Below are 57,671 nucleotides of genomic sequence, written 5' to 3'. Positions count from 1 at the left end.
ATGTCCTTGGCGATTTTCTCTGATCCCCCCATCCGAGATGCTGTGGCTGAAGTGGCTGGACTGACAGCAGATCCCGCTGCTGCCAACAGAGGCTTGGCTCGACTCCAGCAACTCTCCCTAGTAACTCAGAAAGATGGGCGCTACAGTATGCTCTCGCTGACTCGCGAATACGCCCTAGCGGAACTTGCCGCTTACCCAGATTTCGAGAAGGAGGCGCGGGAGCGGTGGGTGAAGTGGTATCTGGATTTTGCCCAAACACACGGACAGAAAGAATGGCAAGAATGGCATATTCAGTATGACCGTCTGCAGGAAGAAGGTGGAAACCTTCTGGCAGTGCTTGACTGGTGTGCGTCCCAAGAGCGCTATGAAAATATCAGGGATTTATGGCAGAATTTGAGACATTACGCTCACATCTATGGATATTGGGAAGACTGCCTGTTCTGGATGCAATGGCTAATTGAAGCATCGGAACGCCGTGGGGAGTTGTCAACCACGGTGTGGGCTATGGCAGAACAGAGTTGGAAGCTGATTCTCATGGGGCAACTAGAAAAAGCCGAATATCTTTTATCACAAGCGTGGAATATGCGAGAGCATGCCAGCTTTTATCTTAAGTCTCATTTCGCTGACTATTTCGCCCAGCTATATATCAGCAAAAAACAATACGAACAAGCCCGCTATTGGCTAGAGGAGGAAGAGATCCTTCTCGCCAGTAGCGATCTTGAAAATAGCTCCCGCATTCGCAATGCCATAACCGTTCAATATTATCGGGCTGAAATCCATCATAAAACCTGTGATTATGACCGTGCTAAGTCACTTTACCAGCAAGTAGAGAAACAGGGTAGAGAGATTAACTGGCAGCGAGCCGTTTACTACGCTCAGGGGGAGCTGGCTGAGATCGAAATAGCGCAAGGTAATTTTGATGAAGCGGAAAAACTGTTGAATACGGGCTTGCCTGTAGTTGAGCGCAATAAGGAGAAACGGCGTATCGCTTACTACCAAGCATCCTATGCCCGTTTGGAGAAAGCGCGGGGAAATTCCCCAGAAGCCCGCGAATGGGCCAATAATGCGCTGAAAGGTTTCAACAGCCTCGGCATGCTACGGGATGCTGAAGAAATGCGCCAACTGATCGATTCCTTGAAATAAAACCGGCATCCTTATATAGCGTGCCTAAACGAGCCGGCAAATCCACTGCCGGTGTGCCGCGCCAAGGGGTGCCCTACTATCCCCAAGGCGCTCGCCCTTTTCAAATGCCGGCACAAATACAAGCAATGACCTCTGGGCTAAATTCTAGCCCCTACAATACCAGCGGACTCCTGAAATAAGCTAGAATAAAACAAGCTAGCTTCTGCTACACCGATTTCCCAAATCACCCTTAATCTCCCCGATGATGGGATTAGAAATTACCAAGCCAGCGGAAAGCCCGACGCAATTCGGCGGTTCCATTGCTCTCGTACCAGCGCCCGTGAGAGATGATAATTTTAGCCGGCTCCCATGCCAGCATCCGCCCGACGCAGGCGCGGGCTTGCTCTTTTCGCCCCCAAAAGGTCATTCGCAAATCCAAGGGCATTTTGCCATCCGGATCAGCACAGCCTGTCAGTTTCAGCAACCAGTGAATCCACTGCGACGTTTTGTTTAGCTCGAAATTTTCAATGAGATCCGCCAGAATCAGCGTCCTGCTTTTGCGGTGGAAAAAGACAATTTCATCCATAAACCGGCTCCCCCGAAAAATCAGTTGGTCGAGGTCATTATTCCACTGTGCCGGCGCTTTGTCACTCAGGTCCGCATCAAAGACCACCTCGATGCGCTGCTGCGCAGCACGCTCTCGCACTCCTGGAGACGCCCAAGCGAGCGCGTCTGGATAGGCTTTCTCCCAAGCGCCAATGTGAGCGTAATGGATTTTGTTGGGCGAAACTAGATGCCGCACTGAGCCAAGTGCGTCAATTTCGGCTTTAAGCTGCTCAGTTAATTCGACAGGGGAATGGCACCACAACTCGCCAGAGGTTAGCCGCACGACTGTCATGCGCGTTGGAAAGGGGATTGCGGTGCCGTACATCGCCATCTCAACGATGGGTCCGTCCGCAATCCAAATATCTTCACCGGCAGGTTTGAGAGTGTTGAGCGGCTCGTATAACCCCACTAAATTCTCATTCATAGGTGCGCGGGACGCTCTCAGTGAGCGCCAGTTGCTCTTTTTTGCCATTATAGCACGGTGGCGCGGCACGCCCTAAGCGTATTCTAAGCCGCACAATTGAACGCACGCTCCTCAATAATTCTTTAGTTTATATGCCGGCACCTTCTCCCCCGATCCCATCCTAGCGCAAATCCGAACCTTTGTCTACCTTTCCCCGAACATTTATGTAGGGCTAAAGTCCTATTAAAAACTTTGGGCTAAAGCCCAACTACGAACCTTTGGGCTAAAGCCCAACTACGAAGCTTTGGGCTAAAGCCCAACTACAAACTATCTTCTTCAATGAAACCCGCGAAGGCGGGTTTCGTTTGTATAGCCGCGATTTCAATCGCCAGGAACTCTAGCCGAAGTTTATATGCCGGCACTTTCTCCCACGATACTATCCTAGCGCTAATCCGGAACTTTTTCTATATTTACCCGAAAATTTCTGTAGGGCTAAAGCCCAACTACAAACCTTTGGGCTAAAGCCCAACTACAAACCTTTGGGCTAAAGCCCAACTACAAACCTTTGGGCTAAAGCCCAACTACGAACTTTTGGGGCTAAAGCCCAACTACAAACCTTTGGGCTAAAGCCCAACTACGAACTTTTGGGGCTAAAGCCCAACTACAAACCTTTGGGCTAAAGCCCAACTACGAACTTTTGGGGCTAAAGCCCAACTACAAACTTTGGGCTAAAGCCCTACTACAAACCTTTGGGCTAAAGCCCAACTACAAACCTTTGGGCTAAAGCCCTACTACGAACCTTTGGGCTAAAGCCCTACTACGAACCTTTGGGCTAAAGCCCAACTACAAACCTTTGGGCTAAAGCCCTACTACAAACTTTGGGCTAAAGCCCAACTACAAACCTTTGGGCTAAAGCCCTACTACAAACCTTTGGGCTAAAGCCCTACTACAAACCTTTGGGCTAAAGCCCTACTACAAACTTTGGGGCTAAAGCCCAACTACGAACCTTTGGGCTAAAGCCCTACTACAAACCATCTTCTTCAAAGAAACCCGCGCAGGCGGGTTTTGTTTGTATAGCCGCGATTTCCAATCGCCTGGCCCCTTAACACAACATCCACCGGCCCCCTGAACACGACCTTATATGCCGGCACATTTTCTCACTCTACTATCATAACGCAAATCACAAACTTTGTCTACATTTTTCCCAAAATTTTCATCTCAACAAACCGGCACAATTCTGCCTGAGGGAGCGGGGTAAGGTGCCGGCTGCCGGTGCGTAACTAGGCAGGAATACCGCGTTGAGATAGCTAGAATTTAGGTCTATGACGGAAAAAGCTTTTCTGCCGGCTTTTTCAATTCCATTATCCGGGCATCCAAAATCCATGCATTGCTATAACCCACCGGCGTGTCTCCCCCTTTGCCCATGTGCCGGCAATTGCCCCACCGGCTTTGGGGAAGTGCTCTGCTGGGGGGAGAGCGACTTGCTGGGGGGAGAGAGCACCCGACTCCTTGCGGGAGAAGGGGTTCAGGGGTGAGGCGGCGGATGGGGCTGACAAAAAGAATTGGCCGGTGAGGGGCGAATTGGAGCTCGCGCCCAGATAATAGTGCAAAATCTGAATGTAAACTAAACCGCATAAACCATGAGTGACACGCACCGGCTCGAAGACGTGGCCACTTACAACAAGGAATCGCTCAGGACGCTGGTACGGGCGCTCGACCTCTCGCAGGGACAATTTTCCCTAATTTTGGTGCGCTGCAACTACACTCGCTTGCGAGATCGCATGCTGCTGCAGCTGCAACAGCTGTCCACCGCCCGCATTCACCGGCTCGCCCTCCCCGAGTCCGTCAAAACCCTGTTTGCCCCTATCGCCGCAGACATCGGGGACAATCCGCCACCGGCACTCACCATTCTGGGATTAGAGTCGCTAGAAAATATCGAGCCGGTGCTCACCGCCACCAACCTGATTCGGGAAGAATTTCGCAAACACTTTCCCTTCCCGCTACTGTTGTGGGGGAGCGATGAAGTCCTGCGCAAGCTGATTCGAGTCGCCCCCGATTTCGAGAGTTGGGCGACCACCGTTGAATTTGAACTCCCAACCGAAGAGCTAATCGACTTCCTCCACGAAAAGACAGGAGCCGTATTCGCCCGCGTCTTAGAGCCAGACACCGCTCAGTTGCCCCACCCCGACTTTTGCCAGATAGCCGCCGACGACCGGCTGCACGAGGAACTCGAATCCGCCTGGAAAGACTTGCAAAGTCGCGCCTACCAACTGCAGCCAGATATAGCAGCCACGCTCGAATTTATTCGCGGCCTGCAAGCCGATGAAAATGGCCAGACAGAGGCAGCTTTAGATCGCTACCGGCAAAGCTTAGCCTTTTGGCAAAGCGCCGCATTCTTAATCGTAAATTCCGAATTCATTGAAAATCTAGAATACCGAATCCAAAATCTCTTAGAGCGCCAGGGAGTCATCCTATTTTATACCGGCACCTGCTGTGGCTGTCAAGCCCAGCGACAGCCTGCAGACAGCCGCCGGTGCTGGGAGCAGGCACGAGATGCCTTCGAGCAAAGCATAACCGCCTTCGAGGCGGCGGAGCGACAGGATTTAGTCGCTCAGGTGGTCGGGCAACTCGGAGAAGTCCTGCGACACCTAGAAGCGTGGGAACAGTTGCAAAAGCTAGCCAAAAAATACCTCCCCGCTCATCAAGCCGCCGGCAGTCTGGCCCTGGTGGCCCAAGATTTGGGCTTTCTGGCAGAAGTCGCCCTCCAGCGCAACCAGCCGGCAGAAGCCCGCGAACTAGCCCAACAGGCGATTCGCACCCTAGCAGGAGCAGCCTCACCCCAACCCCAGCAGCGCGGGCTGTATTTGCTGCTTCTGGCGCGATCGCAGCGCCAGCTCAACGACAGCGACGCCGCCAGCAGCCTGGAAACCGCCAGACAGGAAACCGACGCGCACAGCGCCCCCAAACTGTATATAAATATACTGCAAGAATTGCGCCAGATTTACTTCGAGCGGGGTAAGTATCTAGAAGCCTTTCGCCTCAAGCAAGAACAGCGCGCCATCGAGCACGAGTATGGGTTCCGCGCCTTTATGGGTGCCGGTGCCTTGCAGCCGCACAGGAAAGTCGGACAGCAAAAAGTCAGCGCCGCCAAAGAAATTGAAGCCTCCGGGAGACAGCGGGATGTCAGCCGGCTGATCGAGAGAATTAGCCGCGCTGACCGCAAACTCACCGTCATTCTTGGCCCCTCCGGCGTGGGCAAAACTTCCATTTTAACAGCTGGGTTAGTGCCGGCGCTGCACAGCACCGCCACCGGCACCCACAGGGTTTTGCCGGTGCTGGTAAAATCTTACACCGACTGCATGCAAACCTTGGGCAGAGAATTGGCAAAAGCCCTCTCCCCCAGCAGTGAGCCGCCGGCAGACCCCTCCCTGAGCGGCGCTCTGCAACTGCTGGCTCAAAATGGCGAGCGGAACCTGTTAACCGTTCTAATTTTTGACCAGTTTGAGGAATTTTTCTTTATCTGTACAGATGCTAAAGCAAGGCATAAATTTTGGACTTTTCTGCGCGACGCTTTAAACATCCCTTTCGTAAAGATAATTTTGTCGTTGCGTGCGGATTACCGGCATTACCTGTATTACATTTTGGAGTGGGACGAGCGGACGCCGCGCCCTGACAGCGGCAGCCTTCTCAGCAGCATTCTCAGCGAAGACGCTCGCTACTGCTTGGGGAATTTTTCCCCCCCTGAAGCGCAGGCTGTGATTGAACACCTGACCGGGCTGGCGCACTTTCCCGTAGAGCCGGCGCTGATTGAGGCATTAGTGCGGGATTTAGCCGGCAGCACGGAGGAAGTGCGCCCAATTGAGTTGCAGCTGGTGGGGTCGCAACTGCAAACCGACGGCATTACCACCTTGGAAAAATACCAGCAGCTCGGAGAAAACCCCAAAGCAAAACTCGTAAAGCATTCCATTGAAAGCGCCGTCAGAGATTGCGGTGCGGAAAACAGAGACGCTGCCTGGAAAGTCCTGGCCTTGCTGACAAATGAAAAAGGCACCCGACCATTAAGAACGCGGGATGAGCTGGCAGAACTATTGCAATCCGACAGCGATAAACTGGATTTGATTTTAGAGATTTTGACCGGCTCGGGGCTGGTGGTTCGCGTGCCGGCGGAGCCAGAAAACCGCTACCAGCTCGTCCACGATTACCTGGTTGAGCCCATACGCCAAACTTGCAACTTCGGGCCAGAGGTGCGCCTGCAACTTGCCCTGCAACTTGCGGAAGCGCCCAAACGGCGCAGCAGCGCCAGCAATCCCACTCTCAAACAGGAACTGCGCCCAGCGCCTCTTTCCTTGCAGCGTGCGGTGCTGGGGCTGGCAGCGGTTGGCCTCCTCTTGGCCCTGGTGGCGTCACTCAACCAGAGCAGCGCCCAGATCAGAGCCATAACCGCCTCTTCAAAAGCTCTCTACAACTCGCACCTGGAGTTTGAGGCGCTGATCGAAAGTTTGAGAGCCGGCAGACGCCTCAAGACATGGCTGGGATCTATGGTGCCGGCTGACATTCGCATGGAGGCTGTCACGGCGCTGCAGCAGGCGGTAAACAAGGTGAGGGAGCGCAACCGCTTGCAGGGGCACAGCAATACCGTTGCTGGCGTGAGTTTCAGTCCCGACGGCCAGATGCTGGCCTCTGCCAGTGCTGACGGCACGGTAAAACTCTGGAACCGCAGTGGGAGTTCGATAAAAACTCTCAACAGCCATACGGCGGAGGTGTACAGCGCCACGTTCTCACCGGATGGCCAGACGCTGGCGTCGGCCAGTGGGGACGGCACGGTAAAATTCTGGAGTCGTGCCGGTGTCTTGAGAAGCACCCTCAAAGCGGATGCCGGTGGGGTTTTTACGGCCAGTTTCAGTCCCGATGGCGAAGTGGTGGCCACTGGCGGCTCTGACAGCACCGTCAAACTCTGGCGGCGGCGCGATGGGAAGTTCTTGCGGGCGCTCAAGGGCCACACGGATGAGGTCTGGGGGGTGAGTTTCAGCCCCGACGGCCAAACCCTCGCTTCCGCCAGCGCCGACAGGACGGTCAAACTCTGGGGCTTTGACGGTCGCCTGCTGCGCACCCTCAAGGGGCACACCGGCAAGGTTTTTGACGTGAGTTTCAGCCCCCAGGGCGAGATTGCCTCTGCCGGTGGGGATGGCACGATCAAACTTTGGAAGGGCGACGGCACTTTGTTGAGAACTCTCTCCGGACATGAAAATACGGTCTGGTCTGTGCGTTTCAGCCCCGATGGCCAAACCCTGGCCTCGGCGAGCGCTGACAGGACGGTGAAACTCTGGAGGAAAGATGGACGTTTGCTCAATACCTTTGGGAGTCACATTTTTGCTGTCAGGAGTTTGAGTTTTAGCCCGGATGGCCAGACGCTAGCGTCTGCCGGTGCGGACAATAGCGTCAAACTCTGGGATCTTGCCGGCACCGGCTCTCTGAGGGTACTGCAACATCAGGCGTTGGTGAGGCGGGCCAGTTACAGCCGGTCTGGGACTCTAGCCACTGCCAGTTTCGACAGCACGGTTAAACTGTGGGGCAAAGACGGCACGCTGCTGCGGACACTCACCGGCCACACGGACTGGGTGACGGACGTCAGTTTCAGTCCCGACGGTCAAACCCTGGCCTCCGCCAGTCAGGATAAAACGGTGAAACTCTGGAATCCTTCTGGCCAGTTGCTGCGTACCGTGGCGGCTGACAGTCAGGGCGTATACAGCCTGGCGTTCAGCCCGCAGGGCGAGATTGCCACCGCCGGCACTGACAAAACGGTAAAACTCTGGCTTCCTGACGGTGCGGCGCTGGCCACTCTGGCGGGGCGCAGCTCGCCGGCGCAAAGCGTGGCCTTCAGCCCCGACGGACAGCTGGTGGCTTCCGCCGGCAGTACAGAGGTGAAACTCTGGCGCTTTGACGGCACTGAGTATAAAACCCTGGGAAATCACATCGCTGGCGTCTATGACGTCGGTTTCAGCCCCGATGGCCGGATATTTGTCACCGCCAGTGCCGACAGGACAGTAAAACTCTGGAATCGGGACGGTCGTCTGCTGCAAAAGATACTGGGACACAAGGACAGTGTTTACACCGCCAGTTTCAGTCCCGATGGCCAGATTATTGCTTCCGGCAGCAAGGATAGAACCGTGAAACTCTGGAACCTGGACGGCAACCTGCTGGGCACCCTGGCGGCGCACAGCGATTCGGTTTGGGACGTGCGGTTCAGTCCCGACGGCAAAACGCTGGCCTCTGCCGGTGAGGACAAAAAGGTGATCCTGTGGGATTTGGATTTGGACCACCTCATGGCCCGGGGGTGCGACTGGATGCGCGACTATCTCCGCAACCCCACCGCCAATCTCAGCGATGAGCAGCGCCACCTCTGTGACGGCATTGGCCCTCGCAAGTAGGCGGCAGCGGCAATGCCCATTTTGGATTTTAGATTTTGGATAATGGAATTGAAAAAGGCCGCAGTCAAGCCTTTTCAGATTCAGGACCCCAAAAATATGCTTCCATTTAATTTTTTATAAAACTTCTAGCTTTCGCTGCCAAAATTGCCTATATACGGTAATTTATGGCAGGAAAACAGTTTTTTGAAAGCAAATTAAAAGCATAATATCGCAGCCGGCACTTAGGGCGCGGACATTAATGGCATGGCGCACCGATCGTGGCGCACTGATCGTGGCCTATAGGAAAGACTCACAGCAATGCCCAATGCCCCATCGCCCACTGCCCCAATGCCCCATCGCCCACTGCCCCATCGCCCACTGCCCAATGCCCCATTTAAGAAACCCGGTTTCTGGCAGGACTCCGCAAATCCCTCAGTCCTAACCTCTAGCCCCCACCCCCACCCCCCTGTCCCCTGATGAATCTGAGGCGAAATATTACAAAATATTAAGAACCTGTCGAGAATGTTAATGTCATGCTGCAAAATATCCATATTTGCGGAACGTGACTGGAGGCGAGCGGGACGGCCCTCAGGGGGCCCGAAAGGGCCAGCAAGCCTGACCGAAAAGTGGCCAGAAGCGACCGCAGCGGTAAACGCGCCCGCCGGAAAAGCTGGCTTTCTCTGACTGATTCGCGAAAGCGATCGGAAAAAAAGTTAGGTTTTATAATGGCAGCCGTTCCCTTAAAATACTGTAGGGGTGTCGGAGCGCAATCAAAAACTGCCGGTGCGAGTCCCCGTTAAACCGGGCCCGCTCAAAACTCTGGCAGATAGGCACTCGTCACCCACTGGCTCTAGCCAGACTCAGATTAGACACATCTGGTAACAATCTCATTCGGAGGAAAACGTTAAATGAGTATCGTCACGAAGTCCATCGTGAATGCTGATGCCGAAGCTCGCTATCTCAGCCCCGGCGAACTGGATCGGATCAAAGGGTTCGTCAGCACCGGCGAAGCCCGTGTCCGCATCGCCCAAGTGCTGACCGAATCCCGCGAGCGCATCGTCAAGCAAGCCGGCGACCAGCTGTTCCAAAAGCGTCCCGACGTGGTTTCCCCCGGCGGTAACGCCTACGGTCAAGAAATGACCGCCACCTGCCTGCGCGACTTGGACTACTACCTGCGCCTGATCACCTACGGAATCGTCGCCGGTGACGTCACCCCGATCGAAGAAATCGGTATCGTCGGCGTCCGCGAAATGTACAATTCCCTGGGCACCCCGATCGCAGCCGTCGCCGAAGGCGTTCGCGCCATGAAGAGCGTCGCCTCCTCCCTGCTGTCTGGGAGCGATGCCGCTGAAGCTGGTAGCTACTTCGACTACGTGATCGGTGCCATGCAGTAGGACTAGCTCCTGCTCTCGGATTTGAACCAATCAACCAACGACTTTCCGCACGACAGTTTAAGGAACCACAAACATGCAAGACGCAATTACCGCGGTTATTAATTCCTCTGATGTCCAAGGCAAGTACCTGGACGGCTCCGCTCTCGACAAGCTGAAGGCTTATTTCGCCACCGGCGAACTGCGCGTCCGCGCCGCCACCACCATCAGCGCCAACGCCGCCACCATCGTCAAGGAAGCAGTTGCCAAGTCCCTGCTGTACTCTGACATCACCCGTCCGGGCGGCAACATGTACACCACCCGTCGCTACGCAGCCTGCATCCGCGACCTGGACTACTACCTCCGCTACGCCACCTACGCCATGCTGGCCGGCGACCCCTCCATCCTCGATGAGCGCGTGCTCAACGGGCTGAAAGAAACCTACAACTCCCTGGGCGTGCCCATCGGTGCTACTGTCCAAGCCATCCAAGCCATGAAGGAAGTCACCGCCGGTCTGGTGGGCCCCGATGCTGGCAAGGAAATGGGCGTCTACTTCGACTACATTTCCTCTGGTTTGAGCTAAGAGGGATTTGAGATTTGAGATTTGAGGTTTGAGATTTCTGGGAAATCCAAACTCGAAAATCCAAACTCCAAAACCCAAGATCCTGAGGTCAGGGAAGTCTAGAGTGAGTGCTAGCTCGTCAAAGGCTTGTCCGCAACAGTCGATAAGTTTTAACGGTCTAACATTGACTCTTGACTCCCTGCCTTCGCTATAGATATCTGAATTCAGATGCAAAATTTTTCGCACCTTAAGGAGAGATAAGCCATGCGAATGTTTAAAGTTACTGCTTGCGTCCCCAGCCAAACTCGCATCCGCACCCAGCGGGAACTGCAAAACACCTATTTTACAAAGCTGGTGCCCTACGACAACTGGTTCCGCGAGCAGCAGCGGATCATGAAAATGGGTGGCAAAATCATCAAAGTGCAGCTGGCAACCGGCAAACCCGGTGCCAACACCGGCTTGCAGTAAATTCCCACTCAAAAGCAATACCGCAAAAAAGAGGTCGAGCCGGCCTCTTTTTTATTTGAAGATTTATAGGGTACTGAGAAACCCGGTTTCTTAAAGAAACCGGGTTTCTGGCCCCCTGAGCGCCCTCAAAAGTCTATTGACATTATTCCAAAAATGTGGTAAGTAACTGCCGCACTTGAAAAAGAAACCGCATTTCTTGGGGAAAGCCGGTTTATAAACTGAAGAGAGATCAGATAAAATCACAAATCGATAGAATGCTGCGCTTGTGAATATAAGCCGCCTGATACTCATCGTTGACCCCTCCGTGCGAGAGTGGTCCTGGGAAGCCCGCTGGCTGCGATGGTTAACCTTCCTGTGGCTGTTCGCGGGGCTAGTCGTCATGTTTTCTGCCTCCTACCCCAGCGGCTATACCGAGCATGGCGATGGGCTGTACTACTTCAAGCGCCAGGTGATGTGGGCTTTAGCCGGCTTGGTGGGCTTCAACATCCTGGTTCACTCCCCCCTGCGCTACATCTTGGGGCTAGCCGACTGGATTCTCCTGCTGCTGCTGGGGCTGATTTGGCTGACGATCGTTCCGGGACTGGGAACCACCGCCTATGGGGCAGCCCGCTGGCTAGCCGTCGGGCCGGTGGCAATTCAGCCCTCGGAATTAATCAAACCCTTCCTAGTGCTGCAAAGCGCCCGCATTTTTGGCCAGTGGAACTACCTGCCCTGGCGAATCCGCCTCCGGTGGGTGGGGATTTTTGCGATCGTACTCTTAGGCATTTTGATGCAGCCCAACCTGAGCACGACGGCGCTGTGCGGCATGAGCCTGTGGTTGGTGGCCCTTGCCGGTGGCCTACCCTCCGCTTACCTGGGGGGAACCGCCCTCGGGGGGCTGCTGCTGGCAACGCTAAGTGTCAGTTTCCGCGAGTACCAGCGCCGGCGGATCATGTCCTTTCTCAACCCCTGGGCGGATCGCAACGGAGATGGCTACCAGCTGACTCAAAGTCTGATGGCGGTGGGTTCTGGCGGCACTTGGGGCTCAGGTTTCGGGCTGTCTCAGCAAAAGTTGTTTTACCTGCCCATTCAGTACAGCGATTTTATCTTTTCCGTCTTTGCCGAAGAGTTTGGCTTAGCCGGCTGCGTGCTGCTGATGCTGCTGATCGCCACTTACGGCACAATCGCCCTGAGAGTCGCCCTGAAAGCTGACAGGACTGTACACCAGCTCGTCGCCACCGGCGCGATGGTGTTCATGGTTGGGCAGTCCCTGCTCAATATTGGCGTGGCCACCGGCGCTCTCCCCACCACCGGCTTGCCCCTCCCCCTGTTCAGCTATGGCGGAAGTTCCATGATTGCCAGCTTGCTGATCGCCGGTTTGCTGATTCGCGTGGCGCGCGAGAGTGGCGGCGCTGACGTGCTGTCTCTGGAGGAGCGCCGGCAAAAACGCCGGCAGCGCCGGTAGGGTTCGCGCTCTCCTTCCAGGTCAGGCTAAACGCGCTCGGGCAATTTCGGGCAACTCAACTGAATTCAACAGATTTGAATGCCCAGTTCCAACAACAATATGTCGCCTTGATTAATTCCCATTCCCCTTTCAGAATGTGCCGGTGCTGTTTGAGAATACTGCGACAAACAGCTTGCTCTTCCTCACCGATAAGTTCGGCGCAGTTCATAAGCAGGGGGCGCTGTTCTTGGAAAAGCACCCTACTTTCCTTTTGCTATAGCGGTTTTCATCCGAGGTGAGGTGCTGAAAAACCCGGTTTTTTAAAGAAACCGGGTTTCTGGACTTACTTTTCTTCTTGGCGTCCCTTCACGGGGGCGGTTCATTATTAAAATAAATCCCGCTATATTTGCAAAAGTGCTGCCCTCCGCCGGCTCTCACCGGCATCCCGACCGGCTCTCAACCCTCAGGTAAGTTACAATGCTACATGATTGGGCATTCCACGAGCCAAGCATGATTGAAACTTTACAAACTGAACTGTACCACCTGCAGCAACTTGCCAACAGCCTCGTCTCCACCCAGCTGACTCACCTCACCGCGCTGAGCGCCGGCGTGATTTTTAGCGCCGGCTTGCTCACCAGCCTCACCCCCTGCACCCTCTCCATGCTGCCCATCACCATAGGCTATATCGGCGGCTACGAAGCCAAAAGCCGCCTGCAAGCCGCCGCCCAGTCCACTTGGTTCTCCCTGGGACTGGCCACCACCCTCGCCGGCTTGGGCATCCTCGCCGCCGCCGCCGGCTCTGTCTATGGCCAAATTGGCATCGGCTTGCCGGTGATTGCCAGCATCATCGCCATCATCATGGGGCTGAACCTCCTCGAAGCCCTCCCCCTCCAGTTACCCTCCCTCACCGGCACCGAATTCATCTCTAAAGATTGGCCCGATGGCGTGCGCTCCTATCTCCTCGGACTCACCTTTGGCTTGGTGGCGTCTCCTTGCAGCACTCCTGTTCTGGCAACTTTGCTGGCTTGGATTTCCTCTACAAAAGACCCTATTTTGGGCAGCGTTTTGCTGCTGTCTTACACAGCCGGTTATGTCGCCCCCCTGATTCTCGCCGGCACCTTTACTGCTACGATTAAAAAACTCCTAGAACTGCGCCGGTGGTCTGGCTGGATAACGCCGGTCAGCGGTGCCCTGTTAGTGGGGTTCGGCGTGTTTTCCCTGCTGTTTCGCCTGCTGCCGGCAATTTAGCTATTATTCCCGACGTAGGACAGGCGTCCCGCCTGTCCCCTATCCTCAAAATCCAATTCCGACGTAGGACAGGCGTCCCGCCTGTCGGGAGGTAAAATTTCTAGTGAAGCTTATTCCTGTCTGCCCACTCAACTGTTATTTTCTATTAGCTATTAGCTCCTGATACTTGACAAATGACCGCGCAAGATTCGTTTTTCTCCAATATCTCTAATTTGTGGTTGGTTCCCGTGCGGTTTGTCCGCAGAGAAGTGGTGCCGGTGGTTGCAGATTTGCGGCTGGCAATTCTTCTCCTGCTGGCGATTGCCATCTTCAGCATTTCTGGCACGGTGATCGAACAGGGTCAATCTCTAGAATACTACCGGTCTAACTATCCAGAACACCCCGCCCTGTTTGGCTTCCTGACTTGGAAAGTAATTCTGTTTGTGGGATTAGACCATGTATACCGCACTTGGTGGTTTCTGTCAATCCTAATTTTGTTCGGAACTAGCTTAACCGCCTGCACGTTTACGCGCCAGTTTCCCGCGCTGAAAGCAGCTCGCCGGTGGAAATTTTACAGCCAGCCGCGCCAGTTCGAGAAGCTAGCTCTCAGCGCTCAGCTGAAGAGTGTTGAGATGAATTCCTTGGAGCAATTGCTGCAAAACCGGCGCTATCGGGTGTTTCGCGAAGGCGACTCGCTCTACGCTCGCAAGGGATTGATAGGGCGGATTGGCCCGATTGTCGTGCACGCCAGCATGCTGATTATTCTCGCCGGCGCGATTTTGGGAGCCATGACCGGCTTTCTGGCGCAAGAAATGGTTGCCAGTGGCAACAGCTTTCAAGTCAAGAATATCATCGATGCCGGTCCGGGAGCTGCATCCCAGATTCCCAAAGATTGGTCAGTGCGGGTGAATCGCTTCTGGATTGACTACAAGCCAGACGGAAATATCGACCAATTTTACTCCGATCTGTCTGTTTTGGACAAGCAAGGCGAGGAAGTTGACCGCCAGACGATCTACGTCAACTCGCCGCTGCGCTACCGGGGCGTGACTTTCTACCAGACAGACTGGGGAATCGCCGGCATTCGGGTGAGGATTAATAACAGTCCGATATTGCAACTCCCGATGGGTCAGCTGGATACCAACGGCAAAGGGCGGCTGTGGGGAACTTGGATTCCCACTAAGCCGGATTTGAGTGCCGGTGTTTCTATTCTAGCAAAAGATTTGCAGGGTATGCTGCTGATTTATGATGCTTCGGGAAAGTTGGTTAATACCGTTCGCGCCGGCATGTCAGCAGAAGTCAACGGCGTGACGCTGAAAGTCCTCGAACTTATCGGCAGCACCGGCTTGCAAATCAAAGCCGATCCGGGAATCCCGATTGTTTACACCGGCTTTGCCTTGCTGATGGCGAGCGTCGTGATGAGCTATTTCTCCCACTCCCAAATTTGGGCGGTGGAAAAAGACGGTCAACTTTATGTGGGTGGCAGGACCAATCGGGCGCAAGTTGCCTTCGAGCGCGAACTGATTGACATGTTAGACCGGCTGGCGCAGCCGAGTGCCGGTGCGAGCAGCAGCGCTTCCTAAATTGTAGCGTTCCCTTTGGGAACGCACCCTACTTCTCAGGACTGGGAACGATGAAAAAAACCGCGCATATCCCGAGAGTCTCGCTCTTCTATGAAAGCCCGCGTAGGCGGGCTTTGTTTGTATAGCCGCGATTTATAATCGCCAGGTTTCTAGCAAAAAGAGAGAGAATTTAACAAATCATTTAGACCTGCTAAACCGTCTCTAATTGATGTGTGAAAACCTTTTACTGCAGGCGCTCGTCGCGAAACAGGCGCAAGGCGTATTTTCCGGCGGGAGTTTCCCGCAGCGCCTCGATTGTCGCCTGCATTTCGCCCGGGATTTCGCTTAACTCGGGCAGCCAAGTGCCATACTCGGAAGGCCACACTGCAGGAGCGGCGAGACAGGCAAAGGTGAGATCTGCTGCTGAGAAACTATCCCCAACAAGGTAAGTGCGCCCATCCGCAAGCATCCCGCTCACTTCCTCGAAGATGCGCTTAATTTTCTCTTGCGCTGCTGTTGCGGACTCCGCTGTAATGTTCATCCAGGGACGCATGGCGGCTTCAATGCATGGAAAGACAATCGCAAACACCTGTTGCTCCAACGGCTCCACACCGTCGCAGAATATTTTCAGCATCAGTTCGCGGTTATCGAGAAGGTAAAAGTAGAACCAAACTCGCGTGCTAGGGCCGAGTTGAGTGTCGAATAAATCTTCCAGTTTTTCCACTTCACCCCGCAAGTTTGCGTCAGCGGGGTAGAGTTTTTTCGCTGCCGGTGCGAGAGTATCGAGATAATTTAAGATGTCAGTTGAGTCGCTAAAAACACCCGCCTCCGTCACGAGAACGGGAACGGTTGTGCCGCCGCCACTCTGGCTCGTCGCCAGCCGGTGCAGCAGCGGCACATGGCGCTCTTCGATATAGGGAATCGCAAGCCGGTGGAGCGCCCATCGGGCTTTTTCGCAGAAATGGCTGATTGAGATAGTAATCAGGCGAGAAGATGGGTTAGTTTGGGCACTCATATTATGTCCGGTTGCATTGATTTTCTCTAATTATATGGGATGGTTATGCAAATTCACCGCCGCACAGCGCCTGGGGCGAACTCCCTTTTTTTCTCCCCCTCGCCCCAGGCGGCGAGGGGGTAGGGGTGCCGGGTTCCGTGGCTCAAACCCTACTTGCGGTGGCGGACTTCAATGACGGTGTGGACATTGCCGCGAGGGGAGAAATCTCCCTTGACGGTGACTTCCAGGGGATTGCAGGCGGCTACGAAGTCATCTAAGATTTGGTTGACGGATTCTTCGTGGGAGATGTAGCGATCTCGGTAGCTGTTGATATAGAGCTTGAGCGCTTTGAGCTCCACGACTCGCTCGTCAGGCGTATAGGTGATGTGGATCGTGGCAAAGTCAGGATAGCCGGAAAAGGGACACTTGCAGGTAAACTCTGGCAGGGTTATGTTGATGTCGTAGCGCCGCCCCACTCGCGGATTGGGGAAGGCGATCAGCTGTCCTTCGGCAATCTGGCGTTCGCCGTACTTGATTGCAGGGGTAACGCCGGCGGTGGGTGCCGGTGGCAAATCTTGCTGGAAATCTTGCTGGGTTGGGGAGTGGCTCATATCAATGCTCGATTTTGGATTTTAGATTTCCGATCGGGGATTTATGGCTGAAACATAAGTATAGTAATAGTTTCAGCTTTTGGCAACCGGCTCTTTAATTTATACTGTTCAGCCGGATCTCACCGGCTGGCCGGTCGGCTAACGCCATAATTAGAGCTGGGTGGCAGATGTTACCCGCCAGTGTTTGCAAACCCTCCTTCACAAGACGCAATGCGCGTTCTGCAACAGACAGCCCTCTCACCCCCTGTTTTGCCGCACCGTGAGGCTGCCGGCGGTACTGTGGGGTGTGACCCCCGCCCCCTCGGGCGCTGGGGCTGGTGCGGCTAATATGAAGGATATTTATGAATTTTTTAGAGAATTTCTTGACGGAGAGCAGCTCTGGTTGTTCTAATCTGAGTCAGGATTTCCTACAGTCACGCCCCCTGAAAGCAATTGTGCTTAAGTTCAGCCCTTGAATCCAGATACCGAGCCTACTATGCGAAATGGTACTGCCTCTGGCAATCACACGCCACACGAAACTCACGGCTACTCCCCTTCTGTACCCATTTCCGTCTACCGGCAAGTGACGGCAGACTTAGAAGCGATGAAAGCCCAAATGGAGGCTCTCAACGCCCAAAACCTGCACTTAGCCAGAGAAAACCAGCAGTTGCGCCAGGAAATCGACAAAGTTATTCAGATCGCCTACCGCCTGCAGCAGATTCAAAACACACTGCCTCCGTTCAACCCGAATATGCCACCGCCACCACCGGCACCCAACCCGCCAGTGAGTGCCGAACCCCCTCACCCCAGTCACAGCTCGCCAGCGGGCATCCCTCAGAGCGCCGGCATCGGGAACGAGACGAGCAACCCTTTTCCCTTTATGGATTCTAGCTCCTCTAGCTCACCCCTGTCCGAGCGACTGTTTACAGAGCAGCAAGAAATCCGCCCCAGTCGCGGGTCAAAACCACCGCGGACTTCCGATATGGCCGGAGTGTGGCTCGTCGTTTTCCTGGTCGCAATCGTACTCTCCGCTTTTGGTGCCGGCTATTTTGTCGTGCGCCCGATGTTCCTCAAGCGCTGAGGCAATTTTCTTGTCCCCTTTCTGTGGGAGGCGGCACTCCTGTGCTGGCGGAAAGCAGAAATTCTTCATTTCTCTTTCCGCCAGAATCCTTCTTGCTAGTCTGAACGCCCAAGCTCTCGCGCTTTCTGCCTGTCAAACCGGCTTGGGAGACTCCGTGCGAGGCGAAGGTTTGGTGGGATTGACAAGAGGTTTCATGTCTGCCGGCACTTCCCGTCTGGTGTCAATTTTCTCCTATAAAATGCTATCCCAAGGAATGCCGCCCGCGCCCGCCCACCGGCCACCGCCAAGCTTTTCTCAGTTGCGGCTATAAATTCCTCAGCAGGCTCCTCTCGCCGGCAACCTGCGACCTTATATGCCGGCACATTCTCCCATGATACTAAGATAGCTCAAACTGCCCGCTCTGTCAACCATTTCGGAAAAAATATTACAAACATTCTCTCCTCTTCCCTTGGCGAACAGGCGCGTCTTGGCGGTTCCCTTCATAAACCAACTCCTCCGCCGGTGACACTTCTTTAAATTCGTCAGACTGCTTCTGTCGCCCTCTCGCCGGCAGCCGGCGACCTTATCTGCCGGCACCTTATATGCCGGCACCTTATATGCCGGCACATTTTCCCATAATACTAAGATAGAGCAACATGCCGGTCCTGTCAATAGTTTCGGAAAAGATTTTTCCGACTTTCGCTCCTCTGCCCAAGGCGATCCTTCACGGTGGCGGTTCGCTCCACCAGGCGATTGCCGGTCGGTGAGACAGCCGCGCCGGTGGAGGAAGGCAGCAGCCGAAGCCGGACACGCCGCAGCCCCGCACACCGGCACTCTCAAAAGCAGGCATTCCTCAGTAAAAACCCGGTTTCTTTTTTCCCAAACAAATGAGAGAGTAGGAGAGTGGGAGAGTGCGAGAGCAGGAGAGTCAGAGAAGGGCAGATAAAATAACCGGCTGTCTTGACAACTTGCTCCCTTGAATGACGCTTTATGAAAAGTAAACTTGCCAAACGCCTGGGACTATTTCTGCTGACCGTCACGATATGCGCCTGTGCAGCCGGCGCATTTAAAGACAGCGGCACGGCAAATTGCCCACCCATCGCTGCCAGCGCAAATACAGCCTTTGAGCCGGTCAAAATCCCCAATAGCAAACGCGGCGAAATCTACCTGAACGGAGTTTGGAAGTTTATTCCAGCAGTGGGCCCCTCCGAGGCGTCGCCCCCACAAAACGGCTGGGGTTCCATCACCGTACCAGGTGACTGGCAGCGCGAGAAACATCAATCCATACCCGGACTGATTTCTCGCGGCACCGGCCCTGAATGGGACAGCTTCGACGGCAAACAGCTGTCCAAAGCGTGGTATCAGCGCACCGTCAGCATCCCCGCCGGCTGGCAGGGGCGAAAAGTAGTGCTCGATCTCAGCAGAGTCAGCACCGATGCGACAGTCTATGTCAACGGCATCCAGTGCGGCGAAATAAACTGGCCCTATGGGGCAGCCGACATCACCAAAGCCGTCAAACCGGGTTCAGACGCTGTTCTCAGCTTGCTGGTTGTCGCCGCCAGCAACGAAAAAGAAAAAACCGCGATCATGGGGCCCAACGAGGTGTACAAAACCCCAGCCAAACTGGACTCGCGGGGAGTGATCGGCGAAGTGCGGCTGCTGGGCCTGCCTGCCGGCCCCCGCGTCAGCGACGTATTCGTGCAGCCCTCCACCAGGCGCAAGCAAATCAAACTCGACGTTGAACTGTCGAGCGTCACTTCTGCCGGCACCGTTCAACTCACCGGCAAAATGCTTGACTCGCAAGGGAAAGTCGAAAAGCAATTCACCGCCACCGCCAGCGTGGAAGCCAAACCAACTCAAACCCTTCAAGTCACCTGGGACTGGCCCAATCCCCGCCTCTGGGACGCTGGCAGCCCGAAGTTGTACACCCTGCGCCTGGAAGTCAGAGGCAGCGGCATCGACGACGAATACGACCAGCAATTTGGCTTCCGCGAATTCTGGATTGAAGGGCGGAAATTCTACTTAAACGGCAAAGAAATTCGCCTGCGACCGGTACTGCACCAGGATGAGTGGCAAGGTTGGGCGGTGGGGGTAACAGAAGTCCAAGACCGGATGATTGACGGCTATTTGTGGGCCGGCTTCAACATCGCCGAAATGTGGCCCTGGAACCCCTACGAACGCGGCAGGTGGCACTTCCGGGAACTGTTCGCCTCCCGCGCCGACCTCAAAGGCTTCCCCCTCATCGGGCCATCTGTGGGAATGTCTCATATCGCTTCCCCTAAAGGGTGGGGCAACCTGGAAGACCGGCAGCGCTGGGAGGCGCAAATGGTGACAGAACTGCGCCGCTACCGCAATCACCCGTCAATCCTGATGTGGGCCAACAGCCCCAACGCTTTCGGCCACGGCGATGACCAGAATCCCCTGAGAATCGGCAAAAAAAAGGTGGAAGGCCAGCTAGAAAAGAACGGAGACTGGCGGGTGAGGAATGTGTATCCCATCGCCGAACAGGCTATTGGGATTGTCAAACAGTATGACCCGACGCGACCGGTGATGACGCACCAAGGGGGGCCGGTGGGCGATGTCTACGCTCTTAACTCTTATTTAAATATGATTCCGCTGCAAGAGCGGGAAGAGTGGCTGTCCGACTGGGCGAAGAACGGCGACATGCCCTATATGGTGGTGGAGTTCGGCACCCCACTGCACACAACAATGATGCGCAGCCGAAACGGCTTTCGCAATGCCATTGTCAGCGAACCGCTGATGACTGAGTTTAGCGCTATTTATTTTGGTAAGCAAGCTTACGAGCTCGAAACTCCCGCCTACCGGCAAAAAATTCGCGAGCTGTTTGTTAAAGAGCAGCAGTACCGCAGCTGGCAAGGCAGCGACGAACTGGATTTTGCCCCAGCGTTCCAGAAGTTGCAGGAGCTTTTCAGCACCAATACTTGGCGCAGCTGGCGGACTTTTGGCATCACCGGCGGCATGATTCCCTGGAGCAATGGACACGGCTGGCAAGTGTCGGATGCCGGCAGGCAGACTGTGGATATTGGCCCGTTTCAGCCCAACCGGCGCGGCGTGTATCTCCCGAAAGTGCGCAAGTCTTTATGGCACTATTTGCAGATGGAGGGGAATATTATCCACCCGGGCGGCAGAGCCATCCTGCAAAACAATGCCCCGACTCTGGCTTGGATTTCTGGGCCACAGTCAGCGCCGGCGGCGAAAGACCGCAATTTTGCGGCGGGAGGGAAACTGCAAAAGCAAGTTGTGCTGATTAATGATACTGGGGCGAGGCAGGAGTTTTCCTTTGACTGGGAGGCGATCGTCGGCGGTAAGCCGGTGGCGACTGGCTCGAATAAGGGAACTATCGAGACGGCGCAAAATCTTTTCTTTCCGCTGGAGGTGAATTTGCCTGCAAAGCTGGCAGCTGCAAAGGTGGATGGAGAAATTCGCCTCACCGCTCGTTTTGACAAATGCCAGCATCAGGATAACTTCTCCTTCCGCGTTTTCCAGAAATTCCCAGCCCCAACAGCAGAAAACTCCACAGTTGCTGTGTTTGACCCCGCCGGCAAGACGGCACGCATGCTACAGCAATTGGGATACACTGTTGTGCCGTGGGACGGATCTTCCGCCCCCCGCCTTTTGGCCATCGGTCGGGAAGCGCTCTCTGGGGGCAACCAGTTACCAGGGAGTTTGGAAGCGTTTGTCCGCAATGGCGGCAAGGCTATTGTTTTCACGCAAAATCCGGAATGGATGCGCAGCGCTCTCGGCTTTCGCGTCGCGCCGCACCTCAGCCGCCGCGTCTTCCCGGTTGACGCAACTCATCCAGCGCTGAGGGGATTGGATGAGCTGGATTTGCGGGACTGGAAGGGGGAAAGTTCTCTGGTGGAAGCTTATCCTAACACGCTCAATGGCGGGGTGAAGCTTAGCCCTCACAGCGCTCCTTGGTACGGCTGGCACTGGGGGAATCGGGGCGCTGTCAGCAGTGCGCCGGTGGAGAAGCCGCATTTGAGTGGGTGGCGACCGATTTTGGAGTCGGAGTTCGATTTGGCTTATACGCCGCTGATGGAACTCGATTATGGCAAGGGGCGGCTGATTTGGAATGCGCTGGATTTGGAAGACCATGTGTCTTCCGATGCGGCGGCGGCGAAGCTGGCAAGGCAGATTGTGGGGTACGCCCAAACATCTGTTTTGACGCCAATGGGCAGCAACACTGTTCTGATTGGCAGCGATGCGGATGCGGCTAAGCTCGACCGGCTGGGGTTGGTTTACCAGCGGGCGGATTCTCTGGCAAATGATGCCGGTCTGGTTATTGTTGGTGCGGAGTCGAATGTCAGCGATGAGCAGTTACGCGGGTATTTGAGTGCCGGTGGGAAGGTGTTTTTCTTGTCGCGCCGCTTACCTGAGGCGGTTTTGGGGGTTCGCCTGCGGGAGGTGCGGAATTTCGGCGGTTCTTTGAAGGTGCCTTCTTGGGCGGAAACTCGCGGTTTGAGCGCTTCTGATTTGCGCTTTCGTGCTCCAATGGATGCGTGGCTGATTGAATCTGGCGGTGAGGTGGCGGCTGACGGGCTTTTGAGTCGGGCGGTTTTGGGGAAGGGTGTGGCGATTTTCTCGCAGATTGACCCGGATGGTTTGAATGCGGATGTTAATACTTATTTTCGCTATACGCGCTGGCGGCAAACAAGGGCGCTGGCGCAGATTTTGGCGAATATGGGTGCGAGCTTTAAGGCTGACAGCCGCTTTTTCCAGCTAGCCGGTGGAGCGCCCGAAGCAGCTGCAGCCGGCACGGCAAACCCGGCGAGTTTCTATCACCCCGATTACCGCACAGATTTTGACCTTGGCGACGATCCCTATCGCTATTACCGCTGGTAAGTCAGTCTAGCGGTTTTCAATGATTTGTTAAACTTATGGGTGGGAGAAAGCCGGTTTCTTTGACAGACCGGCTTTCTCCGCTCTCACAATTCAAATATAAGCGCGATAGAGGGTTTGTTTCATCTCGATTTTTATAGCAGCAGTCATATTGGTTAGAACAGTAGAAGCTTCGGGAGCTCTGGAGCAAGGGAGGCCGGAATGTAGGTTTCTTAAATGCTTACTGCTATATAGACGTAGGTACGGCGTCCGCCGAGCCTGAAGGTCTAATGTTCTAATCTTATTGGCTGCTGCTATAATGCAAATTAAGTGTAATAGACCTTGATAGGCCCACCGGCTCTCAGGCCGGCTAGATTACATAAAATTTAAATTAATCCTCACCGCCTCTTAACCTCTGGGGACTGCCGGCAGGATATTCTGCTAACGGTATCTAAAGTTACAGAAATTTTGGCTCTATTCATCCCCTCTGGGAGCTAGGGCACCGGCCCCCCGAGTTTTTGTAGCGCAGGTATCCAAACCGGCTAGCGCCTTCAGGGTACGAATAATAGCAGAAAAATTTCTCTCACTTCACGACGATCTCACAGGAGGCCCCACCTATGGAATTCTCTTATCCCGGTATCAGGTACGAACCAGATCGGCTCCCCCTAGAAACGAGCGAGGGGGATACCACCGGCAAAACTTGGGGGAGCCATTGCGGATTGCGCTATCCCAGACACATTCCCGTCCCTCAGCTCCTTCGAGCGCTCAGGGAGCGCGCCTTGACTCGTCCAACCGGCACCGAGATGGAAAACAGAGCCAATTCCGCCTCTCGTCTTGCGCTCCAGGAAGAGCCGGCCAAGATCCATTACAAAAATCTTTGCCGCAACATAGAACGCCGGCTGGAAGTAGCCAGAAGGCAGGGAAATGAAAAGTTGATTCAACTTTTAGAAGCTGAATTTGAGCAGGTATCTCGAAGCTGGCAGTAGTTTTGTTTATTAAAAAGGTTGGGAATTGGCTGAAAGCCAAACCCCAACCCACATCAGACATCAAATTCAAAAAGATGCCTGCACCTTCCCTCTCATCCCCGGACTCCAGCTTCCAGGGGACGGGCCACAACCTGCTCCGTATAAACAGGCTCTTCCATACCCATCGCTGGAAGGACGCTGTCGCGTCCCGCTTCGCTATCGAACCCACGCGGAATCTCTCTCATTGTTACCTGCCCAGCTTGCAGGGCCGTTTTGAGTATGTGCATCGCCCGCTTTGGCTCTCCCGCACCGCAGAAAAACAGGTCGGCGGCAAAATAGCCGTATTCTGGCCATGTATGGATGGCGATATGGGACTCAGCTAAAGTAGCTGTTGCCGTCACTCCGTGGGGACTGAACTGATGAACACACAGATCAATGAGAGTTGCGCCTCCTGCTGAAATCGCATCTAACAAGGCGCGGCGGATGCGTTCAGGGTCGTTGAGAAGCTCGCCAGGAGACTGCCAAGCATCAACAACCAGATGGGTTCCCATTTGTTTCATTCTGCCCGTAACACTCCACCCGAATAGATCGCAAACTTTTGCATTATATCACGATTTCCATACGCGCTCAAGCCGAAACGAAACGTTATAAACCGCTCTCCGGTTAAATTTTTGTTAAGTTTTGTTGCGCAGCCAGTGGGGGCGGGGGCCATTGAGAAAAAAAAGCCGCCGGCTGCCCAAAGCCAGAGCGGTGCCGGTGGCAAAATGCTATAATATGGAACCCAACAAGAAGTGTGGGTGAGAGAAGAAGGAACAGGGAAACAGCTGGCCCTCTTGGGACCCCCCAGAGCGACCGAGTTCCGCAGCCTGCCGGCTGGCCGCTCTCCCTGGAGAGCAGCAGGCGCAACTAAGAGTGAGTGGTGCCAGACGGGAGGATGGCCCCAGCGAGAAATGCCTGACTCAAACAAGCGCCGCTGAGGTTGGCTCCGATGAGGTTAGCCTCAGACAGGTTGGCCCCACTTAAGTCGGCTCCCCGGAGGCAGGCCAGCAGCAAGCCGGCGGCCCCCAAGTTGGCCCCTTGAAGGTTAGCATCCCGCAAAGAAGCCTCCACCAGGCAAGCGCCGGACAGGTTAGCGCCACTTAAATTAGCGCCCCGCAGGTCTGCCTTGCTCAGTTCAGCGCCGCTCAAATCTGCGCCGGTGAGCTGGAGGCCGCTGAGATTCGACCGGCTCAAATTGGCCAAACGCAAGTCAGCCGCCCTGAGGTTGGCGTCATTAAGAGTGGCGGCACTGAGATCTGCCCCGCTGAGATTAGCGCCGCCCAGGTTAGCGCCGCCCAGGTCAGCTTCTCGCAAAGAAGCCTCACTCAAGTCAGCCTCAGCCAGATTCGCACCCCTGAGGCAAGCGCGGTTCAGGTAGGCCCGAATCAGGCAGGCCCGAGTCAGGCAAGCCCCTGTGAGATTGGCCTCACTGAGAACAGCCCGGTTCAAGTTCACCGCGCACCCAGTCACGCCGGTGAGAGTGGCGCGACTCAAAGAAACGCCACTGAGCGCGCTCTCGGTCAGGTTGGCTGCCGTCAAATCTGCGCCCACCAGGGTAGCGCCGGTGAGAGTGGCCTGACTGAGGTCGGCGCGCTGGAGAATCGCGCCGCCGAGACTGGCCCCACTCAAGTCCGCCTCCCTGAGGATGGCCCCAGTCAGCGCCGACCGGTTGAGGGCAGTCTCAATCAGAGTGGCTCCAGAGAGATTGGCCCCACTCAGATTTGCCTCACCCAGGTTAGCGGCGATCAGTTTAGCCATCGTTAAATTCGCCCCCCTGAGATTGGCCCCCTTGAGATTTGTCCGGTTCAGATTCACCTGAGACAGGTTGGCCCGGAGCAACTGAACTCCGGGAAAATCTCGCTCTCCTTGTGCGTGGCGACTCAAAAGTTCACTAGCACTCACAAGTTCATTAGTATTCATAAAGATTTGCCTGATTTACCTTAAGGTTTGGAGTTGCCAGGCTCTACCTACATAAACTTCTGAGGAAAAGTTCATGTGTGAGTCAAAGAATGGATAGCAAAAAACAGTGGCAAAGGCGGGTGAATGCCAATCAGCGGCGGGGTTCAAGCCTGCGCCAAGACCTCGGTGAGAAACCGGGGTTCTCGCTCAAATTTAAGCGGGTTGCCCTGAAAAGCCAAAAAGCCGGTTTCTTGAACCTGCCAAAGGCTAGCAAATAGAACCCGAGCCGCAATCAGCACCACAGCCAAAGCCCGAAGCGCGAGCGCTCTGTTGAGGATGGTCGCAACAACAGCGCCCCGCAGGGCTAAATGGAGTCATTCCCCCAGTAGGGACAGCTGCGCCCCACTAGGTGTGCTCCGCTCTTTTAGCTGCAATGAGACGCTCACGCCCGGGCAGCCAGTGCTCAGGTTGCTGATTCGCAATCATGCACGCCTTAATTTCCTGTGGTTTTAAACTTTACTCAAATGGCCATCAGTCGCGGCACCGGTGCCGCGAGTCGCGGTCTGGACGGGTAGTTGGGACGTTTGTGCGGTATCTTGAGCCCCTGCAAGGGCCCTCAACCCGTGTCACCTCCCCTCACTGGTCCAGATATAACCCAATTGGAAAAACATTTCCAGCCAATACTGACGTTTGCTTGGTTTTTCAGCCCCTCGCAGGTCTTACCAAAAAAGGAAGCCCAGCCTTGCGCTCGGCTCTGTCCAGACAGACGGCAGGCCCCCCACTCAAACAAGCCGGAGGCGATCGTAGCAATCTGGCGCTAGGGTTGCAGCGGGATAGGGCTTCGCCCGCGCCCCGATGTCAGGCGCACTCGCGCACCGGCACGCGCGCTCCTCACCGGGGGTGGGGATCTGCTGTCAACTGCCCCATAATTAATAAAGATAATCGCTGGCAGCGAGCCGTTGCAAGCTAGGGGGCAGGGGAATCCTGTTGGCAGATCCCCAACCGGCTCCCCTCTGACCCGGGAAGAGCGGGCCCCTGTGACGCTCAAATCTCTCCTCAGAGGCCGCTTTGATTGCCCACTCTTGACCTTAACCGATTCAATTAGAATCTCATTTCTGGTGGGGGCAGAAGGTTTTTATCTCGGGTCAATACCCGCAGGCCCAAAGCTTGCAATCATTCCTCAACCCTCCCCCCTCGCGGAACCTTCAATCCCCACTCAGCACGAGCGGGCTGGGGACTGAAGACACCGGTTGTGCTGCGCCCCAGACTGTGTTTGTTTAATTTTTCCAGGTTAAAAACGCAAGCCTTAGAGGAGTTGACCGTGAGGGCGGGTAGGAAAGGCTTAGAAATGGGAATAATAAAGGGCATCTATGAAAAAATCTGAAAAGGAAAAAAAACAGATGACGGAACTCTACCTGACAGGAGCAGAAATGGAAGCCTATTTCGACCTGTCAGCTGATTTATTTTGCCGGATTGGCAGCGACGGCTATTTTGAAAAATTGAACGGGCAGTGGGAAAATATTCTGGGATGGACGCCATTGGAATCTCGCTCGGAGCCTTGGATTAATTTCGTGCATCCGGATGACGCCTCAGCTACCTTGATCGCGATAGCACAGTGCGGGGCGGGCAAAGTTTGCCAGTTTGAAAATCGCTACCGCCATAAAAATGGCCTGTACCGGTGGCTGTCTTGGAAGGCGACGGGAACTGAAAGTGGGTGGTTCGCCCTCGCCAAAGACATTACCGCCAACAAAAGATTAGAGCGCCAGATGTCCAGGCAGCAGGAACGCCTGAACGCATTTTTCACCTGCGCTCCCGTGGGTGTGGCTATCTTGGACAAACAGCTGCGGTTCGTTCAAGTCAATCAGGCACTCCTCGCTGTCAGCGGGGGGACGGCACCCGTTTATTTCGGCAAAACCTTCAGGGAAGTTTTGCCCCTGCTGGCACCGGCTGTGGAGCCCCTGCTGCAGGGGGTGCTGGCCAGCGGCGCTCCCGCCCTCAACGCCGAGTTGAACACCGGCCTTGACCTGTCTGCCCGCAGCACGTGGCAAGCTTCTGTTTTTCCCATACAGGACGAGGAGGGACAGTTCAAAAGTATTGGCCTGATCCTGGTAGAAATCACCAGCCGCGTACAGGCTCAAGAGGCGCTGCGCCACCGGCTGGCGGTGGAAGAAGCCGTCGCCCTCATCTCCAGATTGTTCGTCTGGGGGCAAGTCTCACTCCATAAAGTGCTGGAAATCCTCGGACAAGCCGTCGCCGCCAATCGGGCTTACATCTTCGAGTTCTCCCAAGACGGCGGCAAGGCCCACAACACCCATGAGTGGTGCGCCCCGGGAACCCCACCGCACGCCCTTCGCCTTCAGGAACTGGATACGGCCCAGTTTATTTGGTGGGCCCAGCAGCTATCTCGCGGCCAAAACATTATTATATCCGATATGTCAGCGCTGTCGGGAAAGGCTGCCGGCGAGAAAAACATGCTGGCAAACCGCAGCCCCCGCCCCAGCGATGTCCGCTCCTTACTGGCGGTTCCCATCCATTCCACCACCGGCACCCTGCTGGGCTTTATAGGCTTTGACGACACCGAAAAATGCCGCACCTGGCTGCCTGAGGAGGTGCGGGTGCTGCGTGCCGTCAGCGAGATGATCGCCTCCGACTGGGAGGCACAGCAGGCAAAAGCAGAACTCAGTCAGGTCAATCGCACCCTCAGGGATCGCAACTTGTCCCACCCAGAACCGCTGCCACTGAGCTCCGAATCCGAGTTGCCCTAGGAGATGGCTTTTCCCCCCCACCGGGCGTCCTGCAGCGCGGCGGTTGCGGCCTCACCTGTGATAGGCTGGAAACAGCCCTGGCTGTGAGCGCCGCCTCCGACCGGCCTGTCCGGAATATTCTCCGGGCCTTTTGATTCCCGGCCTGATTGAGAGCCCTAGCGCGGCAAAGATGCCGGTGCGCGGACCGAGGCTCTCGAACAGCCAAAGCGAGCTGCCGGTGGAAATGGCCTCAAGAGTGCGCTTCGATAGCCAAACTTCCTAAAGCGAATGCAGAAAAAAACATCGCGACAGGTTCCTCAAGTCTCCCTCTGCCCGCACGAGCGCCGACAAGAAACCCAACCCCCTTGACAGGGTTGACAGCAGCAGATGATTTGCTATCATTAGATGTAGTTCATTATAGTTTTCTAATGGCCGACGTCCGATTACGGAAAGCAGTCGAGTATTTTGGGCTGCACCCCACAACGCTCAGGAAGTTTGCAGATGAAGGAAAAATCAAAAGCATCCGCACGCTATCGGGGCAGCGTCTCTTCGACATCGGGGGGATGGGAGGGGATTCAGCTGCAACTGCCACTGTTTGCTACTGCCGGGTCAGCTCAGCAAAACAAAGAGACGACCTCGCCCGTCAAGTTGAGTTCATGCTCGAGCGCTACCCCGGAGCTGAAATCATCCAAGACAGTGGCTCAGGACTTAACTTCAGGTGAAAAGGGCTGCGCGCCTTACTGGTCAGACTTATGCGCGGCGATAAGCTCACACTTGTGGTTGCCTGCCGTGACAGGCTCTGCCGATTTGGATTCGAGCTGTTTGACTTCATGGCGCAGCAAAACGGTGGAAAACTCCTGGTTCTCAGCCAACCCCCTCACTGCCCGGAATCCGAACTCACAGAGGATCTTCTCGCCATCCTCCATGTCTGCCGCTTCGCTCAAGCAAACTACAGCTGCCGCATGCACGGACGATTGCGATACCGCAAGGAAATCTCGGAAGATCCGGATATTCCCAAGCCCTAGCCAGAAGGCGCTTTTGAAACAGTGGTTTGGCGTATCCAGGTATACGTACAATCACACTATCAAATACCTTCAGCAGCCAGAAACACAGGCAAAATGGATGGCTGTCGCTCCCATCGTTATGGGAGCCTTGCCTGAATGGGCGCTCTCGGTGCCCTATCAAATCAAGAAAATTGCAGTCAAAGACGCTTGCACTGCTGTTCGGGAAGCTAAGCGCGGATTTGCCAAAGACGGGCAGTTTCGCAAGTGCAAATTTCGCAGCCGTAGGGACAGGCAGCAAACGATCTTTGTCCCTAAGACCGCAATTAGCCAGCGCGGCATCTATCACACGCTTTTGGGGGAGATGCGCTTTGATGAGACTCTTCCGGAAGACTTTAGCGATGGCCGCCTAACGATGGCCTATGGAGAGTATTACCTGATAATCTCCCAAGAAGTGCAGCCGCGCCAGCCCGAAAACCAAGGGCGGGTGGTTGCCTTAGATCCCGGTGTCCGAACCTTCATGACTTTTTTCTCCGAATCGTCTTGTGGGTGGATTGGCGATGACGCCAATCTGCGGATTCAAAAGTTCTGCTTTAAGCTTGACCGCCTTATCTCAAAAATCAGTAAAGCCAAGTCAGCCCAAAAGCGGCGCTTCAAAAAAGCTGCTGACCGCATCCGATGCAAAGTGCAGCATCTGGTCAAAGAGCTGCACCACAAGACGGCCAAATTCCTTGTCGAAAACTTTGACGTAATTCTCCTGCCGAGCTTTGAATCGTCACAGATGGTGAGCAAGTCCCGGCGCAAAATCAAGTCCAAGACTGTGCGCCAGATGCTGACCCTATCTCACTATGCGTTCAAGAAGCACTTGGAGTGGAAAGCTTGGGAGACAGGCAAAATCCTCCTGTCCGACATCAATGAAGCTTACACTTCCAAGACCGTCTCTTGGACTGGCGAGATTGTCAAAATCGGCGGGGCGGGGGTCATTGAGTCCGAAATCGACGGGCGAGTCATGGACAGGGATCTGAATGGTGCTCGCGGGATCTTCCTGCGGGCATTGGTTGATACGCCTTGGCTGAGAGCTAGCCTCCCAGCTTATGTATTTGTTACCAATTGATAGCAATTGATAGCAAAAATGTATCGGATGCTAGATTTGACTCAGTTATAGCTATTCCGGACACACCTTTGATGCCGCAAGGCGTTGAGCAGAGCAAGAGCTGCGGATTTTAATGGCCGGAGATTCAGGAGAGAGCTATCTTGGACACACCTTTGATGCCGCAAGGCGTTGAGCAAGAACTCCGGGTTTTAATGGTAGAAGATTCAGAAGACGGCGCGCAACTGCTGCGGCGGGAACTGGAGCGCGGCGGTTACGAGGTGAAGTTTGAGCGTGCCGGGACAGCACCGGCAATGAATGCTGCGCTCGACCGGCACAGCCCGGATCTGATCCTAGCGGACTGTCACTTGCCGCAGTTGAGCGCCCTAGAGGCATTAAAGCTCGTTCAGGAAAGAGGGCTGGACGTGCCCTTCATTATTGTCTCAGAGCCTCTGAGGGAGGAAGAAGCCATCGCCGCCATGAGAGCCGGTGCCGGCGATTACATCATCAAAGACAACCTGGCCAGACTCGTGCCTGCCGTTGAGCGGGAGCTGCGCTCGGCGGCAGGGCGGGAGCGCCGGCTGTCTGCGGAGGAAGCGCTGCGGGCGTCTGAGCGCCAGCTGAGAGCGATCTTTGACAGCGCCCCCGACGGGATGATTATTTTAAATGACCGGGGCGAGCAGGTCAAGGTGAACCCAGCCGCCTGCGCCCTGTTCGGGCTGCCGGCGGAAGCGCTCCTGGGGCATTCTGCTGCCGACTTTTTAGCGCCAGGCAGCAATTTCGCAGAATTCTTGCAGACTTTGCAGGAAAAAGGGCAGGCCACCGGCGATCTGCGGCTGCAGCTGCCAGACGGAGCGGGCAGGGATGTCGAGTGCAGCGCAACGGCAAATTTTCTCCCGGGCTTGCATTTGGCGGTGCTGCGCGACATCACCCTCCGCGTGCAAGCGGAGGAGCAGCTGCTGTATAACGCATTTTACGATCCCCTGACCGGTTTGCCCAACCGCGCTTGGTTCCTCAACTGCTTGGGGCGTTCCATCCGGCAGGCGAAACGCTCCGGTGGCTCTTTATTTGCCGTGCTGTTACTGGACTTAGACCGCTACCAGATTGTCAAGTACAGCTTCGGACACCTGGTTGGCGACCAGCTGCTGGTGGCCACGGCTCGCCGCGTCGGGGCGTGCCTGAGCGCCAAGGATATTATTGCCCGCTTCGGAGGGGACGAGTTCGCCATTCTGCTGGCAGATATCCAGGAAGTGGGGGACGCCCGGGCGGTGGCTGACCGCATCCACCAAGAGCTGGCGTGGCCTTTTCACTTCAATGAGTGCGAGCTGTTCACCTCTGCCAGCATCGGCATCGCCCCCAGCACCATCGGCTACGACCAGCCGGAGGACTTCCTGCGCGCCGCCGATACGGCCATGCATGACGCCAAGAAGCAGGGCGGAGCCCGCTCTATTGTGTTTGAAACCGCGATGCACACCCGCGCCGTAGCGCTGCTGCAACTGGAAACCGACCTGCGGCGAGCCCTGGAACGCCACGAGTTGCGCCTGCACTACCAGCCGATTGTCTCCCTGAGCACTGGCTTGGTTGCCGGTTTCGAGGCGCTGGTGCGCTGGATTCACCCAGAGCGGGGCTTGGTTCCCCCCACCGAGTTTATCTCTGTCGCGGAAGATACCGGGCTGATCGTACCCCTGGGCGCTTGGGTGCTGCGCGAAGCTTGCCGGCAGTTGCGCCACTGGCAGGGGATTTCCCCGGCTCTGCGAGCTTCGGGAGCAAACCCTCTCGAACCGCTGACGGTGAGCGTCAATCTTTCCGCCATCCAATTTGCCCAACCCGGTCTGCTGGCGCAGATTGACCAGATCCTGCACTCCACCGGCGCAAACCCTAGGGCTCTGAAGCTGGAAATCACCGAAACCGCCATTATGGAAGCCGCTGAATCCACCACAGAAAACCTGCTCCAGCAGCTGAAAGACCGGCAGATTCAGCTGTGCATTGATGATTTTGGCACCGGCTACTCCTCTTTGAGCCGGTTGCAGCGCTTGCCTATTGATACCCTGAAGATTGACCGGTCTTTCGTCACTCAGATGGGGGTTGAGGGTGGCTGCGCCCCCCTGGAGATTGTCCGCACTTGCGTCGCCCTGGCTCACAATCTGGGAATGAATGTGGTGGCGGAAGGGGTGGAAACCGCCGAGCAGCTGGCTCAACTGCGCGATCTGGGATGCGAGTATGGCCAGGGATATTTGTTTTCTAGGCCGGTGGATGCTGAGGCGGCTGAGGCGCTGATTGGCGTGTGTTTCAGTCCCGCTGTCGGGATTGCAGCGACCGAGCGGGCACAAGGTTAACTCACCCCCCCACCAACGCATTTAATTTGCCGTTTTAATGTTTTTATAAAACCTGTAGATTCTTTTAATCCGATTTTATGTATTCCCATCCCCTTTCTTTTTAGGCAAATTAAATGCTTTTTTCGGGGTGGCAGCGCAGCAGGAGATGGCTCGCTCTGGCCTCTGGGAAATATGGCCAGCTGCCGGCTTCCCTGATTCAGGCATTTCCCACGCCGTAATGTAAAGTTTTGTAAAGTTTTTCGGCAGGCTGCGTAAATTATGGCTGTTGGGCAGATAGGTGAGCAGGCGGGTAAAGCGACAGAAATCAAATGCTGCTGCTGCGCCCCCAAACAGTAACAGTAAATTTGTGGAATTGGTGAAGGGGCGCAAACAACCACCCATTTCACCAATCGCTACGACAAGGAGGACTTCCCGTGTCGAATTCTTTTGAGTATAGCGTCCTAGAGAAACCGTCAGTTGAAGACCTAGAGCTGCTGCTACAGCGCTCAGTAATAGACGGAGAGTTCCGCAGTGAATTGGTGGACAACCCTGAAGCCTTTGGCATCGCAGCCGACAGGGAAAAGATCGAGCTTCCCAAGCCGGTGGAACAGCAAGACATGTCATTTGTCGAGTTAGTCACCGAGGATAACATCTTTGCAGAGTGCGGCAGCACCTGCGTCTCGGGCTTCACCATCCTGTGCGACGGGAATACGCAACCTAACTGCCGGCGAACCTGCGTTTCCGGCTGGACTATCCGTTGCGACGGCGCTACGGTGTAGTGCCGCTCTCCGCGCACTGGCTAGCAGGGCGACAATCTGCAGCCTGTTTGGCGATTTCCCGGCGAGCTAATCGCCGTAAATCGCACAAGCACGCTGCTGCCAAGCTCCTCTTCTTTTGAAGAGTCTTGATGCCGGTGCTGCGCCGGCACAGAAGCGCCAGGACCAGTGGCAGGCTCCCCCAGAGAAAAGGCTGTAGCCAACAGTCTCCCATATTTCCGCGCTGTTGGCTTTTCTCCTCTCAAAAAATAACGCTGGCAAATAAGTAGCGATACCCAGGTTCCCTCTCCCTCTCTCCGCTCTGGGCGCACAGGCGAACAGGCGAGGTTCCTTAAAGCACTAAGCTGTTAGGCTAATAATGCTGCTTTTGCCTTGAAAGGAGGCAGTCGCTTCGGAAGTGCGCACACCGCTAAAGCCCCGGTTGGGCTACGCTGAACTTACAAACCTTGCAGCCAAAATCGGTATGGCGCACCGCCCGAGAAGGAGTGAAATTGATGCTCTCATCAATGAAAGATTGCCTAAACAGTGTGGCGCACCGGCTCCCCCCGGACTTAGTTTCCAGAAAAGCCCTGTGCGAACTTTACACCGCAGCCGAAAGTCTGCCCCCCTTCTCAGACGCCATTCTGGAGTGCCGTTTAGGTGCCGGTGCGTCCCAAGTAGACCTAGCAGTTTTCCTCCCCAACCCCAGCATTAAACTCCCAGATACTGTCCCGAACCATCCCGTTTGGGGGCGCTTTCAGAAATTATTCCAGGAGTGGGCCGATCCAAATTCCGATCTGCACCACAGCGTCAATGCAATGTGGCTGGAGTTTGATGTGGGCGATCCCCCATCAACCCTGCCAATTCCCTGCGTTTTCCTGCATTTAGAAGAAGCCGCTGGCTGCCAAGCTCAATCCCTGCTAGAAATGGCTCTAAAGCTTCTCGACAGTCAGGTCCCCCCGCACCTGGACTCCAATCTCCAGCTGTGCGCCGGCACTCTACCCGCTGCCGCGAAATTTACTTGCATTGGTGCCATGCTGTCTCGCCAGTCCCGAAATGTCAGGCTGATTGCAAAGGGGATTTCTCCCGTTCAATTGCCGGTCTATTTAGCAGAGGTTGGCTGGGCCGGTTCAGTTAAAGAACTAGAAGGTATTATCCCTCAACTATCTATTGTGGTGGATAATATCGATCTCAGCTTCGATGTAGGCGATACCATTCCCTCCCGGATTGGATTGGAATGTTATGTGGCAAACGCCGGTCCAAAAGAACCTCGCTGGCAGCTATTTTTGGACAGCCTCGTCTCCAGCGGGCTTTGCACTCCTGCTAAGCGCAACGCCCTTCTGGCTTGGCCTGGACATGACCGGCAAGGTTTCGGTCTTTTTTTTAGGCTCACAGCTTACATCAAAATTGTCTGCCGGCAAGGCAGTCCCTTGGAGGCAAAAGCCTATCTGGGTTTGTGGCATTAGGGGGCTAAATAAAGCGGGCATAAATCATAAAATATGAGCTTATCCCTCGTTCCGGGGCGGGCACGGGGACCACTGGTGTCAACTTAAGCTCCTGGCGATTGAAATCGCGGCTATACAAACGAAGTCCGCCTACGCGGACTTAAGAGAAGAGCGGGATTTTTAAAACCCGCGCAGGCGGGTTTTGTCTGTATAGCTGCGGTTTCAACCGCCCAGAACTGGGAACAGCTTAAGTTGACACCAATGGCACGGGTACCCGCCCCTACTGCCTGGAACGTCCTGGAGGCTCTGCCTCCAGTGGGCAGACAGGCAGCATTATTAGCCGAACAGCTTATACATTTTAAGGCCGGTGGAGATAAAACATGATTGACAATCTTACCATTGCTGAATTTGCTTGCCGCGCGAGCAACCTGTCGGAGCGCCTCGCAAGCGCTCAACAGCTGGCTGAGATAAACGCTTTGCCGGCTTGCACTGAGCCACTCAGCTCGCTCGATACCTGGACGGTGAACAAATTGGCTGGCAAGTTAGCGGCGACGCAAGTCAAGCAGCAGCTTTACGGACAATTGGCAAGTCACATACCTGCAAAGAAGAACCTGCAACAAGTGCTAGCCGATTTTAAGCTGTTCGAGCGCAATTTGAGCAAGTTGCCGGCACCGGCTGTGCTAGAATTAATGCAGCCTAACGCAGCGTGGCTGGAGGTTTACCGAAAGGCGCTGGCAACCCTAGATTTGCCGCCGGCTGCTTTTGCGGATAGCTGGTGGTATGCCCCCGATATTTATTACCGGCGCTTTGCCAAAGTCTGCGAGCCATTCCTGCGTTTGCTGCAACAGGCGCTGCAGCCGGTCTGCGACGCCATCAATCAAGCTACAGAGGATTTCAGCATCAACCGGCAAGTCATCGCCAATATCCAAGCTCACTTGCTCGACCGCTTTGAAAGGGAGATAGCCGGCGCTCTGGAGACGGATATAAAGGTTTACTGCTACCAAAAAAAGATCGCCAACTTATCTGACGCTGCGGCGTATGTAGCTTACCTGGAAGAAACCTTCAAGGACGAGGGAACCTATCACCGATTTTATCGCAAGTTTCCCGTGCTGGGGCGCTGGCTAGCGCAAGTCACCCATTTTTTGATAGAAATGGGCGGAGAGCTGCTCTATCGCTTGACAAAAGATAGGGCGGAAATTAGCGCCACTTTCTTTGGCGGGGAGCCAATCAAGCAAATCAAATCGTTCTACTTAGGGCAATCTGACCCCCATGCCGGCGGTCGCAGTGTTGCCTTCGTCGAGCTAGAATTCCAGCAGCAGATCGGCACAGTCGTTTACAAACCCCGCTGTATAAAATCGGAAGCGGCGATGCAAGGGTTGCTCGAAACTTTGACCGGCTCTGGTGCTGTCGAGTTTGCTACTTATCGGGTGCTGTGTAAAGATGGCTACGGCTATGCAGAGTTCCTGCCGGTGCAAAACCGCACGGAAAGCCGGGAAGTTGTAGAGAAATTTTACAAGCAGTTAGGCGGGTATTTAGCCATCTTCCACATTCTGGGAGGCAGCGACCTTCATTTTGAAAACATTCTCGTCTCCAACTGCAACGCCTTCATCTGCGACTGCGAAACAGTCTTGGAAGTGGTGCCGCGCCGCACGGATAATTTGCCAGACACGCTGTTTGATTCAGTGTTCAGGACTGGCATGCTTGACTGGCCACTTGCCAAGATGGCTGATGGCGGCAAACGGTTAAGTTTAAGCGCCTATAACGGTGGCGAATCTTACGAGACGCCATTTGCGGTGCCGCAAATTAGCAACCGCATGTCATTAGAGCTAGAAGTTGAGCGCAAAGTTGGGGTCCGGGTTGAAGTGGAGGCGACGAATCGCATCTATTATAATGGTGAGTTAGTGCGCCCGCAAGATTACCAGCACTGTATTGTGGAGGGGTTTGGCAAAGTTTATGAATGGGCGGAACAAAACGCCGCGCAAGCCATAAAGCTTGTAGAGGAGCTATTCGCAGATTCCTCAGTGCGCTTTGTTAACCGGGCTACGCAAGTTTACGCTCACTTACTGGACGCAGCGCGGCACCCTAAATGCTTGGCGGAACCGCTGGAGGTGGATTTAGTTTTCCACACTTTAATAGAGCGCCCGCGCTTGTGGGACGATACCGGCAAGCTAGCTGAACTTGAATTAACTTCTTTGTGGCAATTAGACATTCCCATCTTTACGGCAAAAGCCGGGGAAAATTCTCTGATTTATAATGGCCGGCATCCGCTGCCGGACACTCTGGCGATTTCGCCACTGTCCAATGCGGTGCGGCGGATTCAGCAGCTATCGCCGGACAGCCGGTGCCGGCAAGAACAGTACATTCATGCTAGCTTCTCTGCCGGCGAAATTAACAGCCCGCACTTTATCGGTTCAGCGGTTAACTACGCCCGCCAAATTGGCGCGCAATTGTGTTCGCTGCTCCAAGATCCGTCTCAACCGGCACCTTGGCAAACGGTAGAGTTCACGCCGGCTGGCAAACGTCTGGCTAATATTAATAGCTCGCTTTACAGCGGTTCGGCAGGAATTTGCCTGTTTTTAGCTTATCTGGATGCCATCTATCCGCAGGCAGAATTTCGCCAAGCCGCCGAGCGGGCGCTCGCCCACGCTATCGAACAGCGCGACGGCACAATGATCGGGGCGTTCCAGGGTACAGCCGGCTCCATCTATTTGCTGACGCACCTCGCCCAGCTGTGGGAAAAGCCGGCGCTGCTAGAATTGGCTGGCGAATTGTGCGATGAAATTCTCCCCCGCATCAGTCAAGATACTTACTTCGACATCATACATGGCGCTGCCGGGGTAATTCCTGTTATAATTGGTTTAGCGCAGGCTGCATCTGGGAAAGGGCTGACTTGCGCTGAACTGTGCGCCCAACATTTATTAGAGGGCGCAATTCGTCAGGATGGCACCCTTTCGTGGCCCTACAATCCGGAGTTAGCGAGGGGCAATCTGACTGGCTTTTCCCACGGGGCGAGCGGCATTGGTTGGGCGCTAATTCGGCTCGGCTGCTACACCAACAGCCCTGAATACATTGAAGCAGGACGGCAGGCTTTTGCTTATGAAAAAACCCAATTTGATGAAGCGGAGCGCAATTGGTATGACTGGCGCACATCAGTGATGGTGAAACAAGATCCCGGGCCAAAATTTTCCTATTTTTGGTGCAGCGGTTCGGCGGGGATTGGCTTGAGCCGGATTGACAGTTGGGCGGCTTTGGGCAAAACTGACGCGGATCTGTTGCGAGAAGCTCAAACGGCGCTAGATACAACGCTGCGCAATTTTCACAAGCTGTCTGATGATTCGCTGTGCCACGGCAAGTCGGGCAATGCGGAGCTATTGCTGCGGTTTGCCCTGTTGAAAGACGAGCCTTATTTGCAGATGGAAGCCAATGTGCAGGCGACACAGCAGTGGCGGAATTTTGAGCGGGCGCGCCGCTGGACTTGCGGTGCCGGTGGCAGCGATCTGTTGCCCGATTTGATGACTGGTTTGGCGGGTATCGGTATGCACTTCCTGCGCTTAGCCTATCCGGAGCGCGTCCCTTCGCCGTTGCTGCTCGATTCGCCGAATTGGTAAGGGAAATGGTTAATTTTTCTGGCTGTCACTCATATTTTCTGCTAGCCTAGAGCGAGGAGCGAGAATGGAGGCAGAGCCTCCATTCTTCATTCCCTGGCGGTAGCCGCAAGCTTCCCGTAAGGGTGCCTGGGAACGAGAAAGAGAACAGGTCAGTTTTGCTAGTTTCCTGGCGATTAGAAAGATGCTGTTGGCGAATCGGTGAGGGGTTAGACCTATACCTATTCCCCTGGCGATTAGCTACTTTCCTGGCGATTGGAAATCGCGGCTATACAAACGAAGCCCGCCTTCGCGGGCTAAGAGTGGAGCGAGACTATCAAAATGGGATGAGCCCGACTTGTTCTGGCTCTTACTCATATTTTCTGCTAGCCTAGAGCGAGAATGGAGGCTCTGCCTCCATTCTTCATTCCCAGGCAGTAGGGGTGGGTCCCCGTGCCATTAGTGTCAACTTAAGCTGTGTCCCGTAGTCTCTGGACGGTTGAAACCGCAGCTATACAGACAAAACCCGCCTGCGCGGGTTTTAAAAGTCCCGCTCTTCTCTTAAGTCCGCGTAGGCGGACTTGGTTTGTGTAGCCGCGATTTCCAATCGCCGGGAGCTTAAGTTGACACCAGTGGTCCCCGTGCCCGTCCCGGAACGAGAAGGACATTTCATATCACTGGTGAAGATGAATAAAATTAACCGGCATTTCTGGATGGATTTTTTAACAATCGCCCAACCTTACTGGTATCCAGTCGGGGGAGGGGGGAGAACTTTCCTGGGGCTGTTGCTGCTGCTGCTGGTATTCGTCTTTGCGGCTTTTTTTCTGGCAGTAGGGGCATTCAGCTTGATGGGGCAGCACTATTTCCCACAACTCTCCAGCACTCTTGCGCCAGGGTTGGCTGAATCTATTACTAAGATTGCGAACTCTCCAGCTATCTACCTGCTGAGGCTCGCTCTCATCGCTCCCCTCTGCGGCTTTTTCTACTGCTGGAAGCATTTGAGATATCACTGGCGAGCGTGGTCAATGCTGGCTTTGCTGCTATTGTTGCTGCTATCAGCCAGTGGCATGAATGTGGCCAGCAGCTATGTAGGGCGGGACTTGGTAACCGCTATCGCCCAAAAAGAGGGTGCGAGATACTCACACCTGCTATTGCTCTACGGCTGCGTGCTGGCTGTCACCACACCGCTTGTGGTGCTCTCCCACTACGCCCGCAAAAAACTCGCGCTTAACTGGCTGCGCTGGCTCACCCATTATTTTCTGGATAAATATTTTCACAATCGCGCTTATTATCAAATTAACTCCCAGCCCGATATTGACAACCCCGACCAGCGCATCTCCCAAGATATGGGGCTATTCACCCACACCAGCATCAATGTTTTCCTGACGATTTTTAATCAAATTATTGACTTGCTGGCCTACAGTTGGATTCTCTGGTCTATCTCTAAGCCTCTGGTGGCTGCTATGATTGCCTATGCGGTTTTTGGCAACTGGGTCACTATCGGGTTGAGCCAGCGACTGGTTCATTTGAATTTCAACCAATTCCGGTGCGAAGGGGATTTCCGCTACGGTTTGGTTCACATTCGCAACAATGCTGAGTCTATTGCTTTCTATGGGGGGGAGGAGCCGGAATCTAGTCTGGTGAAGCAGCGATTTAATGAAGCTATTCAGAACTCGAACCAGATGATTGCGTGGCAGCGCAATCTGGAATTTTTCACGACGGGGTATAACTATTTTCTCCTGATATTGCCCTATTTGGTGGTGGCACCGCTGTATCTTGCCGGCGAAGTTGAGTTGGGGGTGATTACTCAGGCGAGCATTGCTTGCAATCAGGTTTTGGGCGCACTGTCGCTAATTGTCAGCCAGTTTGAATCCCTGAGTGCGTTTGCGGCTGCGATCCAGCGATTGGGCACTTTCTCGGAGGCTCTGGATGCGCCAAAGGCAAAAGTGCTATCTTCCCACATCATTGAGTCAGTGTCAGACAACCGGCTCGCTTTGGAAAATATGACGTTGCAAACACCAAACGGCGAGCGGATTTTAGTTAAAGATTTGTCGGTTTCAGTGGGAGCCGGTGAGAGTTTGCTGATCGTGGGTGCGAGCGGTTGCGGCAAGAGTTCGCTGCTGCGAGCGATCGCCGGTTTGTGGGACGCCGGCACCGGCACGGTGGTGCGCCCAAAACTGGAGGAAATGCTGTTTTTGCCCCAGCGCCCCTACATGATTTTGGGCTCTCTGCGAGAGCAGCTGCTATATCCGAACACGAGCCGCAATATTAAGGATGAGGAACTGCACCGGCTGTTGCGACAAGTCAACCTGGAAGACTTGCCGGCACGAGTCGGCGGCTTTGATGCGGAAATCAAGTGGGACGATGTCCTGTCACTGGGCGAGCAGCAGCGCCTCGCCTTCGCCCGAGTGCTGCGGTTGCAACCCCGCTATGCCATTTTGGATGAAGCCACGAGCGCCTTGGACATGAACAACGAGCTGCATCTCTACCGGCTGCTGCAACAGACGGAAACTGCGTTCATCAGTGTGGGCCACCGGTCGAGCTTGTTGAAGTACCACCAGCAGGTGCTGGAACTCCTGGGGGATTCCACTTGGCGGATCGTACCGGCTCACCAGTACAGCGCCAGTGCCGGTTAGCCGGCGCACAGCCGGCGCTCGACAAAGGCCCTTGGGCCACCTGGCTAGAGGTTGTCCCAACCCCCCCTGTCAGGGGAGCTCTTTATATATATAGTTGAGCTTTTCCGCAGGCTGCTGGGGCAGCTTTTGGGCTAAAGCCCAACTGCGAACTTTGGGGCTTTAGCAATAGACAGTCAGTTGAGGACACTGGGATACGAAGTCTAGGCGTAGGGCAGGCGTCTCGCCTGCCCTCCAGATCTCTGGGACAGGCGAGACGCCTGTCCTACGTCCGTTCCCTAAGTCTCACCTGCCCTCCAGATCTCTGGGACAGGCGAGACGCCTGTCCTACGTCCATTCCCTAAGTGGCTGCTGCTATAAAGCCCAACTGCGAACGGCTGACCGGCAGGGGGTTAAGAAGTGCAAAAATAAAGGGCGAACCTCTCGACTGGCTAGTAACCGTGACCTCCGATCTGTTGCTTCGCTCCGACAAAACTGCTGAAATATCCCAGCTTCAGACGATTTGGGCGGACAGCCTCACCGTTTTTTGGGGGGAGTGGCTGGATCTGCGCGTCCGGATTGCCCAAGTGGCGGCGGCTGGGTTGGTGTCTCCGCTGATCTATATTCTGGCCTTTGGCTTGGGGCTGGGCAGTTCTATTAAGCCCGGTGCGGGAATGAGTGGCGCATACGGCAGCTATTTGGAATTTATGCTTCCGGGGATGGCGGCGCTGTCCTCGATGACGATTTGTTTCGCCGGGACGACGTTTTCTCTTTGTGGGGAGCGGCTTTTCACTAAGACGTTTGAGGAGATGCTGCTGCTGCCGGTGCACCCGCTGGCGCTGTACTTGGGTAAAATGCTGGCGGGGATTGTGCGCGGGCTGATGACTTCGGGTTCGGTGCTCCTGGTGGCCATTGCCTTCACCGGCAAGCTCTGGTCTTTTCTCAACCCGCTGTTCCTGCTGGTGCTGGCGCTCAATTGCGCGGTGTTTTCTGGGTTGGGGGTGATTGTGGGGTTGAGGGTGCGCTCGCTAGAAAGTGTGGGCCTGTACAATAATTTTTTGATTGTCCCGATGTCTTTTCTGGGCGGCACGTTTTTTGACCCCACTCCCCTGCCGGTGGCCATCAAGGCGGTGGTTTACCTGCTGCCCCTGACGTATACGAGTATGGGGTTGCGCTCAGCGGCGTATTTGCCCCTGTCCCAGTTTCCCTGGTATGCTGTGGCGGTGCTGTTTGCTGTGGCGGTGGCCCTTAGCGCTGCCGGTGCCGGCCAGTTCGCTCGCCTGCAGGACTGAACGGCGACTGGCGGTGAGGCATATCAGCCATATCAATATAGAGTGAGGGTGTGCCGGTGGGTCTTGGCGAGTGCGTGTTTATTAACATAAATTTGCGCAAATGTCAAGGAAGCCGGCGCTTTAGGGGGGAGGGGGGAGCAGGCTTTCAGCCGGCTGTGCCGGTGTTCCCAGGCCAAATCCCATGCCCCATGCCCCCAGTCCCGCCGCCATGCCCCATGCCCAACTCCGTAAGGAGGGTATAGAGGTTACGCTGTCAACTGTCTGAGGGATAAATTAGCTGCGGAACGGGGCGGCTGATTTTACCAAAACGAGATTAAATTTTTTGTTAAGGAACGTTACCACGGCGTGGTATATTTCTAGATGTGCTTGCGCACGGGTGTGCACCGGACAGCTGGCAGCTGAGACGGTGGGCTTCCAAGTGCCGGCAAGCGCTTTTAAGCGCGAGCCTTGTTCCTTCAGACGGCAACAGCCGGCTGAACTCTCAAGGGAACGAGGCAAAGATTGGACTCCCTTTCCCGTCGCACGGAGGGAGTTCGGGCGTGATGCTGTGCCCGGGAAAGGTCGGTTTTTCCGATGTTTCCGAAGGATTTTGTCTGGTTTTAGCAAATCAGACGAATTTCCGCAACATAAAGGCTGTAGCTCGTGCCGAGCACGCGGCCAATCCCCTAGACTTGTTCCTGGGCTCTGTGACCTTGCCAGACGAAACTCTCGAACCCACACCGACTCCAGGAGACACTCCTGAGTCCAGCTCTCTGTCCTCAGAACCGGATGCCTCAATGCAAGAGTTCTACCGCCTCCGAGAGGAGCTGCTGGTCGTGACTCTGGCACTGACGGGGATTGTATTCATTTCTGTTTGGATTGTCTACTCCCTCAATATTGCTCTGAATTATTTGATCGGAGCGTGCACAGGTGTGGTTTACTTGAGAATGTTGGCGAAGGACGTTGAGCGCCTTGGCAGACAAAAGGAGCGTCTGAGCAAGACGCGGTTTGCGATATTCATTGGGTTGATTATAGTGGCAACCCAGTGGAAACAGCTACAGATTTTGCCCATTTTTCTGGGATTTCTGACATATAAAGCCGCGCTCATCGTTTACGTGTTGCGAACAGTCCTCGCACCTGACCCTAAATAAGTCGGGCAACCTGTCAATCCTCCAACTCCTCTTCGGGCTGGGGAAGCCTCCTGAATCGACATGCTGGACGTTTTAACCACCTTTGACTCTCTCCCCCTCGCCAAATTGGAAGTGGGCCAGCATTTTTACTGGCAGCTCGGCAATCTGAAACTGCACGGACAGGTGTTTCTCACCTCCTGGTTTGTGATTGGCGTGCTGGTAATAGCTTCTCTTGCAGCCACTCGGAACGTACAGCGGATTCCCAGTGGGATGCAAAACTTTATGGAGTACGCCCTGGAATTTATCCGGGATCTGGCCAAAAACCAGATTGGCGAGAAAGAGTACCGTCCCTGGGTGCCGTTTGTGGGCACATTGTTCCTGTTCATCTTCGTGTCCAATTGGTCGGGTGCTTTGGTTCCCTGGAAGCTGCTCCACCTGCCGGAAGGTGAGCTAGCTGCGCCCACCAACGACATCAACACCACGGTGGCGCTGGCCCTGCTGACTTCGCTGGCCTACTTCTACGCCGGCTTCAGCAAGCGCGGCTTGGAATACTTTGCCAAGTATGTGCAGCCGACGCCCATTCTTTTGCCGATCAACATTCTGGAAGATTTTACCAAGCCCCTATCCCTGAGCTTCCGTCTATTTGGGAACATTTTGGCGGATGAGCTAGTGGTGGCGGTGCTGGTGCTGCTGGTTCCCCTGTTCGTACCCTTGCCGGTGATGGTGTTGGGCTTATTTACCAGTGCCATTCAGGCGCTGATTTTTGCCACCCTGGCATCAGCCTACATTCACGAGGCAATGGAGGGGCATGGTGGCGAAGAACATCATGAGTGATTTCGCACTCAGATGATAAAATGTAGGATTTTAGAGGCTCTGATTGGGGATTTTGTCTGAAATCTAAAATCGAGAATCTAAAGCCTGAAAGCGCGTTGTGTAGTTAGTTCTTGTATCTTGTACACCTGAGGAGACTTATCATGGACCCATTAATTGCTTCCGCTTCCGTTCTGGCTGCTTCTCTGGCTGTCGGTCTGGCTGCAATTGGCCCTGGCATCGGTCAAGGTAACGCTGCCGGTCAAGCGGTGGAAGGGATTGCCCGCCAGCCGGAAGCAGAAGGCAAGATTCGCGGCACCCTGCTGCTGAGCTTGGCATTCATGGAAGCGCTCACCATTTACGGTCTGGTGGTTGCCCTGGTGCTGCTGTTCGCCAACCCCTTCTCGTAAGAACGCGAGCAGTCTGGGGAGAGGCGCGATAGGCCCGCGTCTCTCCCTGATGTGCGGGCGTGAGTTTTAGATTTTGGATTTTGGGTGGTGAATTATATCATAAATCTGAAATCTAAAATCTAAAATCTAAAATCTAAAATCGGTTGAGTTGCTATGACACACTGGACAATTCTACTAGCCGCTGAAACTGCTGCTAAAGAGGGGGGGCTGTTCGACCTGGATGCCACGCTGCCTCTGATGGCGGTGCAGTTTTTAGTTTTGGCAGCCATCCTGAACGCCATCTTTTACAAACCGCTGACCAAAGCGATCGACGAGCGGGACGAGTACATCCGCAACAATCAAAAAGAAGCTCGCGAGCGCCTGTCCAAAGCGCAGATGCTGGCTAAGGAATACGAGATCAAGCGCGGGGAAGCCCTGCGGGAGTCTCAGGCGATAGTGGCCCAAGCTCAGGCGGACGCCCAGAAGATCGCTGCTGAGCAGATTGCCCAAGCGCAAAAAGAAGCCCAGCAAGCGAGAGAGCAAACTCAGAAAGAGATAGACCGGCAAAAACAGGAAGCCTTGAGCTCGCTGGAGCAGCAGGTAGACACCCTATCTCGCCAGATCCTGGAAAAACTTCTCGGGCCTGAGTTGGCCAACCGCTAGACGTCCGAATTATTCTAGCTGCGGGCTGCGGGCAAGTGAACACAGTTAGGGGTAGCTTATGATGGGGATTTTTTTACTGGCGAGTGAAGTAGAAGCAGAGGTGGTCGAACACGGTTTCGGTCTGAATACAGACATCTTAGAAACCAATGTGATCAACCTCGTGATTATTATTGGGGTGCTGTTTTATTTCGGGCGCGGTTTTTTGGGGAATGTCCTGAGCGAACGGCGCAACAGCATCGCCACCGCGATTAAAGAAGCTGAGCAGCGCAAGAAAGATGCCGAAGCGGCACTTTCTGAAGCGCAGAAAAAGCTGGCTCAAGCCCAAGCAGAGGCGCAACAAATCCGGGCGGCTGCCGAAGATCGCGCCAAGCAAGCCAGAGAAGCAATTTTGGCTCAGGGAGCGAAAGATTTGGAGCGCTTGAGAGCGGAAGCTGCTAGGGATCTGGAAACTGAACAAGAGCGAGTGCTCAAGGAACTGCGCCAGCGCGTGGCTGCGATGGCGCTGCAGCGAGTGGAATCCCAGTTGCAGGAGCGCTTGGACGATGACGCTCAGAACCAATTAGTTGACCGCAGCATTGCGCTGCTTGGAGGGCGCTGATGAAAGGCAGCAGTACTGTAACTTCTGAAATTGTAGAGCCCTACGCCCAAGCCCTGATGTCCCTGGCGCAATCGAGCAACATCACGGAGCAAATTGGGGAGGACGTGCGTTCCTTGCTGAGTTTGCTGGAAAACTCCGAGGAACTGCGCCTGTTTCTGGCCAATCCCTTTGTTAAGGATGCCGACAAGAAAGGTGTGCTGGGGCGGATTGCCGGTGAGCTTCAACCTTACACGCGCAACTTTTTGATGCTGCTGGTAGATCGCCGCCGCGTCATCTTTTTAGAGGGGATTGGGCAACAGTACCTATCACTTTTGCGCAAGCTGAACCAAACCGTCTTGGCGGATGTTACCTCTGCTGTGCCGCTCAGTGAAGCGCAGCAGCAAGCGGTTCGCGAAAAGGTGCAAGGGATGACCGGCGCGCGTTCGGTGGAGCTCCAGACCCAAATCGACCGCGATTTAATTGGGGGTGTCATCATTAAAGTGGGCTCCCAAATCATTGATGCCAGTTTGCGGGGACAGCTGCGCCGGATTGGCATCCGCCTGGGTGCGGAGTGAGTCAATTGCGGATTTGGAATGCCTGGGTTTTGGACTGAGAGTTCTCTCGTCAATCCAAAATCCAAAATCTGAAATCTAAAATTGGTGAGGGCCATGACAGCGACTAAACAAGCGCACATCACAGTCGAAGACTATTTCGCCTTGGAAGAAAAAGAGGCGGATATTCGGCATGAATACTACGATGGCGAAGTTATTACCATGACAGGCACCAGTAAGCCTCACAATATCATTGTCCTTAACTTGGCCTTGGCTTTGCGCCAGCGACTCAAAGGTGGCTACTGCAGAGTGTTCATGGAAAATGTGCGCTTGGAAGTCGAGGGTGGACGCCATTACACCTATCCGGATGTTATGGTGACTTGCGATGGGCGAGATCGGGCAGATGATTATAACGTGCGCTATCCAGTGTTGGTGGTGGAAGTTTTATCCGACTCCACAGAAGCACTCGATAGGGGGAAGAAAGCATCTCAGTATCGCAAGCTGCCCACATTGCAGGAATATGTTTTGGTGTCCCAGTCAGAGTGCGGTGTGGAATTGTTCAGCCGCAGTCAAGCGCCCAGCTGGACTCTCACAGAACTGTCCGCACCCGACAGTGTTCTGAACCTCTCTTGCTTAAATCTCCAAATTCCCCTGAGCGAGATTTATGAAGGGATACAGTTTCAGGAAGAGGAAGGGGTTAATGGTTAAGGGCTTTTGATGAAGGGCCTCCTGACCGGCGACCGGTGACTGATTAGCGAACAACTAACAACTGATAACGAACGATGGTAAGCATCAGACCCGACGAAATCAGCAGCATTATTAAGCAGCAGATTGAGCAGTACGACCAGGAAGTTAAGGTTTCTAACGTCGGTACAGTGCTGCAAGTGGGCGACGGCATCGCCCGGATTTATGGCCTGGAAAAGGTGATGGCCGGCGAACTGCTGGAGTTTGTAGACGGCACGATTGGGATCGCCCTCAACCTGGAAGAAGACAACGTGGGCGCGGTGCTGATGGGCGAAGGGCGCGAAATTCAAGAAGGCTCCTCCGTGACGGCCACCGGCAAAATCGCTCAGGTGCCGGTGGGAGACGCCCTGATCGGTCGCGTGGTGGACGCCCTCGGTCGGGCCATTGACGGCAAGGGAGAAATCAACACCTCCGAAAGCCGCCTGATTGAATCGGGGGCTCCGGGGATTATTGCCCGCCGTTCCGTGTACGAACCGCTGCAAACCGGCATCACGGCTATCGACGCCATGATTCCCGTGGGGCGCGGTCAGCGGGAGCTGATCATCGGCGACCGGCAGACCGGCAAAACTGCCATCGCTGTTGACACGATCATCAACCAGAAGGGCGAGAACGTGATCTGCGTTTACGTCGCCATCGGCCAAAAAGCCTCCACGGTGGCCAATGTGGTCAACGTGCTCCAAGAAAAAGGAGCGATGGATTATACCATCGTTGTGGCAGCCAACGCAAGTGACCCGGCAACGCTGCAATACCTGGCTCCCTACACCGGCGCGAGCATGGCCGAATACTTCATGTATAAGGGCAAGCACACCCTGGTGATCTACGATGACCTCTCCAAGCAAGCCCAAGCTTACCGCCAGATGTCGCTGCTGCTGCGCCGCCCGCCCGGACGGGAAGCGTATCCGGGGGACGTGTTCTACCTGCACTCCCGCTTGCTGGAACGCGCAGCCAAGCTGAGCAACGAACTGGGCGAAGGCAGCATGACGGCACTGCCGATTATCGAAACCCAAGCCGGTGACGTGTCTGCGTACATCCCGACGAACGTGATTTCGATTACGGACGGCCAGATTTTCTTGTCTTCTAGCTTGTTTAACTCCGGTCTGCGTCCGGCGGTGAACCCCGGTATTTCCGTGTCCCGCGTGGGTTCCGCCGCTCAAACCAAGGCGATGAAGAAGGTGGCCGGTAAGATTAAGCTGGAACTGGCGCAGTTTGAGGAGCTGGCGGCGTTCGCGCAGTTCGCCTCCGATTTGGATCAGGCGACTCAGAACCAGCTGGCGCGGGGCCAGCGCTTGCGGGAACTGCTGAAGCAGCAGCAATATTCTCCTCTGCCGCTGAACGAGCAAGTGGCGATTATCTATGCCGGTATTAACGGGCTGCTGGATGACATCGCGGTCAACAAGGTTGCTACCTTTACGAAGGGGCTGCGGGACTATTTGCGCACCAGCAAGCCGAAGTACGGCGAGATCGTCCAGAAAGAGAAGCAGCTGACTGATGAGGCTGAAAAGCTGCTGAAGGAAGCGGTGGCTGAATACAAGCAGACCTTTAAGGCAGCGGCGTAATTTTGCAACCGCAGATAAAGGCAGATAAACGCAGATAGAGCGGTTCTCATATTAGTGAGGTGCTGAGAAACCCGGAAGGGGGCGGTCTCCGTGGGTGGCCATTAGTGTCAACTTAAGCTCCTGGCGATTGAAAGATGTTGTTGGCGAATCAGTGAGGGGTTAGACCTCTGGCTAGTTTGCCAGGTTCCTGGCGATTGGAAATCGCGGCTATACAGACGAAGTCCGCCTACCCTTCGGGAAGGGCTTCGCCCAACGCGGACTTAAGAGAAGAGCGGAACTTTTCAAACCCGCGCAGGCGGGTTTTGTCTGTATAGCTGCGGTTTCAACCGCCGGGAGACTAGGGGACACAGCTTAAGTTGACACTGATGGCACGGGGGCCCGCCCCTACGCTCACCGGGTTTCATGGGCATAACTCATTCAAATGAGAGCCGCGCTCTGCTCAGATGAATGTGACCGACTCTGCGTTTATCTGTGTCCTGCGGTTAGCTAATTGTGGGGACAAGTGATAACTGAGAATTGGCAAAATTATGGCTAATTTAAAAGCGATTCGCGACCGTATTCAGTCGGTCAAAAACACGAAGAAAATCACGGAAGCGATGCGCTTGGTGGCGGCGGCTAAGGTGCGCCGCGCCCAAGAGCAGGTGATTGCTACTCGCCCTTTTGCTGACCGTTTGGCGCAAGTGCTGTACGGTTTGCAAGCTCGGTTGCGGTTTGAGGATGCTGACTTGCCTTTGCTGAAACAGCGGGAAGTTCGTTCTGTGGGTTTGCTGGTGATTTCGGGCGACCGGGGTCTGTGCGGCGGCTACAATACGAATATCATCAAGCGGGCTGAAGCTCGGGCTAAGGAGCTGAAGGCGGAAGGGTTGGATTATAAGTTTGTGCTGGTGGGGCGCAAGGCTATCCAGTATTTCCAGCGCCGCAACCAGCCGATTGACGCTACTTATACGGGGTTGGAGCAGATTCCGACGGCGGCGGAAGCTTCGCAAATTGCGGATGAATTGCTGTCGCTGTTCCTGTCGGAAACGGTTGACCGGGTTGAGTTGGTGTACACTAAGTTTGTGTCGCTGATCAGTTCGAGGCCGGTGGTTCAAACCTTGCTGCCGCTGACTGCGCAAGGGTTGGAAGCGACGGATGATGAAATTTTCCGCCTGACGACTCGGGGGGGGAATTTTGAGGTGGAGCGCGAGAAGGTGAGTGCGCCGGTGAAGGGTTTGCCGAGAGATATGCTTTTCGAGCAAGATCCGGTGCAAATTCTGGACGCTTTGCTGCCGCTGTATTTGAATAACCAGTTGCTGCGGGCGCTGCAAGAATCGGCTGCTAGCGAGCTGGCGGCGCGGATGACGGCGATGAGCAGCGCTAGCGATAATGCGAAGCAGTTGATTGGGACGCTGACGCTGAATTATAACAAGGCGCGGCAAGCTGCAATTACCCAGGAGATTCTGGAAGTTGTGGGCGGTGCTGAGGCGCTGAGAGGTTAGTGCCGGTGTTTTGATTCGGTTTCCGGGAATGAACCCCACCCCCTAACTCCCTTCTCCGCGTGCGGGGAGGGGGAGTTTGAGGGGGTTTTTTGTGCGTTGGAAGAAGAGACCTCTGGCTAGTTGGCCAGGTTCCTGGCGATTGGAAATCGCGGCTACACAGACGAAGCCCGCCTACCCTGCGGGAAGGGCTTCGCCCAACGCGGGCTAAAGAATAGAGGGAGATTCTTACAATCTGCGCGGTTTTTTTTCCAGGAAAGACGAGGAAAGGGGGGGACGAAAGGTTCCCTCTTTGTTCCCCTCCCCGTTAACGGGGAGGGGTTGGGGGTGGGGTAAAACCCCCTATCAATTCGCCAACACCATCTTAGAAACTCACTGCGACAGACAAAGCCCGCCTACGCGGGATAAAGAGTCTATAGTGGGCTGCGCCCCCTGTCGCGTCTCTACATGTCCTTTTTAATAGCGGTAGGGGCACCCCTTGTGGGTGCCTTTGCTTTGGGGATTGTGGGGGCGTTTTGGGTTGGCCAGCTCGTTGAATTCAAAGATAACCATCAGATATATTTTTGGCTAGAGCTGCTTTTTGGGCAAACACTTTCTTAATCGATAGGGCGTTTCATTATATAACGCAACATGGCAGGGCTGACGGTTATGAAAATTGTTACAAAAAAAACTAATGCGTATGCCAATATTGGGTTGGCACCTGGCTTGATAAACGTTAAACTACCACTTAAAGAAGCTATGAAGTCAACGATGATTGCAGGCAACCAAAAGAGGAAAATAATTTTTTCTTTTCTGGCAAAAATATCTGTCGTGAGAATGTTTAGACCTGTGATGACGGAAGTTCCGATCGTAGCAAATGCGTAATTGCCGGGGTCCTGAACATTTCCGAGTTGGGCTAAGGCGTAGCCGGTGTCATTAAAATTAACAGTTCCTATTTTGGTTCCCAAAATCTCTAATATTCCCAAGAAAGTAGTGAAGGCATCACCAAGCATACCGATGAAAAACAAGAAAACTAGAGTGCCCTGCATTTTTTCTCCTATTGTCGCAAGTGATTAACGGACAAAACTAACTAAAACAGCAAGTAACATACCTAAAATTAGAGCCAAGATAGACAAAATAGCAAACAGGGAATCATCGTTTAATTTTATTTTTTTACGCCTGGTTCCAGATTTTGCTTCCACAAGGCCGATCTGAACAAGTCCTGCAATAAAATCCTTCCAGGTTTTCAGGCTTTCATCTCTCAGAGATTCGCCCTCTGGCAACTCAATTAAGCGTTCATTGTTTTGGAGCAGCAAATCGATGAGTTCCTGAAATTCCTTATAGCCGAGCTTGTCGCGATTTGGAAAGCGATCGAACTTAAAGGAGATGGATGACCTAGAATACTGCCTGAACCATAGTGAAATTCCTAGCTCATGCAAGCTTATCCAATCCTTAAAAGTGAAAGTTCTACGAGCTTTCCAAGCCACATCAATTGCTCTTGTGGTTCTGATGTCCTTCCTCTGAATCGGTATGAAATTCGAGGCGAGTTGTAAAACTCCCTCGAAAGACGTTGAATCTCTGATGTGTTGGATGGGTTGCGGGATATCTTTATCCATTGTTCTTTTCCCAGAAAAAGCAGGGGTTACCACCAACTATCGCTGCTAGAGCCAGAGTCAGAGTCACCACTGTCCCCAGAATCACTGCTGCCGGAATCATAACTATCACTTGAGCCGGAGTCATAGCCACCACTGTCCCCAGAATCACTGCTGCCGGAATCATAACTATCACTTGAGCTGGAGTCATAGCCCCCACTGTAGCCGGAATCACTGCTGCCGGAATCAGAATTATCACTTGAGCCTAAATCTGGGCCGGAATTGTTACCAACTCCGTCAGGATTAGAACTATCATTGCTTCCAGAGTCAAACCCAAACACAATAGCACTAATCAAACCACCTAACAAAGAGCCACCACTGTCCCCGGAATTACTGTTGCCACGGTCGGAACTGTGGTCTGACTCAGGTTCAGAACTGCTATTAACTCCGTCAGGCTTAGAATTCTCATTCCCTCCAGATTCAGAGCTCGTACCAAACCAACCACCAAACAAAGAGCCACCACTGTCCCCGGAATTCCTGTTGCCACGGTCGGAACTGTGGTCTGACTCAGGTTCGGAACTGCTATTAACTCCGTCAGGCTTAGAACTCTCATCCCCTCCAAAGCCAAACATACCACCAACCACAATACTAATCAAACCACCTAACCAAGAGCCACCACTGTCTTGGGAATTAGTGTTTCCAGGGTTGGAACTCTGGTCTGACTCAGTTTCGGAACTGCTATCAACTTCTTCAGCCTCTTCTTCAGCCTCTAATGTATCGTCTGTCTCTTTAAAAGCAGATGAGTCTTTTATTTTTTCATTGTATTTACTAAGGACAACTTTTGCCAGTTCTATCCTTTTATTGCTTTCATAGGCAGCTACACGCCGACCTTGTTCCTTGGCCTCTTTTGCAAGATTTTCGGCCTCTTCTACCATATCTGCATAGTCAGCGTGCCAAAATGAAGGTAAATCGAGCAAAACGGCTATTTCCGTTTCCTCATAACACAAAGCGGCTATTGCTAACCAAGGGTCCATGCCCTTTTTTTCATAAAAATCAATGTACCTATCTGACTTGACATGCGCGAATTGTTTATTGTATTGTGGCAGCAAATAGGCTATTGCAACTGACTCATACACTGGGGCATTGGCTCTGTCGCACTCTACCCACCTGACAGTCAGGGTTTCTTTCCGTTGAACCCGTTCCCAGATCCCATCATTTCCTTTATTTCCTTTTACTTTTGGTCCTGTAATCAAATGACCTTCCAGTCTGTCCAGAATATCTTTAGATGTTGCTTCAGCTTTTCCCACATATAGACTGTGTTCATCCTGTTCATCACGAATTAGGTAAATACCGGCTTTTCCCTGACATCCCAAGTCTTTTAGATCCTTTAACTTGTGAGTGTTAGGATCGAATTTAAAGGGTTCAGACCAGGCACTTTGTCCATAACTAGAGGCACCCCCACTGTGAGAGCTGCTACTGTTAGAGCCACCCCCACTGTGAGAACTGCTACTCCCTGTCCCCTGTGTCTGGCCCGCGTTTCCCCCACCGGTATTATCGTCTCTGAACATTCCACTAACGTGAGAGCCTATCTCTTTCACGCTGTCACGAATCCAATCCAATGCTCCTCCACTCACAGCTCCCTCCACCGGCACAGCCTGCTTGTCTGTATATGTTCCCTATACTACACTCATCTTTCCAACACTGACAACCCGAAAAAGGCGAAAAAAGACGGAAAAAGACGGATGTTGCTAACTTTACTGGCTAAGTTCAAAAAAGACGGAAAAAGACGGATGCCGCTAACCTTGGGAGGCTAAGTTGAAAAAAGACGGAAAAAGACGGATGCCGCTAACCTTGGGAGGCCAAGTCGGAAAAAGACGGAAAAAGACGGATGCCGCTAACCTTGGGAGGCCAAGTCGGAAAAAGACGGAAAAAGACGGATGTTGCTAACTTTGGGCGCTAAGTCGGAGCGGGACGGAAAAAGACGGATAAAGTCGGGTATAATAACGACATCTCTCTCTCCTCCCTACTGATGCTCAATGGACATTCAGGAGATATTACATTTTGTAGACGATGCTGTCTGCGCCAAGACAGGCCAGCGTCTTAGTGACCTGCAGCGTGCAATTATTGAGGGAATCCTGAAGCGACAAAAGTATTCTGTGATTGCAAAAACTTATGGCTGTACTACTGGCCATGCTAAGGATGAGGGTTACGAGCTTTTGCAAATGTTATCTAACATATTTGGTGAGGCCGTGAAGAAAAAAAATCTTAAACCGGTTATGGAACGGCAAGCCCATTTGAATATTAGTTTTAATAACAGCACCATCCTTGGTGCTAACAAGAATATAGGCAACATCAACTTTTGCTCCGAGCCAACCAAGGCGACCCCAGAGCCAAGTCAGCCCGCTACTGATACCTTCGAGCGCGGCAAGAATCAAGCTATGATGGAAGCGGTTGGGAAGGTACGGCAGTTTGGCTTGAGCGATGAGCAAATTGCAGATGTCCTAAATCTGCTATTGCAGGTGGTTAAGCAGGAGGACTTGGAGGAGTGAGTGCGTTCTAGTGACTGAGGCTGTTTCTGCTGGCCGGTGACTGGAGAGCGAGTTAGACAAGGTAAGATTGCCAACTTATCCTTTAAAGTTGTGTGAATTCGCCCCCTGGAATTAAAACTGTCAATAATGCGCTCGGACCAGCGGAGGACATGCCAATTCTTTCCCCGACTGCGAAGTGTATGCGCTAAACCGGCAAATTTCCGAGATTGTGGATATCTGCTATGATGAGATGGGGAGCCTGCAAGCCTCTCTGGCTCAGATTGAGCGGATTCAGGCGATGATTGGCACTCTGAACTCAACATCGCGCTCGCCCCACCCACCCAGCACAACCAACACTTATTATACTGAGGGAACCAAATCACCAGGGAACACCAAACAGATGTCCAATTCTGACTGGCCACCACAACCGCCAGAAGGTGCAAAGCCTAACTTGAACGATCCGGGCGCAGCAGAATGGCGCTATCAACGCTATAAATACGACCAATATCAAGCGGGGAAACAACAGGGAGATATCCTGCCCTTCGAGATATGGAAAGACCGGTACTTCAATCCAGCAGCGCAAGGGGGGCGTCCCGGAAGACCGGGGGGTAGCGACCAAGTGGCGGCTCGTCAAGCATTGGCCAGCGAAGGATTTCGGAACGTCGAAAACGTCGAGCTGGGCGGGCGATATCCCGATATGGTCAGATATAATGCGGATGGGAGTACCGATTACCTGGAGGTGGGAGAAATGCTTCAGAGTGGGATGCCGGAAGCGCGAGAAAGGGCCAAAATCGCCGACGAGATTCTAGCCCTGGGCGAGACTGATACAGTCGCTTTTGTATCCAAAATGGATATAACCAGACGCATTACCTACCGGCGCGGCGACGATGTAGAAACAAAAACTTTAGGCAATCAATAGCAAGCGTGCTACTTCACAAGGAGTATTGTTATGAGTTACTTTCTGCGTGTATTTTGCCAGTCTGCCCAACTTTTCCCCTGCAACGAGATTGCCGATTTCATACAGGATGGTTGCTTTTTCGATGAGAAGCCGCGTTTTGAGATACGCCAGGGCGCAGCGGATGCAGGAGAGACTGATTGGCAATCCATCACCGTACACTACCAAACTGGCCAACGCCCTGTCATTATCGAGAGAAACCTCAGCGACAACCTTCTGCAACAGGAAGTCAGCGAGATAATAGAAATCCTTAAATCATCGGGGCATTTGAATCAGCACCCAGACCTTGTTCGCACACTCGCCGGCAGCCAGCAAGTCATCGCTATCGAAATTGACCCGGTTGGCTTAACAGATGCCGGTTGGGAAATGCTGGACTGCCTGGAAGCGCACTTAGCCTCTAGTTTGTCCGGGATTATTTACGCGCCCAACCAAGGGTTTTACGACCGCAACCTACAGCCTCTCTACACCTTTGACGGGAAGTTTCCCCAATCCGCATCTTCCAACAGTGAATTGGCTAATGTCTGAAAGCAGAGATATTTTCATTGACTCACAAACAGGTCTGGCCAACCAGGCAAAGGAGATAGAATCCCTGTTGGATATCCAATTTCAGCTTATCTCTGACAGGTACGAAACCTGGTATGAGTATCGCAATTCTAGGATTAGTCTGACTCTGGGAGAGCACGATTTTGAAAATGACCGGGACATGAATTTTGAAGAATACCGCTATCACCTATCCGTGAGAGCGCTTAATCTGGACACTGAAGCGGAGCGGAAAAAGTGGCGCGATGATTTTGCGAGCTTTGTCTTCCAAAAGCTGAAAGCAACCCAGAAGTATCGCCTCATGCTTGTGGAAGACTTGCAGGTGAAGTTAGAAGAGTTTTGCCCGGTGTATGAATTGAGATAGTCATTATGATTCAATCGGAACTCCCCCAGCACCGGCAACCAGGGGGATGTTGCCGGTTTCAGCTAATGCGAGCGAGGGGGAAGCACCGGCATCTCGTGGCGAGGGTGCCGGTGTCTCAGGTTGACACTCACAAAACCCCTGAAACTGTGATAAAATCAAAACAAACCACTAATAGCGTTTATGGCCACCCCAGTCAGCGAAACCAAATCACCCCCAGGACTGGTGATTTCGTGGGAAGCTCTCCCTGATGATTTTCAGTTAGAGGATGAACCCGTGGAAAATACAGGACAGCCACTTCTAGCAGGGGCATTACGCGAAAGTTTAGAGCTCAGCGGGTTCATTCAACCGCAGATGTTAATCGCCTCCAACTTTGCTCTGTGCGCCACAGTCAACGGGCAATTTATCGCGAAAGCCCCAGATTGGATCTATGTAAGGTCAGTCAAAGAGATATTAGCCGAACGCCAGAGCTATACCCCCAATTTAGAAGGAGAGATACCGGCTCTAGTCATAGAATTTTTATCCGGTAAAGATGGAGACGAATATTCTTTTAAGCGCACCTATCCCCCTGGTAAATGGTTTTTTTACGAACAGATATTGCAAGTGCCCATCTATGTGATATTTGACCCGGATGGGGGATTGCTAGAATATTATCAGCTAGAAAACCAGCGCTATGAATTGCAACAGCCCGATGAAAATGGCCGCCATTGGATTGAAACAATGGGATTATTTTTAGGGACTTGGCAAGGAACAAAAGAAGGAAGGACTGGGTATTGGTTAAGGTGGTGGGATCGGGCGGGGAATTTGTTACCTTGGGCGGTCGAAAAAATTGAACAGGAACAGCAACGGGCTGAACAGGAACGTCAACGGGCTGAACAGGAACGCCAAGAAAAAGAAAGGCTGATAGCTTATTTGATATCTCAGGGGATCGACCCCAATAATTTGCCTCCTCTCCCCAGGTAAACCCAAGCTGGTGCTGACGCTGCCGGCACTCAGGGCAGGCGAGACGCCTGCCCTACGTCTATTGCTATAGAATGAGCGCCTTCTTGACACCCTATAAACCCGACTCAATATCCTGCCGGCTGATAACAATCACCTTTTGCTCAGCTGACTCCAAATAAGTGCGGCAAAAACGCGCTAGCCCCATCCCCTCCTCATAAAGCTTCAGCATCTCCTCTATAGGAGCCTCCCCCTTATCCAAAATCCCGACAATCTCTTCGAGCCGATCAATTTGTTCTTCAAATGATAGCGCATTCATAATATATTCTCACGAGTAGCAACTCTTATCATATAGGTTTTCTCATATTAGTTATCTGCTGAGAAACCCGGTAGGGGCGGTCTCCGTGGGTGGCACATCGGTGTCAACTTAAGCTGTGTCCTGTAGTCTCTGGGCGGTTGAAACCGCAGCTATACAGACAAAACCCGCCTGCGCGGGTTTTAAGATTCTAGCTCTTCTCTTAAGTCCGCG

Annotated in this window: 51 protein-coding genes and 1 pseudogene (1 of these 52 running past the window's edge); 37 read left to right on the top strand and 15 right to left on the bottom strand. The window is 54.0% G+C overall.

The genetic code is table 11. The features are described from left to right. Both OSC10802_RS0131655 and OSC10802_RS51710 read left to right on the top strand, forming a co-directional pair. Window positions 1-1,143, top strand: the 3' end of a protein-coding gene (locus tag OSC10802_RS0131655) for an NB-ARC domain-containing protein (RefSeq protein ID WP_017720782.1). 1,173 nt of this gene lie to the left of the window's left edge; only the last 1,143 of its 2,316 coding nucleotides appear in the window; the start codon falls outside the window, past its left edge; the stop codon is at window positions 1,141-1,143. A gap of 20 nt (window positions 1,144-1,163) precedes the next feature. After that, window positions 1,164-1,322: a hypothetical protein gene (locus OSC10802_RS51710; RefSeq protein WP_155968944.1), complete on the top strand. Its 159-nt coding sequence runs from the start codon at window positions 1,164-1,166 to the stop codon at window positions 1,320-1,322. Between the two features lie 71 nt (window positions 1,323-1,393). Here the strand turns inward: OSC10802_RS51710 and OSC10802_RS0131650 are convergent, their stop codons facing one another. Together OSC10802_RS0131650 and OSC10802_RS51705 are read right to left on the bottom strand one after the other, a co-directional pair. Continuing rightward, the gene (locus OSC10802_RS0131650) at window positions 1,394-2,152 is read right to left on the bottom strand and encodes a DUF4336 domain-containing protein (RefSeq protein WP_026098987.1); all 759 of its coding nucleotides are present in this window, start codon (window positions 2,150-2,152) and stop codon (window positions 1,394-1,396) included. A 1,340-nt stretch (window positions 2,153-3,492) separates the two neighbouring features. After that, the gene (locus OSC10802_RS51705; RefSeq protein ID WP_155968942.1) at window positions 3,493-3,741 is read right to left on the bottom strand and encodes a hypothetical protein; all 249 of its coding nucleotides are present in this window, start codon (window positions 3,739-3,741) and stop codon (window positions 3,493-3,495) included. A 30-nt stretch (window positions 3,742-3,771) separates the two neighbouring features. Here OSC10802_RS51705 and OSC10802_RS0131635 point away from each other — a divergent pair, with 30 nt between their 5' ends. The 7 genes from OSC10802_RS0131635 to OSC10802_RS0131590 all read left to right on the top strand — a co-directional run bounded on the left by OSC10802_RS0131635 (window position 3,772) and on the right by OSC10802_RS0131590 (window position 15,168). Then, window positions 3,772-8,559 (top strand): nSTAND1 domain-containing NTPase, encoded by a 4,788-nt coding sequence (locus OSC10802_RS0131635; protein WP_017720779.1) that lies wholly within the window; start codon window positions 3,772-3,774, stop codon window positions 8,557-8,559. Between the two features lie 887 nt (window positions 8,560-9,446). Continuing rightward, the gene (gene apcA, locus OSC10802_RS0131620) at window positions 9,447-9,932 is read left to right on the top strand and encodes an allophycocyanin subunit alpha (protein ID WP_017720776.1); all 486 of its coding nucleotides are present in this window, start codon (window positions 9,447-9,449) and stop codon (window positions 9,930-9,932) included. A 73-nt stretch (window positions 9,933-10,005) separates the two neighbouring features. After that, window positions 10,006-10,491, top strand: coding sequence for an allophycocyanin subunit beta (apcB, locus tag OSC10802_RS0131615; RefSeq protein WP_017720775.1), 486 nt, complete (start codon window positions 10,006-10,008; stop codon window positions 10,489-10,491). A gap of 243 nt (window positions 10,492-10,734) precedes the next feature. Continuing rightward, window positions 10,735-10,938, top strand: a complete 204-nt coding sequence (locus tag OSC10802_RS0131610) for a phycobilisome linker polypeptide (RefSeq protein WP_026098986.1) — start codon at window positions 10,735-10,737, stop codon at window positions 10,936-10,938. Window positions 10,939-11,203: 265 nt separating this feature from the next. Next, window positions 11,204-12,382 (top strand): FtsW/RodA/SpoVE family cell cycle protein, encoded by a 1,179-nt coding sequence (locus OSC10802_RS0131605; RefSeq protein WP_017720773.1) that lies wholly within the window; start codon window positions 11,204-11,206, stop codon window positions 12,380-12,382. Window positions 12,383-12,871: 489 nt separating this feature from the next. Further along, window positions 12,872-13,609, top strand: coding sequence for a cytochrome c biogenesis protein CcdA (locus OSC10802_RS0131595; RefSeq protein WP_017720771.1), 738 nt, complete (start codon window positions 12,872-12,874; stop codon window positions 13,607-13,609). 173 nt (window positions 13,610-13,782) lie between these two features. Beyond that, window positions 13,783-15,168: a cytochrome c biogenesis protein gene (locus OSC10802_RS0131590; protein WP_017720770.1), complete on the top strand. Its 1,386-nt coding sequence runs from the start codon at window positions 13,783-13,785 to the stop codon at window positions 15,166-15,168. 223 nt (window positions 15,169-15,391) lie between these two features. Here the strand turns inward: OSC10802_RS0131590 and OSC10802_RS0131585 are convergent, their stop codons facing one another. Both OSC10802_RS0131585 and queF read right to left on the bottom strand, forming a co-directional pair. Continuing rightward, window positions 15,392-16,162: a glutathione S-transferase family protein gene (locus OSC10802_RS0131585; protein WP_017720769.1), complete on the bottom strand. Its 771-nt coding sequence runs from the start codon at window positions 16,160-16,162 to the stop codon at window positions 15,392-15,394. Between the two features lie 149 nt (window positions 16,163-16,311). After that, entirely contained in the window at window positions 16,312-16,752 is a 441-nt protein-coding gene (gene queF / locus OSC10802_RS0131580) for a preQ(1) synthase (RefSeq protein WP_017720768.1), read from the bottom strand. 475 nt (window positions 16,753-17,227) lie between these two features. On the opposite strand from queF, the gene OSC10802_RS55080 reads away from it, so the two are divergent. Next, complete coding sequence (locus tag OSC10802_RS55080; protein ID WP_017720766.1) at window positions 17,228-17,812, top strand: coiled-coil domain-containing protein; 585 nt, start codon at window positions 17,228-17,230, stop codon at window positions 17,810-17,812. After that, window positions 17,769-18,089, top strand: a pseudogene (locus tag OSC10802_RS55075) (CHAT domain-containing protein); the annotation flags it as partial. The gene OSC10802_RS55080 and the pseudogene OSC10802_RS55075, both read left to right, overlap by 44 nt. A 71-nt stretch (window positions 18,090-18,160) precedes the next feature. Here OSC10802_RS55075 and OSC10802_RS0131565 read toward each other — a convergent pair. After that, window positions 18,161-18,418 carry a hypothetical protein gene (locus OSC10802_RS0131565; protein WP_017720765.1) on the bottom strand — a complete coding sequence of 86 codons (258 nt, stop codon included), beginning with the start codon at window positions 18,416-18,418 and terminating at the stop codon, window positions 18,161-18,163. A 97-nt stretch (window positions 18,419-18,515) separates the two neighbouring features. After that, window positions 18,516-18,641 carry a hypothetical protein gene (locus OSC10802_RS55980; RefSeq protein ID WP_255349212.1) on the bottom strand — a complete coding sequence of 42 codons (126 nt, stop codon included), beginning with the start codon at window positions 18,639-18,641 and terminating at the stop codon, window positions 18,516-18,518. A gap of 140 nt (window positions 18,642-18,781) precedes the next feature. Between OSC10802_RS55980 and OSC10802_RS0131560 the strand changes: the two genes are divergently transcribed. Further along, the gene (locus tag OSC10802_RS0131560) at window positions 18,782-22,657 is read left to right on the top strand and encodes a glycoside hydrolase family 2 protein (RefSeq protein ID WP_017720764.1); all 3,876 of its coding nucleotides are present in this window, start codon (window positions 18,782-18,784) and stop codon (window positions 22,655-22,657) included. Window positions 22,658-23,298: 641 nt separating this feature from the next. Here OSC10802_RS0131560 and OSC10802_RS51700 read toward each other — a convergent pair. From OSC10802_RS51700 to OSC10802_RS0131540, 3 genes are all read right to left on the bottom strand, one after another. Then, window positions 23,299-23,574, bottom strand: a complete 276-nt coding sequence (locus tag OSC10802_RS51700; protein WP_155968940.1) for a hypothetical protein — start codon at window positions 23,572-23,574, stop codon at window positions 23,299-23,301. Window positions 23,575-23,711: 137 nt separating this feature from the next. Continuing rightward, window positions 23,712-24,158, bottom strand: coding sequence for an adenosylmethionine decarboxylase (gene speD, locus OSC10802_RS42755; protein WP_017720762.1), 447 nt, complete (start codon window positions 24,156-24,158; stop codon window positions 23,712-23,714). A 346-nt stretch (window positions 24,159-24,504) separates the two neighbouring features. Then, entirely contained in the window at window positions 24,505-25,557 is a 1,053-nt protein-coding gene (locus tag OSC10802_RS0131540) for a pentapeptide repeat-containing protein (protein WP_017720760.1), read from the bottom strand. Between the two features lie 89 nt (window positions 25,558-25,646). Here OSC10802_RS0131540 and OSC10802_RS51695 point away from each other — a divergent pair, with 89 nt between their 5' ends. The 6 genes from OSC10802_RS51695 to OSC10802_RS0131510 all read left to right on the top strand — a co-directional run bounded on the left by OSC10802_RS51695 (window position 25,647) and on the right by OSC10802_RS0131510 (window position 32,707). Continuing rightward, window positions 25,647-25,814: a hypothetical protein gene (locus OSC10802_RS51695; protein ID WP_017720759.1), complete on the top strand. Its 168-nt coding sequence runs from the start codon at window positions 25,647-25,649 to the stop codon at window positions 25,812-25,814. 1,092 nt (window positions 25,815-26,906) lie between these two features. Beyond that, a complete protein-coding gene (locus OSC10802_RS0131525) occupies window positions 26,907-28,301 on the top strand; it encodes a PAS domain S-box protein (protein WP_017720757.1) in 1,395 nt (464 codons plus the stop codon). A 407-nt stretch (window positions 28,302-28,708) separates the two neighbouring features. Next, a complete protein-coding gene (locus OSC10802_RS48165; protein WP_082218440.1) occupies window positions 28,709-29,002 on the top strand; it encodes a recombinase family protein in 294 nt (97 codons plus the stop codon). Window positions 29,003-29,032: 30 nt separating this feature from the next. Then, window positions 29,033-29,305, top strand: a complete 273-nt coding sequence (locus OSC10802_RS53490) for a recombinase family protein (RefSeq protein ID WP_198525332.1) — start codon at window positions 29,033-29,035, stop codon at window positions 29,303-29,305. Continuing rightward, a complete protein-coding gene (locus OSC10802_RS46890; protein ID WP_198525331.1) occupies window positions 29,205-30,395 on the top strand; it encodes an RNA-guided endonuclease InsQ/TnpB family protein in 1,191 nt (396 codons plus the stop codon). The genes OSC10802_RS53490 and OSC10802_RS46890 overlap by 101 nt, the downstream gene beginning before the upstream one ends. A gap of 140 nt (window positions 30,396-30,535) precedes the next feature. Further along, complete coding sequence (locus tag OSC10802_RS0131510; protein ID WP_232731862.1) at window positions 30,536-32,707, top strand: putative bifunctional diguanylate cyclase/phosphodiesterase; 2,172 nt, start codon at window positions 30,536-30,538, stop codon at window positions 32,705-32,707. 75 nt (window positions 32,708-32,782) lie between these two features. Here the strand turns inward: OSC10802_RS0131510 and OSC10802_RS0131505 are convergent, their stop codons facing one another. Continuing rightward, entirely contained in the window at window positions 32,783-33,088 is a 306-nt protein-coding gene (locus tag OSC10802_RS0131505; protein WP_017720754.1) for a hypothetical protein, read from the bottom strand. Between the two features lie 32 nt (window positions 33,089-33,120). Here OSC10802_RS0131505 and OSC10802_RS0131500 point away from each other — a divergent pair, with 32 nt between their 5' ends. The 14 genes from OSC10802_RS0131500 (at window position 33,121) to OSC10802_RS0131435 (ending at window position 50,251) form a co-directional block, all read left to right on the top strand. Beyond that, the gene (locus OSC10802_RS0131500; protein ID WP_017720753.1) at window positions 33,121-33,465 is read left to right on the top strand and encodes a cinnamycin family lantibiotic; all 345 of its coding nucleotides are present in this window, start codon (window positions 33,121-33,123) and stop codon (window positions 33,463-33,465) included. Window positions 33,466-33,968: 503 nt separating this feature from the next. Further along, window positions 33,969-34,907: a hypothetical protein gene (locus tag OSC10802_RS0131495; RefSeq protein ID WP_017720752.1), complete on the top strand. Its 939-nt coding sequence runs from the start codon at window positions 33,969-33,971 to the stop codon at window positions 34,905-34,907. 359 nt (window positions 34,908-35,266) lie between these two features. Next, the gene (locus OSC10802_RS0131490; RefSeq protein ID WP_017720751.1) at window positions 35,267-38,494 is read left to right on the top strand and encodes a type 2 lanthipeptide synthetase LanM family protein; all 3,228 of its coding nucleotides are present in this window, start codon (window positions 35,267-35,269) and stop codon (window positions 38,492-38,494) included. A 617-nt stretch (window positions 38,495-39,111) separates the two neighbouring features. Beyond that, window positions 39,112-41,106, top strand: coding sequence for an ABC transporter ATP-binding protein/permease (locus OSC10802_RS0131485; RefSeq protein ID WP_512699236.1), 1,995 nt, complete (start codon window positions 39,112-39,114; stop codon window positions 41,104-41,106). Between the two features lie 341 nt (window positions 41,107-41,447). Continuing rightward, entirely contained in the window at window positions 41,448-42,374 is a 927-nt protein-coding gene (locus tag OSC10802_RS0131480; protein WP_445727661.1) for an ABC transporter permease, read from the top strand. 542 nt (window positions 42,375-42,916) lie between these two features. Further along, entirely contained in the window at window positions 42,917-43,504 is a 588-nt protein-coding gene (locus OSC10802_RS56850; RefSeq protein ID WP_017720748.1) for an ATP synthase subunit I, read from the top strand. Between the two features lie 54 nt (window positions 43,505-43,558). After that, window positions 43,559-44,317 (top strand): F0F1 ATP synthase subunit A, encoded by a 759-nt coding sequence (atpB, locus tag OSC10802_RS0131470; RefSeq protein ID WP_232731879.1) that lies wholly within the window; start codon window positions 43,559-43,561, stop codon window positions 44,315-44,317. Window positions 44,318-44,457: 140 nt separating this feature from the next. Beyond that, window positions 44,458-44,703 (top strand): ATP synthase F0 subunit C, encoded by a 246-nt coding sequence (gene atpE / locus OSC10802_RS0131465; protein WP_017720746.1) that lies wholly within the window; start codon window positions 44,458-44,460, stop codon window positions 44,701-44,703. A 153-nt stretch (window positions 44,704-44,856) separates the two neighbouring features. Then, the gene (locus OSC10802_RS0131460; RefSeq protein WP_017720745.1) at window positions 44,857-45,345 is read left to right on the top strand and encodes a F0F1 ATP synthase subunit B'; all 489 of its coding nucleotides are present in this window, start codon (window positions 44,857-44,859) and stop codon (window positions 45,343-45,345) included. 61 nt (window positions 45,346-45,406) lie between these two features. Next, window positions 45,407-45,943, top strand: coding sequence for a F0F1 ATP synthase subunit B (locus OSC10802_RS0131455; RefSeq protein WP_017720744.1), 537 nt, complete (start codon window positions 45,407-45,409; stop codon window positions 45,941-45,943). Next, window positions 45,943-46,497: an ATP synthase F1 subunit delta gene (gene atpH, locus OSC10802_RS0131450; protein WP_017720743.1), complete on the top strand. Its 555-nt coding sequence runs from the start codon at window positions 45,943-45,945 to the stop codon at window positions 46,495-46,497. Before OSC10802_RS0131455 ends, atpH begins: the two co-directional genes overlap by 1 nt. Window positions 46,498-46,590: 93 nt before the next feature. Then, complete coding sequence (locus OSC10802_RS0131445; RefSeq protein WP_017720742.1) at window positions 46,591-47,181, top strand: Uma2 family endonuclease; 591 nt, start codon at window positions 46,591-46,593, stop codon at window positions 47,179-47,181. A gap of 74 nt (window positions 47,182-47,255) precedes the next feature. Continuing rightward, the gene (atpA, locus tag OSC10802_RS0131440; protein ID WP_017720741.1) at window positions 47,256-48,773 is read left to right on the top strand and encodes a F0F1 ATP synthase subunit alpha; all 1,518 of its coding nucleotides are present in this window, start codon (window positions 47,256-47,258) and stop codon (window positions 48,771-48,773) included. A 527-nt stretch (window positions 48,774-49,300) separates the two neighbouring features. Next, window positions 49,301-50,251 carry a F0F1 ATP synthase subunit gamma gene (locus tag OSC10802_RS0131435; RefSeq protein ID WP_017720740.1) on the top strand — a complete coding sequence of 317 codons (951 nt, stop codon included), beginning with the start codon at window positions 49,301-49,303 and terminating at the stop codon, window positions 50,249-50,251. Between the two features lie 593 nt (window positions 50,252-50,844). On the opposite strand, the gene OSC10802_RS0131425 is transcribed toward OSC10802_RS0131435, so the two are convergent. Genes OSC10802_RS0131425 through OSC10802_RS45035 form a run of 3 tightly spaced genes read right to left on the bottom strand, consistent with a single transcriptional unit; the run spans window position 50,845 to window position 53,438 of the window. Then, the gene (locus OSC10802_RS0131425) at window positions 50,845-51,276 is read right to left on the bottom strand and encodes a hypothetical protein (protein ID WP_017720738.1); all 432 of its coding nucleotides are present in this window, start codon (window positions 51,274-51,276) and stop codon (window positions 50,845-50,847) included. Between the two features lie 24 nt (window positions 51,277-51,300). Further along, window positions 51,301-51,843, bottom strand: coding sequence for a hypothetical protein (locus OSC10802_RS0131420; RefSeq protein WP_017720737.1), 543 nt, complete (start codon window positions 51,841-51,843; stop codon window positions 51,301-51,303). A 26-nt stretch (window positions 51,844-51,869) separates the two neighbouring features. After that, the gene (locus OSC10802_RS45035) at window positions 51,870-53,438 is read right to left on the bottom strand and encodes a GIY-YIG nuclease family protein (RefSeq protein WP_155968938.1); all 1,569 of its coding nucleotides are present in this window, start codon (window positions 53,436-53,438) and stop codon (window positions 51,870-51,872) included. A 417-nt stretch (window positions 53,439-53,855) separates the two neighbouring features. On the opposite strand from OSC10802_RS45035, the gene OSC10802_RS0131410 reads away from it, so the two are divergent. The 4 genes from OSC10802_RS0131410 to OSC10802_RS0131395 all read left to right on the top strand — a co-directional run bounded on the left by OSC10802_RS0131410 (window position 53,856) and on the right by OSC10802_RS0131395 (window position 56,206). After that, complete coding sequence (locus tag OSC10802_RS0131410; protein ID WP_017720735.1) at window positions 53,856-54,368, top strand: helix-turn-helix domain-containing protein; 513 nt, start codon at window positions 53,856-53,858, stop codon at window positions 54,366-54,368. A 175-nt stretch (window positions 54,369-54,543) separates the two neighbouring features. Beyond that, entirely contained in the window at window positions 54,544-55,266 is a 723-nt protein-coding gene (locus OSC10802_RS0131405; protein ID WP_017720734.1) for a hypothetical protein, read from the top strand. 30 nt (window positions 55,267-55,296) lie between these two features. Further along, window positions 55,297-55,827, top strand: coding sequence for a hypothetical protein (locus OSC10802_RS0131400; protein ID WP_017720733.1), 531 nt, complete (start codon window positions 55,297-55,299; stop codon window positions 55,825-55,827). Next, entirely contained in the window at window positions 55,820-56,206 is a 387-nt protein-coding gene (locus OSC10802_RS0131395) for a hypothetical protein (RefSeq protein WP_017720732.1), read from the top strand. Before OSC10802_RS0131400 ends, OSC10802_RS0131395 begins: the two co-directional genes overlap by 8 nt. 3 nt (window positions 56,207-56,209) lie before the next feature. On the opposite strand, the gene OSC10802_RS51690 is transcribed toward OSC10802_RS0131395, so the two are convergent. Beyond that, complete coding sequence (locus tag OSC10802_RS51690; protein ID WP_155968937.1) at window positions 56,210-56,365, bottom strand: hypothetical protein; 156 nt, start codon at window positions 56,363-56,365, stop codon at window positions 56,210-56,212. 21 nt (window positions 56,366-56,386) lie between these two features. On the opposite strand from OSC10802_RS51690, the gene OSC10802_RS0131390 reads away from it, so the two are divergent. Further along, window positions 56,387-57,166: a Uma2 family endonuclease gene (locus OSC10802_RS0131390; protein ID WP_017720731.1), complete on the top strand. Its 780-nt coding sequence runs from the start codon at window positions 56,387-56,389 to the stop codon at window positions 57,164-57,166. Window positions 57,167-57,257: 91 nt separating this feature from the next. On the opposite strand, the gene xseB is transcribed toward OSC10802_RS0131390, so the two are convergent. After that, the gene (gene xseB / locus OSC10802_RS0131385; protein WP_017720730.1) at window positions 57,258-57,461 is read right to left on the bottom strand and encodes an exodeoxyribonuclease VII small subunit; all 204 of its coding nucleotides are present in this window, start codon (window positions 57,459-57,461) and stop codon (window positions 57,258-57,260) included. Window positions 57,462-57,671 lie beyond the last annotated feature (210 nt).

It is taken from the genome of Kamptonema formosum PCC 10802 (assembly GCF_000332335.1).
Taxonomy (GTDB): Bacteria; Cyanobacteriota; Cyanobacteriia; order Cyanobacteriales; family Oscillatoriaceae; genus Oscillatoria.
The sequence above is the reverse complement of the archived record's forward strand: the minus strand, read 5'-3'. Positions and strand labels throughout refer to the sequence as shown.

Excerpts from the sequence above, each read along its gene's own strand:
- OSC10802_RS0131650 (WP_026098987.1), bottom strand. The coding sequence starts at position 2,152 with ATGAATGAGAATTTAGTGGGGTTATACGAGCCGCTCAACACTCTCAAA.
- OSC10802_RS0131635 (WP_017720779.1), top strand. The coding sequence starts at position 3,772 with ATGAGTGACACGCACCGGCTCGAAGACGTGGCCACTTACAACAAGGAA.
- apcA (WP_017720776.1), top strand. The coding sequence starts at position 9,447 with ATGAGTATCGTCACGAAGTCCATCGTGAATGCTGATGCCGAAGCTCGC.
- apcB (WP_017720775.1), top strand. The coding sequence starts at position 10,006 with ATGCAAGACGCAATTACCGCGGTTATTAATTCCTCTGATGTCCAAGGC.
- OSC10802_RS0131610 (WP_026098986.1), top strand. The coding sequence starts at position 10,735 with ATGCGAATGTTTAAAGTTACTGCTTGCGTCCCCAGCCAAACTCGCATC.
- OSC10802_RS0131595 (WP_017720771.1), top strand. The coding sequence starts at position 12,872 with ATGATTGAAACTTTACAAACTGAACTGTACCACCTGCAGCAACTTGCC.
- OSC10802_RS0131590 (WP_017720770.1), top strand. The coding sequence starts at position 13,783 with ATGACCGCGCAAGATTCGTTTTTCTCCAATATCTCTAATTTGTGGTTG.
- OSC10802_RS0131585 (WP_017720769.1), bottom strand. The coding sequence starts at position 16,162 with ATGAGTGCCCAAACTAACCCATCTTCTCGCCTGATTACTATCTCAATC.
- queF (WP_017720768.1), bottom strand. The coding sequence starts at position 16,752 with ATGAGCCACTCCCCAACCCAGCAAGATTTCCAGCAAGATTTGCCACCG.
- OSC10802_RS55080 (WP_017720766.1), top strand. The coding sequence starts at position 17,228 with ATGCGAAATGGTACTGCCTCTGGCAATCACACGCCACACGAAACTCAC.
- OSC10802_RS55980 (WP_255349212.1), bottom strand. The coding sequence starts at position 18,641 with ATGCCTGCTTTTGAGAGTGCCGGTGTGCGGGGCTGCGGCGTGTCCGGC.
- OSC10802_RS0131560 (WP_017720764.1), top strand. The coding sequence starts at position 18,782 with ATGAAAAGTAAACTTGCCAAACGCCTGGGACTATTTCTGCTGACCGTC.
- speD (WP_017720762.1), bottom strand. The coding sequence starts at position 24,158 with ATGAAACAAATGGGAACCCATCTGGTTGTTGATGCTTGGCAGTCTCCT.
- OSC10802_RS0131540 (WP_017720760.1), bottom strand. The coding sequence starts at position 25,557 with ATGAATACTAATGAACTTGTGAGTGCTAGTGAACTTTTGAGTCGCCAC.
- OSC10802_RS51695 (WP_017720759.1), top strand. The coding sequence starts at position 25,647 with ATGGATAGCAAAAAACAGTGGCAAAGGCGGGTGAATGCCAATCAGCGG.
- OSC10802_RS0131525 (WP_017720757.1), top strand. The coding sequence starts at position 26,907 with ATGAAAAAATCTGAAAAGGAAAAAAAACAGATGACGGAACTCTACCTG.
- OSC10802_RS48165 (WP_082218440.1), top strand. The coding sequence starts at position 28,709 with ATGGCCGACGTCCGATTACGGAAAGCAGTCGAGTATTTTGGGCTGCAC.
- OSC10802_RS53490 (WP_198525332.1), top strand. The coding sequence starts at position 29,033 with ATGCGCGGCGATAAGCTCACACTTGTGGTTGCCTGCCGTGACAGGCTC.
- OSC10802_RS46890 (WP_198525331.1), top strand. The coding sequence starts at position 29,205 with ATGTCTGCCGCTTCGCTCAAGCAAACTACAGCTGCCGCATGCACGGAC.
- OSC10802_RS0131505 (WP_017720754.1), bottom strand. The coding sequence starts at position 33,088 with ATGGGTGGTTGTTTGCGCCCCTTCACCAATTCCACAAATTTACTGTTA.
- OSC10802_RS0131495 (WP_017720752.1), top strand. The coding sequence starts at position 33,969 with ATGAAAGATTGCCTAAACAGTGTGGCGCACCGGCTCCCCCCGGACTTA.
- OSC10802_RS0131490 (WP_017720751.1), top strand. The coding sequence starts at position 35,267 with ATGATTGACAATCTTACCATTGCTGAATTTGCTTGCCGCGCGAGCAAC.
- OSC10802_RS56850 (WP_017720748.1), top strand. The coding sequence starts at position 42,917 with ATGCTGTGCCCGGGAAAGGTCGGTTTTTCCGATGTTTCCGAAGGATTT.
- atpE (WP_017720746.1), top strand. The coding sequence starts at position 44,458 with ATGGACCCATTAATTGCTTCCGCTTCCGTTCTGGCTGCTTCTCTGGCT.
- OSC10802_RS0131460 (WP_017720745.1), top strand. The coding sequence starts at position 44,857 with ATGACACACTGGACAATTCTACTAGCCGCTGAAACTGCTGCTAAAGAG.
- OSC10802_RS0131455 (WP_017720744.1), top strand. The coding sequence starts at position 45,407 with ATGGGGATTTTTTTACTGGCGAGTGAAGTAGAAGCAGAGGTGGTCGAA.
- atpH (WP_017720743.1), top strand. The coding sequence starts at position 45,943 with ATGAAAGGCAGCAGTACTGTAACTTCTGAAATTGTAGAGCCCTACGCC.
- OSC10802_RS0131445 (WP_017720742.1), top strand. The coding sequence starts at position 46,591 with ATGACAGCGACTAAACAAGCGCACATCACAGTCGAAGACTATTTCGCC.
- atpA (WP_017720741.1), top strand. The coding sequence starts at position 47,256 with ATGGTAAGCATCAGACCCGACGAAATCAGCAGCATTATTAAGCAGCAG.
- OSC10802_RS0131435 (WP_017720740.1), top strand. The coding sequence starts at position 49,301 with ATGGCTAATTTAAAAGCGATTCGCGACCGTATTCAGTCGGTCAAAAAC.
- OSC10802_RS0131425 (WP_017720738.1), bottom strand. The coding sequence starts at position 51,276 with ATGCAGGGCACTCTAGTTTTCTTGTTTTTCATCGGTATGCTTGGTGAT.
- OSC10802_RS0131420 (WP_017720737.1), bottom strand. The coding sequence starts at position 51,843 with ATGGATAAAGATATCCCGCAACCCATCCAACACATCAGAGATTCAACG.
- OSC10802_RS0131410 (WP_017720735.1), top strand. The coding sequence starts at position 53,856 with ATGGACATTCAGGAGATATTACATTTTGTAGACGATGCTGTCTGCGCC.
- OSC10802_RS0131400 (WP_017720733.1), top strand. The coding sequence starts at position 55,297 with ATGAGTTACTTTCTGCGTGTATTTTGCCAGTCTGCCCAACTTTTCCCC.
- OSC10802_RS0131395 (WP_017720732.1), top strand. The coding sequence starts at position 55,820 with ATGTCTGAAAGCAGAGATATTTTCATTGACTCACAAACAGGTCTGGCC.
- OSC10802_RS0131390 (WP_017720731.1), top strand. The coding sequence starts at position 56,387 with ATGGCCACCCCAGTCAGCGAAACCAAATCACCCCCAGGACTGGTGATT.
- xseB (WP_017720730.1), bottom strand. The coding sequence starts at position 57,461 with ATGAATGCGCTATCATTTGAAGAACAAATTGATCGGCTCGAAGAGATT.